Genomic DNA, 56,218 nt, shown 5'->3' with positions numbered 1-56,218 from the left:
CAGCAATGCTCCATCACACCCGCAACCGTGACGCCGCCGCCGATGAAGATCGCATCCGGCTCGGGGAGGTCTGCCAATGCCTCCGGTGCGTGACCGGCCACCAATTTCAATGCGGTAACCCCAAGCGCGTCGCGGTTATGTTCGATATGGGCCTGACGCCCCGCATCGGCCTCTACCGCGATGGCGCGGCAACTGGGATGAGCACGCATCCATTCGATGCCGATAGAGCCGCAGCCGGCGCCGACATCCCACAGCAGTTCGCCGGGCATGGGTGCGAGGCGGGCCAGGGTCAGCGCCCGCACGTCCCGTTTGGTCAGCTGGCCGTCGTGTCGGTAGAGGTGATCGGCAAGACCGGGTGTGAGCGGCAGGCACTGGGCATCCGCGTCGGGCATGCATTCGACGGCCAGCAGATTCAGATCGGCGATGGCATCGAAGGACCATTCCGTGGCGAGTGAGTCCAGGCGGCGTTCCTTTGCTCCGCCCAGATGCTCAAGCGCGGTCAAACGGCTTGCGCCGAAACCGCGGCTCGCCAGCAACTGCGCCACCTGCGCGGGGCTCGTTCCGTCATTGCACAGGATCAACAGGCGGGCACCGGGAAACATCCGGGCGTTCAGCGCCGCGAGCGGCCTCGCGACCAGGGAAACGACCTCCGTCTCCTGTAATGGCCAGCCAAGGCGCGCCGCCGCCAGAGATACGGACGACGGCGCTGAAAACACGCGCATCTCAGCGGCATCCAGTTGTCGCGCCAAGGTGGCGCCGATGCCATAGAACATCGGATCGCCGCTTGCCAATACGCACAGCGGGGTGCCCCGGCGTGACAGGACCGGGTCAAGACTGAACGGGCTCGGCCAGCGTTCTCCCCGGCCCTGCAGATTGTCGGACAACAGCGCCAGCTGCCGATCACCGCCGATGATGCGTGTTGCCTCATCGAGCGCCTGTCGAGCCGCTTCGCCGAGCCCGGCCCAGCCGTCTTCGCCGATACCCACCACCGTCAACCAGGGCGTCATCCCGCCTCTCCATCACTATGCCAAGCCTTCGTCAGGCGACAGGCTTGGCTGTCGCGTCGTCGGGCAAAGCGGGCATAATAGCGCCTTCGTCGGTGCCCGCCGCGACTACGCCAAGGGCCTAAGAGGGAATACGGAGCGATCTCATGATCGTGACCGAGCTGCCCCCGCAACTGTAAACAGCGAATCCTCCGCACGCATGCCACTGGGAAACCGGGAAGGCCGCGGATGATGATGACCTGTCAGCCAGGAGACCTGCCGACGACGCTGGTCGCGAGTGCCAACATCGGGCGGGGTGTACCGATGCCAACGGAGTTCACCGAACTCTGCCGGTCTGGTCGCCGCGTCTTTAGTTTCAGGTGACACCGTGCGCGACCATGCCTCCCATGACTGAACTGCCCGTTCCACGCCCCAGCGCGTGCCCTGGCCTGCTGCGCATCGTGCAGGCGCTGGATGGTGGCATCTGCCGAATCAAGCTACCCGGCGGCGTTCTTGCCGCGAATCAGGCGCGCGTGATCGCCGAAGCAGCTCAGCACCATGCCAGTGGCGTGCTCGAGCTGACCAACCGCAGCAACCTGCAGATTCGCGGCGTACGGGCCGAATCGGAGCAAGACCTAATCCGCGCACTGCTGGACGCGAGTCTTGGCCCGTCGGTGGCCGATGCCGACGACGTACGCAATCTCATGCTGAGCCCCGCTGCAGGCCTGGATCGCCAGCAGCACATGGACACCCGGCCACTGGCCGAAGACTTGCTGGCCCTGCTACAGGACAACCGAGCGCTGCACGCCTTGTCCGCCAAGTTCGCCATTCAGCTCGATGGCGGCGAAAGCCTGTGCATGCTGGAGCACGCCCATGACCTCTGGCTGCGCGCCCTTCCCGGCACCCCGCAGCAGCTGGTGTTCGGGCTGGCGGGCTATCCGACCGGCAAGCCTATCGGCATGGTCGCTGCGACCGACGCCGTGCAGCTGGTCGAGGCGATGCTGCTGACCTTTCTCGAGTGCGCTGGCCCGGAGCAGAGCCGCATGCGCCAGCTGCTCGAATGCATCCCGGCCGAGGAGCTATTGCGTCGGGTACAGGCACGCCTGCCCACTGCTCTTTCGCCCGTGCCGGCCAATTGGCAGCGGCAAACCCCGGCGGCAGACGCGCCTTTTGGCATCGTCGCGCAACGCCAGCGAGGGCTGGCGATTGTTGCGGCCAGCGCGCCGCTGGGGCGGATCGATGCCGGACAGCTTCACGCCGTGACCGAGCTGGCCCAGCGGCACGGGGACGGCAGCCTGCGACTCACGCCATGGCAGAGCCTGCTGATTCCAAACGTGCAGATCCACGAGGCGGACAACGTGCTCGCAGCCCTCAGGCAAGTCGGGTTGCTTACCTATAGAGCCGCCCCCCTGGCCAACCTGATTGCCTGCACCGGTTCTGCCGGCTGCGCGCGCGGGCTGGCCGACACCAAGCACGACGCTCTGGAGTTGGCGGCCTGCCTGCAACAGCACGGCGCGCACCCGCACGTACACCTCAGCGGTTGCTCGCGCTCCTGCGCGGCTGCGCATGTCGCGCCTTACACGCTGCTTGCAGTCGGCGACGGCCGCTATCAGCTCTACGAGCGCGCCGCGAATGTGGCCGGTTTCGGCCAACCACTGGCACCCCCCATGAACATCGACCAAGCGGGCGCCTGGCTCGCCCAGCACCACGCAACGGGACGCACCCATGCTTGATTACATCCGCGACGGTCAGGAAATCTACCGGCGCTCCTTCGCCACCATTCGTGCAGAAGCCGATCTCAGCGCGATTCCGCCTGACATGGAAAAGCTCGCCGTGCGGGTGATCCACGCCTGCGGAATGGTCGACATCGTCAGCGATCTCGCCTTCTCTCCAGGCGCCGGGGCGGCCGGCCGTGCCGCGCTGCAGGCCGGCGCGCCGATCCTCTGCGATGCGCGCATGGTGGCCGAAGGCATCACCCGGCCGCGCTTGCCGAAGAACAACCGGGTCGTCTGCACCCTGCATGATGACGGCGTGCCGGACCTCGCCAAGACGCTGGGCAATACCCGATCCGCGGCTGCGCTGGAGCATTGGCGCGAGCATCTGGAAGGCAGCGTGGTGGTGATCGGCAACGCGCCGACCGCGCTCTTCTACCTGCTGGAAATGCTCGATGCCGGCGCCCCAAAGCCTGCGCTGATCATCGGCATGCCGGTCGGGTTCATCGGCGCGGCGGAATCCAAGGACGCGCTGGCGGCGGACAGCCGCGGCGTGCCCTATGTGGTCGTGCGCGGCCGGCGCGGCGGCAGTGCGATGGCGGTTGCTGCGGTCAACGCCCTCGCGACGGAGGTGGAGTGATGGAAGGCAAAGGACGGCTGATCGGGCTGGGTGTAGGCCCGGGCGATCCCGAACTGATCACGCTGAAAGCCCTGCGCCTGCTGCAGAGCGCGGCTGTGGTCGGGTATTTCGTGGCCAAGGCAAAAGCCAGCAAGGGCCAGGGCGGCAACGCCTTCGGGATCATCGAGCAGCACCTGACCGACGGCCAGCAGCGCATGCCGCTGGTCTACCCGGTCACCACCGAAAAGCTCGCCCCGCCGTTCTCCTACGAGGATGTGATCAGCGATTTCTACGACACCTGCGCGGTGCAGATTGCCGCTGAACTCGACGCCGGGCGCGACGTGGCGGTGATCTGCGAAGGCGACCCGTTCTTCTACGGCTCCTACATGTACCTGCACGACCGCCTGGCAGCGGACTATCCGGTCGAGGTCGTGCCCGGAGTTTGCTCAATGCTGGGCTGCACTTCGGTGCTCGGCACGCCACTGGTCTACCGCAATCAGAGCCTGTCCGTGCTGTCCGGCGTGCTGCCGGAGGCGGAGCTCAAGCAACGCCTGCGCGATGCCGAAGCAGCGGTGATCATGAAGCTCGGGCGCAACTTCGAAAAAGTCCGCCGTGTGCTGCAGGAGCTCGGGCTGGAAAAGCGCGCGCACTATGTCGAACGGGCCACCATGGCCAATCAGAAGATCGTCCCGTTGGATGAGGTGGAACCGATGTCGTCCCCCTATTTTTCGATGATCCTCGTCCCCGGCGAGAAGTGGCGCGGCTAAGCCCTCCTCATTCACCCGTCTCCCCTGATTTACGGATGCACTATGCCCGGCCCCGCCACCCCAGCACCCGCCATCGTCGTACTCGGCGCCTCCGCCCTCGAAACAGGCAGGCGGATACAGCGCCTTTACCCTGAGGCGCAGGTCCACGGGCTCCGAGGCCGAACGACCGAGGTCGATGCCACGTACGAAAACTTCGGCGAGCATCTGCGCGATCTGTATCGAGCCAACACGCCGATCATCGCGCTGTGCGCGGCAGGCATCGTCATTCGCAGCCTCGCGCCAGTACTCGGCGACAAGGGCAACGAGCCTCCGGTACTGGTGGTTGGTGAAGATGGCAGCGCCGTGGTGCCCTTGCTCGGCGGCCTGGCAGGCGTAAACCGGATGGCACGGGAGATCGCCACTGTGCTGGAGGTCAGCCCGGCCATCACCACCAGCGGCGAGCTGCGCTTCGGCGCCTGCTTGCTCTCCCCGCCCCCCGGTTATGTGCTGGCGGATCTGGACCAAGGCAAACGCTTTGTCAGTGATCTGCTGGCGGGCGCGCCGGTGCGCGTCGAAGGCCCGGCGCCCTGGCTGGATGAACTCAGCCTGCCGCTCGACCCGCACGCGCAACACCGGGTGACCGTCAGCCCGCTCAGGCAGGAAGACGCGTCTACCCTCTGCATCCACCCCAAGCAGGTTGCGATCCATGTCGAACACGGGGGCCCGGCGCTGGATGCCGAGGTGCACCGACTGATCGATGAGTCCGGCGTTTCTCTGCACAGCCTCGCCTGCCTCATCGCTCCGCTCGACCTCATGACCGACGCCGATGTGCAGTACACCGCCAACCAGCTGGGCCTGCCGATCCGCTTCAGCGATGACATCAAGCAGCTGCCGCCGCAGCACAGCCGCAGCCAGCGCGCACAACTGTTACTGGCAGATGAGCCCATCGACATAGAGAAGATCGGTCAGCCACGCGGCTCGCTGACGGTGATCGGCCTCGGGCCCGGCGCACCCGAGTTCATGGTGCCTGCGGCGCGGCAGGCACTGGACGAGGCGCAGGACCTGCTCGGTTACGAAACCTATATAAAGATGGCCGGCCCGCTAAGGCCAGGCCAGGTCAGCCACAGCAGCGACAACCGCGAGGAGCTGCAGCGTGCAGCCCACGCCTTCGAGCTCGCTGCCAGCGGCCGGCGGGTGGTGGTGATTTCCTCCGGTGACCCCGGCGTGTTTGCCATGGCGGCCGCGGTACTGGAAGCGCTCCACGCTTCAAGCGACCCACGTTGGCACGCAGTGAATCTGCAAGTGCTACCAGGGGTTTCGGCGGCGCTTGCCACCGCCGCCAAAGCCGGCGCGCCGCTTGGCCACGATTTCTGCATGCTCTCGCTATCGGACAATCTCAAGCCCTGGGCCATGATTGAAAAGCGCCTGGAGCATGCGGCAGCGGCCGATCTGGTCATGGCCTTCTACAACCCCATTTCCAAGGCGCGACCCTGGCAGCTCGGCCGGGCCCTGGAGATCATCCGTCGACAGCGCGCTCCGGAAACCTTGGTGGTGCTGGGCCGCGACATAGGCCGTCCAGCCGAAGCACTGACGGTAACCAGCCTGGGAGAGCTCACGCCCGAGCAGGTGGACATGCGCACCCTGGTCATCATCGGCTCGTCGCAGACCTGCCGGTTCGCCAAACCAGACGGAGGCGACTGGGTTTACACCCCCAGAAGCTATCCGGCCTCCTGAACCGAGCCCGCGTTTTAGACGTGCTCAATACAAGCAAACCCATTACCCTAGCGGCGCTTGATGGTTCTGCCCCAAAGGCAGAGGCAAGAGGGAAGCAGGTACGCCCACAGGCTATTCCTGCGCTGCCCCCGCAACTGTGAACGGCGAGTTCACCTGCAATGAAGTCACTGGCCTGATCGGCTGGGAAGACGCAGGTGCACGACGACCCGCGAGCCAGGAGACCTGCCATCAGCGTGCCGATACCGGCGCCTTTCAACTCGCATCCCTCGGAGGGAGAACGATGCATATCGAACCTGGCGTACTCAACGCCGCAAAAATCGTCTTTGCCAACGCTGCTGCCGTTTCCACATTGGCAGTGTTCCTGCCCAAGCTGATGTGGCGGCCGGATATCTGGATCAAGACCCTGCTCGCCGCGCTGTTCTTCTCCATATTCATGGAGGTCTTTCACATGCCGGTTGGCGCCTCGGAGCTGCACTTCGTGGGTGCGTCGGCGGTGTACGTGATTTTCGGATTCGTGCCGACGCTGTTCGGCTTCGCCATTGGCCTGCTGTTGCAAGGGCTGCTGTTCGAACCGACCGATCTGGTGCACCTGGCAGTCAACTCGCTGTCGCTGATCCTGCCGCTGATCGCCGCCCATGGCCTGCTTGGCCGGCACTTCTTCGCTGAAGGCGGGCGCGTTATTCGCTGGGCCGAAGTCGTCAAGTTCGACGCGGCCTTCTATGGCGGCGTGGTGCTGATGGTCGGTTTCTGGCTGTCGCTGGGTAACGAACCCACGCCGCTGCAGAATTGGGCGTTGTTCGCTGTGTCCTACCTGCCGCTGGTATTGCTCGAGCCGCTGTTTACCTGCCTGGTGGTGCGCACGCTCAAGCGCAACGCGGACAACCCGCTGATCAGCCGCTTCACCACGGTCAAAACCCTCGCAACCGCCTGATCAAGGCTCGCCCGGCGCTGACGTTCAAGCCTCGTCAGCGCTGCGGCGACGCAGCAGATAGCTGTCCATGATCCAGCCATGCCGCTCGCGCAACTCGGCGCGGGTGCTGCGAATCTCCTCCGCAACCTCCCCTACCTTTCCCGCAATCAGCACCTCATCCGCAGTGCCCACGTATGCGCCCCAGTAAATATCCATCTCCTGATCGACGAACAGGCAATAGGTGTCCCGCGCATCGAGCATCACCAGCACGCTATCCAGCCCCTCAGGAAAGCCCTCGGCCAAACGCCGGGCCGGCATGACCTGAAAAGCCTGGCCGATGCTGTTGAAGCAGACCTTATGCCGGGCCGCTAGCGCCTGCAGACTGGTGATGCCGGGAATCACCTCGTAGGTGATCGGCTCCGGGCTGGCTTGCACGATGTCCTCGACGATACGCAGCGTGCTGTCATACAGCGCAGGATCACCCCAGACCAGGAAGCCGCCCACCTCACCCTCGGCCAGCTCATGGTGAACCATCTGCTCGAACACCCGCTGCTTGTCCTGATTGAGATCGACAACGGAGGCCCGGTAGTCGGCGACACCTCGAACGCGCTCGGGGCATTCGGCTTCGACGAAGCGATACCCCGGCTGTTCGATGAAGCGCTCGCAGATGTGCTTGCGCAGGTGGATAAGCGAATCCTTCGAGGCGCCCTTGTCCATCAGGAAAAACACGTCGACGCGGTTCAGCGCCTTGATCGCCTGTACCGTCAGGAAATCGGGATCGCCTGCGCCAATGCCAATGATCAACAGGGTCTTCACGGGGTTAGGCTCCATTGCGCTAAAGGTTTGTCGTTTAGATAGGGTGATTCAGGGTCGCGAGCGTATCGATGTGTCGATACTCCGCGCCCAGTTGTTCGGCCAATTGCCGTGCGCGGCCTAGGCGAATCGGCGAACTCTCGATATCCACCAGCAGGGCCGGACAGCGGCTTGGATCCAGGGCTCCCGCGTCACGCAGCCGGCCATCCGTGAGGATCAGCAGCCGATGCTGCTCGGCGGGCTTCAGACGTTGTCGACGCGTCTGCCAATCGGCCGCCTGCTGCAGTGCGTCCAGCAAGGGCGTACCGCCTCCGGCACCAAGATCAGCCAGCCATTGCTGCTGTGCAGTTGAAACCTTGCGACCCGGCCACACCCAGTCGGCGCGCGTTCCGTTGGCTTGCATCAGAGCCAGACGGACACGTTGACGCCGGGCCTGCTCGAAGACTTCACCGAGCAGCCCCTTGGCCTTGCTCAGCGCGCCGTGTCGACGCGTCGAGCCCGAAGCATCGACGATGACCAGCCACAGCTCGCTTGCCCGGAGGCTGCGGGGGCGCATCACCAAATCTTCACGGCGGTGCGGTCGCCCGTTGAGCAAAAAGGTGGCTGCCCAGTCGATCCGTCCCGCGGCACCACTGCGAGCGGCGCCCTGCCGACCACCGTTAAGGCTGCCCGGTGCTGCTCGTGCATCCGCGCCGCGGGCGCTGGGTGGGCGGATGCTCAGGACTTTTTTGGCCATTGCGGCGGCTCTCGACGAGCGCCAACGGGCTGTGCCTGGGCCGGCAACTGCCCCCAGTCACCCGCGCCCTCGTTTTGCTGCCGAGGCGCGCCGGGCTGGTCGGCCTCGCGTGGGGGCGGTGATTGCGGGGCAGTCGATGGAGGAGTCGCTTGCCGCTGACGATGGCGCAACACGAAACCGGCGACGGCCTCGATATCTTCATCCTCGATTCGAGCCGAGGCGCGCCAGGCCGCATGAGCACGGGCCGCGCGCAGCCAGACCAGATCCGCGCGCAAACCATCGACCTGAGCTGCAAAGCAGCGCTGACTGATCTGCTCCAGTGCGGCATCGTCCAGCGGGATGTCCAGCAAGAGTGTCCGAGCGCTCTGACAGCGCGTTCGCAACGCCTCCTGCTCAACCGACCAGCTCGACAAGAATCCATCGGGGTCGGCATCGAAACCCAGCCGCCGGCGCACGATTTCCGCTCGCTGAGCGGGCTGCGGCTGGGCGTCGAGCGCAACGTTCAAGCCGAAACGGTCGAGCAGCTGCGGACGCAGCTCGCCTTCCTCGCTGTTCATGGTGCCGATAAGGACGAAGCGCGACGCGTGGCGATGGGACACGCCGTCACGTTCGACGTGATTGACGCCGCTGGAGGCTGCGTCGAGCAACAGGTCGACCAGATGGTCCGGCAGCAGATTGACCTCATCGACATAGAGCACACCGCCGTTGGCCTTGGCCAGCAAACCCGGAGAAAACTCGGCGCGGCCCTCACCCAGCGCGGCGTCGAGGTCCAGCGAGCCGACGATGCGCTCCTCACTGGCGCCCAGCGGCAAGGTGACGAACTGGCCGCTCGGCAGCAGGTCCGCCAGCCCGCGCGCCAGGGTCGATTTGGCCATGCCGCGAGGCCCTTCGATCAACACCCCGCCAATCGCCGGATCGATCGCGGCCAGACACAGGGCCAACTTCAGATCATCGGCACCCACCACGGCGGCCAGGGGAAAGTGACTATCGGGCATGGCAGGCATCCGTAGGGGCAAAGAGGAATATGTAGGGTGGGTTAGCGGCGCAGAACTCGGGACAGCGATACGCAAGCGATCGTGACGCGCCGCGTAACCCACCACGCGATGGCACGTGCTGCACCGATGGCGGGTTACGCCACGTCGATATCATGCAGGCATAGAACGACCGAGACTTGCGGCTAACCCATTCCAGTGATTCAAAGGAAATGCCGGGACTCATGATTCCTCACTGTCGATCAGCAGGTTTTCCAACGCTTCCCGATAGTCGCCGGGCTCCTCCCAGAGCCCGCGCTGCTGGGCTTCCAGCAGGCGCTCGAGAATGTCTTTCAGCGCCTCAGGATTATGCTGCTGGATGAACTCGCGGGTGTCGCCGTCCAGTGCATAGGCATCGGCCAATAGCGCGTACTGGTGATCGTCGATCAGTTCGGTGGTGGCGTCGAAGGCGAACAGGTAGTCCACCGTGGCAGCCAGTTCGAACGCGCCCTTGTAGCCGTGGCGCTTCATGCCGGCGATCCACTTGGGGTTCGCCGCACGCGAACGCACCACCCTGCCCAGCTCTTCTTTCAGGCTGCGGATTTTCGGGTTATCCGGCTGGCTGTTGTCTCCGTGGTAACTCGCCACCGATCCGCTGCGCAGCGTTTCGGCGGCGGCCAGCATGCCGCCCTGGAACTGGTAGTAGTCGTTGGAATCGAGAATGTCGTGTTCGCGGTTGTCTTGGTTCAGCAGCACGGCCTGCACCTGCTGCAACCGCTCGGCGAAACGCGCTCGCGCCGGTACGCCTTCGTCGTCCTTGCCATAGGCATAGCCGCCCCAGTTCAGGTACACCTCGGCGAGGTCCTCGCGGCTTTGCCAGCGGCGGTCTTCGATGACGTTCTGCACACCCGCGCCGTAAGCACCCGGCATCGAGCCGAAGATTCGCCAGCCGGCCTGGCGCCGCGCTTCCGGCTCATCGAGGCCGCCGTCTTCAAGTTCGAGCGATTCGCGCCAGACTCGCGCTGACAGCGGGTTCATATCCTCTGGTTCGTCGAGATCGGCCACCGCCTGCACCGCCTCGTCGAACACGCGGATCAGGTTGCTGAAGGCATCGCGGAAAAAGCCGGAAACCCGCAGCGTCACATCCACCCGCGGCCGACCCAGCTCTTCGAGCGGCACGATATCGAAGCGCTCCAGACGGCCACTGCCTGATTGCCAGACCGGTCGCACGCCCAGCAGCGCCATGGCCTGGGCGATATCGTCGCCACCGGTGCGCATGGTCGCGGTGCCCCACATGGACAGGCCAAGTTGGCGCAGATAATCACCGTGATCCTGCATGTGCCGTTCGAGCAGCCGCTCGGTCGCCTGCACGCCGATTCGCCAGGCCGTAGGCGTCGGCAGGTTGCGCACATCGACGGTGTAGAAGTTACGCCCCGTCGGCAGCACATCGATACGTCCCCGGCTCGGCGCGCCGCTGGGGCCAGCAGGGACGAAACGGCCCTGCAACGCGGCTAGCAAGCCGGCCATTTCTTTGCTCCCACAGCTGTCGAGCAATGGCGCGATCCGGCCTCGCAGCTGCTGCACCACGTCACGACTGGCGGGCCCGACACCTGCGGATTCGCTTTCGATCATCTCCAGCGCCAGCAGCTCCAGCCGCTCACGGGTATCGCCTGCGGTGCGCCAGAGGCTAGCGTCGCAGTGTGCCAAGGGGTCCGGACGCGGCCCGTGCCAGGGCGCCGCCATGTCGCAGTCGATGGGATCGAAGCCCAGGGCCAGATCATCGGCCAGAGCGCGCAGCAGACTTGCATTGGCGCCCTGCCCGTCACCACGCGGAATACGCAGCAGCGCAAGCAGGGTGTCGCGCCGCAATTGCCCACCAGGCGACTCGCCGAATACATGCAGGCCATCGCGGATCTGCGACTCTTTCAGGTCGCAGAGGTAGGCATCGAGCTGCGGCAGCCAGCTGTTCGGATCGTCGCTGAGCTGCAGCCCAAGCTCGCGGTCGAGGTTGGCCGCGCGTACCAGGGCCAGGATCTCGCTGCGCAGTTCCGTCGCACGGCGCAGGTCGAGCTGGCTAGCTTCGTAGTACTCATCGGCCAATCGTTCGATGTCGCGCAGCGGGCCGTAACTTTCGGCGCGGGTCAGCGGCGGCATCAGGTGGTCGATGATCACCGCCTGGGTACGCCGCTTGGCCTGGGCGCCTTCGCCTGGGTCATTGACGATGAAGGGATAGATATTCGGCAGCGGGCCGAGCACCACGTCCGGCCAGCAGCAGTCGGAGAGGCCTACGCTCTTGCCCGGTAGCCACTCGAGGTTGCCGTGCTTGCCGACGTGGATCACCGCGTCGGCGGCGTAGCGCGTACGCAGCCAGCCATAGAACGCGAGGTAGCCGTGCGGTGGCACCAGATCGGGGTCGTGGTACATGGCGGCCGCGTCGAGCTGATAACCGCGCGCCGGTTGTATGCCGACAAAGGTCGAACCGAAACGCAGCCCGGCGATCATCAGCCGGCCGGCACGAAACATCGGGTCCTGCTCTGGCGTGCCCCAGCGTTCGATCACCGCCTGCTGGTTGGCAGCCGGTAGCTGATCGAAGAACGCTCGGTACTCCTCCAGGGCCAGGCTCTGGGCACAAGGCCGCAGGTCGAGGTTATCGAGGTCGTTGGTGACGCCACCGAGCAGCTCATGGATCAGCGCGGTGCCGCTGTCAGGCAGATCGGCAACCGGATACCCCTGCGCCTGCAGCGCACGGAGAATGTTCAGCGCAGCGGCCGGGGTATCCAGCCCTACACCGTTGCCGATGCGGCCATCTCGTGTGGGGTAGTTGGCCAGGATAAGGGCGACGCGCTTGTCACTGTTCGACAGTCGCGCCAGCCGGGTCCAGCGCCAGGCCAGCTCTGCCACGTGGTCCATGCCCGGCAGATGCGGCTGGTAGCAGATCACGTCGCTCTGGCTGCGCTCGCTGCGCCACGCCAGGCCCTTGAAGCTGATGGGTCGGGTGATCAGCCGGCCGTCCAGCTCCGGCAACACGACATGCATCGCCAGGTCACGCGAGCCCAGACCCTGGGCATTGGCCTGCCACTGTTCATGATTGTCCAGCGCGCAGATGGCCTGCAGCACCGGCACGTCCAGCCGAAACGGCCGCAGGTTTGGCGCATCCGGGCTGGACTGGGCGAAGCCCGTGGTATTGATGATCACCGCGGCGCCGCTCTGCTCCAGCCAGGTTTCGACCTGCGTCAGACAAGCCGCCTCCTTCAGGCTCGCAACTGCGATGGGCAAGGGGTTAAGCCCTTGGGCCGTCAGCCTCTCGCAGAAGGTATCGATAAAGCCGGTGTTCGCCGCCTGCACCTGGGTGCGATAGAAGATCAGGCCAACCACCGGTGCATCCGCGCGCCAGTCGCGCTGCCAGTCAGCCAGCGTCGCGGATGGATGATGCGGGTGATAGATCGCCACCCGAGCCAGCGCCTCAGGCTCATGCCAGGGGTAGTCACGGCCCAACCAGCGGCTGGCGATGCAGTGATAGAACTGCCGCGCGTTGTCGACACCGCCCTGGCGCAGGAACTGCCACAGCCGGTGGCTATCCTCGGTCGGCACATTGCCGAGCTCGCTCAGTTCGGGATCGGCACAGTCATCGCCCGGGACCATGATGACGGTAGCGCCGCGCTGGCCCAGCTCCACCAGCCGCTCGATCCCGTAGCGCCAGTAACTGACGCCACCGTGCACGGAAATCAGGATGACCTTGGCGTGCTGCAACACCTGCTCGACATAAAAGTCGATCGACGCGTTGTTGCCCAACTGCGCCGGGCTCGCCAGCCGCAGGCTGGGATAGTTCTCGGGCAGCTGGCCAGCGACCTCGGCAAGCAGTGACAGGTGCGAATCCCCCGTGCACAGCACGACGATTTCCCCAGGCGTCTGGCCCAGGTCGGCGATGCTGTCGGCCGGCAATTGCTGGCCGGGCTGGGTGCGCAGCAGATGCACGACCGGTCAGCCCGCCAATGCAGCGTTCAGTTCGGCATCTATCGCCGATGGGTCGAGTGACTGGCCGATGATGATCAGCCGACTGACACGGGCCTCACCGGCCTGCCAGGGACGATCGAAGTGCTTGTCGAACCGTTGCCCGACGCCCTGCAACAGCAGGCGCATGGGCTTGCCCGGAACCGCGGCAAAGCCCTTGATGCGCAGGATTCCGTGCTTGATCACGGCGCTCTTCAATACTTGCATCAGCTTGTCTTCAGGCACCTCCGGCAGCTCGACCGCGAACGAGTCGAAGGCTTCATGATCGTGTTCTTCATGGCCTTCGAGATCGTGATGAGTCTTGCGCCCATCGATGTGCAGTTCGGTTTCGCAATCGAGACCCAGCAGCACGTTCAACGGCAGCTCGCCGCCGTGCGCCTCGATGACCTTGACTCCTTCGGGAAGCTCCTCGGCCACTTCGCCACGAACGGCCGCCAGCGCGTCAGGGCTCAACAGGTCGGCCTTGTTGAGAATGACCAGATCGGCGCTGGCCAGCTGATCGGCGAACAATTCATGCAGGGGCGATTCGTGATCGAGATTGGGATCGAGCTTGCGTTGCGCATCGACCTGATCCGGGAAGGCGGCAAAGGTGCCGGCAGCCACTGCCGGGCTGTCGACCACGGTAATCACCGCATCGACCGTGCAGGCGTTACGGATCTCCGGCCAGTTGAAGGCCTGGACCAGCGGCTTGGGCAGTGCCAGGCCAGAGGTTTCGATGAGGATATGGTCGAGATCGCCACGACGCGCCACCAGCTCGCGCATCACCGGGAAGAATTCTTCCTGAACGGTGCAGCAGAGGCAGCCGTTGGCCAGTTCGAAAACCCGGCCGTTGGCCTCTTCCTCACTGCAACCGATGGAGCACTGCTTGAGGATCTCGCCATCGATGCCAAGCTCGCCGAATTCGTTGACGATCACGGCAATACGTCGCCCTTCGGCATTGGCCAGCATGTGGCGCAGCAAGGTGGTTTTGCCGGCGCCGAGAAAGCCGGTAACGATGGTGACGGGAAGTTTGGAAAGGGTTTTCATCGTAGCCCTGCAAGCATCGGAAAAAAGATGAGCAGGCAGGCGGACACTTACGTGGCGACAAGCGCCAACAAGCACCACCGGAGCACCCCGCCCGGTTGTAAATGTGTGGCGAGGCAGGTCTCCTGGCTCACGACCGGGCGACGCGTGGTGCGTCTGCCAATATCCCTCGCCTTCCCGCGCCATGCGCAGTGGCTGGTGTGCTCGACAAAGCACACCCAAGGGTCAAGTCGCTTACAGTTGCGGGGGCAGCCACGGCTTTCCGTGTTCCCTCTTAGCTCTGGCATCGCCAGAGAACCTCGACGCGTGAAGGCTACGCAGAGGCCGGGGGCGGGTCAATCGCCCGGTTGACGCTCAGCAAGGCGCGTGATGTTCTTGCGGCCCTTTTGCCCATGACCGTGCTCGCTGCGGTCCATCCCATACGAGCGCCATGCCCATCCCGACCGCTACTGACGATTCATCTGTTCCCGAGCCTCGTCCCCTACCGGATGGGGCGCTGCTCGTCGCGGGGCTGGGGTGCCGCAAGGGTTGCAGCAGGGTCGAGCTCGAAGCGCTTCTGCATCGCGCCTTGCGGGATCAAGGATTGACGATAGCCGCGCTCGACTGCCTGGCCAGCAGCGAGATCAAAGCGAACGAACCGGGCCTGCATGCGCTGGCCGCGCACCTGAGGCTGCCCCTTGCCTTGCTGTCTGCCACGCAGCTTGCCCCCTATGATGCGGCGGTCAGCGAGCATTCGCTGCGCAGCAAGGCCCTGACCGGCAGCGCTGGGCTTGCCGAGGCCAGCGCCCTGGCACAGGCCGAAATCATGGGTAATCAGAAAACCCGATTGCTGTGCCGAAAGCTGCGCTCCGCCAATGCGACCTGCGCCTTGGCTATCACCCGTCTTCCTTGATCTGGAGTTTGCATGACCGTCTATTTCATTGGCGCCGGCCCTGGTGACCCGGAACTTATCACCGTCAAAGGGCTGCGTCTGGTGCGCAGCTGCCCGGTCATTCTCTACGCCGGCTCGCTGGTCCCTGCCGCAGTGCTCGAAGGCCATAGTGCCGAGCAGGTGATCAACACCGCCGAGCTGCATCTGGACGAAATCGTTGAGCTGATCCAACAGGCCGATGCCAAGGGCCAGGACGTGGCACGGGTGCACTCGGGCGATCCGTCACTGTACGGCGCCATTGGCGAGCAGATCCGTCATCTGCGCCGGCTCGGCATCGCCTTCCAGATCGTTCCGGGCGTCACCGCGACGGCTGCCTGCGCCGCACTGCTGGACGTCGAGCTGACACTGCCGCAGGTTTCCCAGACAGTGATCATGACCCGCTACGCCACCAAATCAGACATGCCACCCGGTGAGCAGCTGCACGATCTGGCCCGACATGGCGCGACCATGGCGATACACCTTGGCGTGCAGCATCTGTCGCGCATCGTGGCCGAGCTGAAACCGCACTACGGCACTGACTGCCCCATTGCCGTGGTGCACCGCGCCAGCTGGCCCGATCAGGATTGGGTCATGGGCACGCTGGCGGACATCGAGGCGAAGGTCAGCGAGAAAGGCTTTCGCCGTACCGCCTTGATCCTTGTCGGCCGGGTGCTGACGGCCGAGGCGTTTGCCGATTCGGCGCTGTACAACGTCGACACTAGGCACCTTTATCGGGCGCCGAAAGACTGAGTCCTGCGGGCTACTTCCGTGGTTTGACCCGCGCAGTCGGCTCGGCGATCAAGGGGTCGTCGGGCCAGTAATGTTTGGGATATCGGCCTTTCAGGTCCTTCTTCACCTCGATGTAGGTGTTGGCCCAAAAGCTGGCCAGATCCTGGGTCACTTGCACCGGCCGGCGCGCGGGTGACAGCAGATGCAGCTTCACCACTTGCCGCCCGCCAGCGATGCGCGGCGTGTCGGCCAAACCGAACAGTTCCTGCAAGCGCACCGCCAGCACCGGCGGTGATTCGTTGTAGTCGAGCCGCACCCGCGAACCGGATGGCACAGCAATGGCGACCGGTGCCAGTTCGTCGAGTCGCTGTGGCAGCGGCCAGGGCAACAAGGTCGCGAGCATGCTCTGAAGGTCGAGCCCAGCGAAGTGCGCCAGCCGCGAAACCTTGCCCAGATACGGCAGCAACCAGTCTTCGAGCCGCTCCAACAGCGCCGCGTCGCTGACGTCGGGCCATTCACTTGAGTCGCCCGTGCGCAGATCGAGCTGCCTGAGCAGGCCGATTCGCGCCTGCCACTGGCGCAGATCCGGGGTCCAGGGCAGCAGCTCCAGCCCTTTGCGCCGCACCAGCCCGAACAGCGCGCGGCCACGGGCCTCGTCATCCAGCCCCGGCAAGCGTTCGCGACTGAGGATCAGCTCGCCGACCCGCCGCTGCCGCTCGGCGCGCAGCACGCCTTCGCGCTCGTCCCATTCCAGTTCGTCGCGCTGGCTGACCTGCTCGGCCAGCACCTCCTCGAACAGTGCCGGGTCCAGTGCCGCCGCGCGGTAAATGCGCTCCTCGCGCTGGCCCTGACGACTGCTCAATTCGGCGATCACCAGCCAAGGCTCTTTCATCAGGGCGTCCGGCTCGCCGAATACAGCCGCTCGACCGTTGGCCAGTCGATATTCGCCACCGCCATCACGGCGCTGCCGGGCGATCCTGTCGGGATAGGCAAACGCCAGCAGCGCGCCGTGCCAGCGATGATCGGAAGCATCAACCGGTGCCGGCGCCGAAGGCCCACGCAGCAAGCCGCGGAACTGTCGGGCCAGCTGGCGCACCCGTTGTGCGCCGGCATGCCGGCCCGCGCTGCCGTCGAGCAGGCCGAGACGGGTGGAAATGTCCGCGCCGCCGCGCTCACCGCCGCGCTGGATATCGCGCTCCACCAGCAGTGCAGCGAGATCCGCGGCCAGCGGCGCGAGGCCCAGCGCCTGACCGCGCAGCAGCAGATGGGCGATACGCGGGTGAGCGGGCAGTTCGGCCATGGCCTGGCCGTGGGCGGTCAACTGCCAGCCGCCGCGAGCAGTCCGACCGAGCGCACCGAGACGCTGCAGCAGATCCTGTGCCTGGGCGTAAGCCGCGGCAGGCGGCCGGTCCAGCCAAGCCAGTTCGTCCGGTTCGACACCCCAGCGCGCTAGCTGCAAGGCCACGCCGGCCAGATCGGCCTGGAGGATTTCCGCGTCGCCATAGGCGGACAGCTGCGCATGTTGATCTTCCGACCACAACCGATAACACGCGCCAGACTCCAGTCGTCCTGCTCGCCCGGCCCGCTGGGTTGCCGAGGCGCGGGAGATACGCCGTGTTTCCAACCGCGTCATGCCGCTGCCTGGATCGAAGCGCGGCACTCTCGCCAGTCCCGCGTCGACCACGACCCGCACGCCTTCGATGGTCAGGCTGGTCTCGGCGATGTTGGTCGCCAGGACCACCTTGCGCTTGCCGGCAGGCGCGGGCTCGATGGCCGCACGCTGGGCGGTCAATTCCAGTTCGCCGTGCAGTGGGCAGAGCATCACCTCGCCTCGATCCCCCAGCTGCTCGGCCAGCATGTCGTTCACGCGGCGGATCTCGGCCTGCCCGGGGAGGAAGACCAGCACACTACCGGACTCTTCATCCAGCGCCTGCAAGATGGTCTGCACCACCCTCGGCTCGATGCGTTCACCGACCTGGAAGGGCCGCCCCCACCGCTGCGTGACGGGATACATGCGGCCTTCGCTGCGCACCACCGGCGCATCGTCGAGCAGAGCGGACAGCCGCGCGCCTTCGAGCGTCGCGGACATCAGCAATAGTTTGAGCGGTTCATCGCGCAGCAGCTGACGTGCATTGAGCGTCAGCGCCAGGGCCAGATCGGCATCAAGACTGCGCTCGTGAAATTCGTCGAAGATAACCAGGCCAACACCCTCAAGGGCCGGGTCGTCCTGCAAGCGGCGGGCAAGGATGCCCTCGGTGACTACTTCGATGCGGGTGTTCGGCCCGACCTTGCTCTCCAGCCGGATGCGATAGCCGACCGTTTCACCCACCTTTTCGCCCAACTCGCTGGCCAGCCGCTCGGCCGCTGCCCGGGCTGCCAGGCGGCGCGGTTCGAGCATCAGGATCGATTGTCCGGCGAGCCATGGCTCGTTCAACAAGGCCAGCGGCACACGGGTGGTCTTGCCAGCACCGGGCGGCGCTTCGAGCACCGCTTCGTCACGGCTTTGCAGGGCCTGGCGCAGCGCCGGGAGGGCTTCATCGATGGGCAGAGCAATCATGGAGACTCCGTTTTCTGGGCCGCGATTATAGCGAGCACAGGCCTCGGCGCAGCGGTGAACAGCGTTATGCCCCAGGTGAAGCAACGATGCCGAACAGAGCGGGCAGCGGAAGTGTCTGATATCGGGAAAACATCACGCAGCCCTTGTATAGTTGCGCCACTTTTCCCGGAGGTCCTTATGCGTACTCGTTCCCGTGTCATCGGCGGCGTGCTGGCCGTCTCCCTGTTCACTCAGCTGACCGCCTGCGGCACGCTGTTCTACCCCGACCGCCGTGGCCAGATCGACGGCAAGATCGACCCGGCAATCGCAGTAGCCAATGCCGTCGGCCTGCTCTTCTATCTCATCCCCGGCCTGATCGCCTTTGGTATCGATTTCGCCACCGGCGCGATCTATCTGCCTGACAGCAACTACTCCATGGCCCCGGAAAAGCTGCAGGAAGCCATTGGCGCGGACGGCGTGATCGACCAGGCCAAGCTCAAGGCCATCATCGAAACTGAAACTGGCCGTAGCTTGCCGCTGGATGACCCGCGCCTCATCCAACACAACGGCAGCGTCGAGCAGCTGGCGGCCTTTGGACTGCGTCCGGCCGCCTGATGCAACACACCCGCGAGCGCAAAGGCGTCAGCGCCGAACACGCCCGGCTGATGCGCCGGGCCACACGGCTTGCGCTTGCCGTCGCGCTGACCCTCGCGGCCTGCAAGGCGCTGGCCTGGTGGCTGAGTGGCTCGGTCAGCCTGCTGGCCGGGCTTACCGATTCACTGCTAGACGGCGCCGCCTCGCTGCTCAACTTGTTGGCCGTGCACTACTCGCTGCGCCCCGCCGACGACGACCACCGCTACGGCCACGGCAAGGCCGAAGCCCTGGCCGGGCTCGGTCAGGGCGCTTTCATTTCCGTCAGTGCGATCCTGGTCTGCGTCCAGGGTGTGGACCGCATGCTGCATCCGCAGCCGCTGGGTGCGCCGACACTGGGCATCGCCGTGATGCTGCTGTCGTTGGCGCTGACCGTGGCGCTGTTGATGTATCAGCGCCATGTGGTGCGAGAAACCGGCTCTACGGCGATTCGCGCCGATTCGTTGCACTACCGCTCGGATCTGCTGCTCAACAGCAGCATTCTTGTCGCGCTGGTGCTCGCCGGTTACGGCCTGGAACGCCTGGACGCCGTCTTCGGTATCGCCATTGCGGTGTACATCTTCTGGAGCGCCCTGAGCATCGTGCGAGAGGCAGGCGCCGTGCTCATGGATACAGAGCTTGCCCCGGAGATCAGCGAACACATGCATCAGCTGGCATGCGACGTGCCTGGCGTGGTGGGCTGCCACGACCTGCGTACCCGTGTTTCGGGCACCCGCTGGTTCGTGCAAATGCACCTGGAGCTGCCGGGCGAGCTGCCACTGATCGAGGCGCATGCGCTGTGCGACGCGGTCGAAACGGCGATCCACAGCCACTACCCCCGGGCTGAAGTCCTGGTGCATGCCGACCCGCTCGAGGTGGTGAAGCCTCGCCCGCCGGAACCAACCGAACGCCCATAAAAAAAGACCACGTGGCGAGACGTGGTCTTTTTTCAATACTGCTCTGAATTCGCTAGTCGCTTGTGACGACGTCTTCGGCAGCGCCTTGTGAGCGGTGCGGGCCCGGACCGATAGCCTCGGTAAGGTATGCGGTTGGCGCGGCGGGGTAAGTACCGCGTCAGTTTTGCCGGGGGCTGAAGTTGGATAAAGCTTACGCCCCGCCCACCGACAGAGGATTGCGAAAATTGCTCATATTCACACCAGTTGCGCAATCCTTGCGCGCAGATGCATAGTTATGCGCAACCAAACCCCACAGGCAACCAAACATGAGCAAGCTAGACCGTTACGACCTGCGCATTCTGCAGGAACTGCAGCACGATGCGCGCATTTCCAATCAGGATCTGGCCGAGCGTATCGGACTGTCGCCCTCGCCCTGCTCGCGACGCGTCAAGCAGCTTGAGGACGACGGTTACATCGCCCGCCAGGTCGCACTGCTGGACCGCAAGAAGCTCGGCCTGACCCTGACCGCCTATGTACTGATCGGCATGGACCGACACACACCGGAGCGCTTCGAGCACTTCGAAGGTGTGATCGGCAAATGCCCGGAAGTGCTCGAGTGCAGCCTGGTGACTGGGATGGATGCTGACTACCAGCTCAAGGTTGTGGTGCCGGATATGGAGCACTATCAGGCTTTCCTGCTGGGCACCCTGACCCGTATCGAAGGGGTGTCGAGCGTGCGCTCCAGCTTTGTCCTGCGGCAGGTGTCATCGAGCACCGAGCTGCCGTTGGAGCATTTGCGAGGCTGAGACGCCGCTCACACTTGCAAACCACACAGCTAGAAGGGCTATTGCCTATAATCCGCGCCCTTCTGCTTCGCCCGCTCTCGAATGTGTTCGGCAGGCGCAGCGATATCAGTCTCGTGCAAGGGAAATGCCCATGAAAGACACCAACCGCGTCATGCAGAGCTACGGTCGCTGCTGCGCGAGTGCGGCCTTCTTCGACGACTTCTATGCCACCTTCCTTGCCAGCTCCCCAGCGGTGCGGGACAAGTTCGTCAAAACCGACATGGTGGCGCAGAAACAGCTGCTGCGCGCCGGCATCCTCAACCTGGTCATGTTTGCCCGCGGCATGCCGGATACCAAGCTCCAGGCGTTGGGCAAGAGCCATTCACGAGCCCATCTCGACATCCGTCCCGAGCTCTATGACCTTTGGATAGCCGCCCTGCTCAAGACCATCAGGCAGCATGATCGGCAGCTGGAACAGCTGGATCTTGAAGCCTGGCAAGTGGTGCTCAACAAGGGCATCGACGTGATCAAATCCCACTACTAACAGCCGTACCAGAGCTCGAAACAGAGCCTCTCGCTCGAACCCCTGAAGCTCAGAATCGTCCAACGCCTGAGGGAGCTGAGCACGCTCCACGGGCGTATACTGCGCCGTTTTCTCGCCCGGCCAGCCCGGGCGCATTCTTCGATGTCAGTCAGGAGTAACCTGTGGAGCCTGAAGTATTTGAGAAGTGGATGATGATCGTCCTGGTCGGCGGCCTGATGGCGTTCATGGCATTCATCATCTGGGACTTGGCCAAGAAGTCGAAAGCCGGTCGCCTCGGCACGGCCATCCTGTTTCTGGGTCTGGGGCTGTGCCTGTTCGCATTTCTCGCCAAGCCGATCATTGGCTACGTGATCGAAGTGACACAGGGCATTCCGCACTGACCCGCTGAAGTCGTTTGAACAGAGCACAGCGGCCAGCGCTTCACAAATGCGCCGGCACCTGCCGCCATTCGCCCGGCTGCAAATCGTCCAGCGACCAGGGCCCGATCCTGACCCGCACCAGCCGCAGCGTCGGCAAGCCGACCGCAGCAGTCATCCGCCGTACCTGACGATTGCGGCCCTCCCGAATCACCAGCTCCAGCCAGCAGGTCGGCACACTCTTGCGAAAACGCACCGGTGGATTGCGCGGCCAGAGTTGGGGCTCGTCGAGCTGCCGTGCTTCAGCTGGCAAGGTCATGCCATCGTTGAGTTCAACGCCGTCGCGCAGCCGCTGCAGCTGCTCGGCAGTCACCTCGCCTTCCACCTGAACCCAATACGTCTTCGGCAGCTTGTGCTTGGGATCAGCAATACGCGCCTGCAATTGCCCGTCGTTGGTCAGCAGCAAAAGGCCTTCGCTGTCGCGATCCAGGCGGCCAGCGGGATACACACCCGGCACCGGCACAAAGTCCTTCAGTGTGGCGCGGCCATCGGCATCGTTGAACTGAGTGAGCACGTCGAAGGGTTTATTCAGGAGCAGCAGACGTGGCTCGGCCGGCGGCGCCTTGGCCACACGACGAGGTTGTGATCGCGCCGCTGCAGGGCGCGGTGGACGGGGACGAGAGGTGCGAGGCATGGCGGAGCCTTTGATGGCAGGCCGGCCATGCTAGGGCGGGCGTTGCTGACCAGCAAGGGGCAGTGAAAGCCAGCGTTACTACAGGCACCGAACCGGCTAAAACACCGCTGCGACCGATCAGCACCACAAAGGCGCATGGCGTGCGCCATAACCTCACCAAGCGCACCGTTATCGGACAATGCCGCGTCCATGCCCCGCCATGGCGCATTTCATGATTGACCGCAAAACGCCGGAACAGAAGGCTTACAGGCGAATTGGCACGGATGCTGCGATAGGGCTCTACGTCCCCAAGGACCAACCCCACAGTTGCGCATGGACAGCCAAGGAGCCGCCCACAATGAAACGCCGTCCCCTACTGAAGTCCACCCTCGCCGCAAGTGCCCTGATGCTCAGCGGTCTGTTCCCGTTCACCCTGCAGGCTGCCGAGACCATTAAGGTCGGCATCCTTCATTCGCTGTCCGGCACCATGGCCATTTCGGAAACATCTCTGAAAGACATGGCGCTGATGACCATCGACGAGATCAACGCCAAGGGCGGCGTGCTCGGCAAGCAGCTCGAGCCGGTGGTAGTCGACCCTGCGTCCAACTGGCCGTTGTTCGCTGAAAAAGCCCGTCAACTGCTCACCCAGGACAAGGTCGCGGTGACTTTCGGCTGCTGGACCTCTGTGTCGCGTAAATCCGTGCTGCCCGTCTTCGAAGAGCTCGACGGCCTGCTGTTCTACCCGGTTCAGTACGAAGGTGAAGAGCTGTCGCCGAACGTCTTCTACACCGGCGCCGCGCCAAACCAGCAGGCCATCCCGGCCGTTGAATACCTGATGAGCGAAGACGGCGGCAGCGCTGAGCGCTTCTTCCTGCTGGGCACCGACTACGTCTATCCGCGCACCACCAATAAGATCCTGCGCGCCTTCCTGATCAGCAAGGGCGTGCCGGAATCCAGCATCGAAGAGGTCTACACCCCCTTCGGTCACAGCGATTACCAAACCATCGTCGCCAACATCAAGAAGTTCTCCGCCGGCGGCAAGACGGCGGTGGTCTCGACCATCAACGGCGACTCCAACGTGCCGTTCTACAAAGAACTGGCCAACCAGGGTCTGGAAGCCACTGACGTTCCGGTCGTCGCCTTCTCGGTCGGTGAAGAAGAGCTGCGCGGTATCGACACAAAACCGCTGGTCGGTCACCTGGCCGCCTGGAACTACTTCCAATCGGTCGAGAACCCTGTGAACGACAAGTTCGTCAGCCAATGGAAGGCCTACGCCAAGGAAAAAGGCCTGCCCGGCGCTGACAAGGCCGTGACCAACGACCCGATGGAAGCCACCTACGTCGGCATCCACATGTGGGCGCAGGCGGTCGAGAAAGCGGGAACTACCGACGTCAAACCGGTGGTGCAGGCACTCGCCGGCCAGACCTTCGAAGCACCGAGTGGCTACACCCTGACCATGGACGAGAAGAACCACCACCTGCACAAACCGGTGATGATCGGCGAGGTGCAGGATGACGGACAGTTCTCGGTGGTCTGGGAAACCGAAAGCCCGGTCCGCGCTCAGCCGTGGAGCCCCTACATTCCCGGTAACGACAAGAAGCCGGACTACGCGGTGAAGTCGAACTAAGCGAAGCGTCAATCGCATCGCATCGCCTCCGTAGGGTGGGCTTCAGCCCACCAATGGCGTCTTCGGTGGGCTGAAGCGGAACGCCGCCCGGCCCACCTACGAGACTGATTGCTGCTTTCGTTGCGGTGGATGGATGAAGCGCCATCCACCCTACATTCGCTCGGCTTTGTAGGGTGGGTCGGGACGCGGAGTCGATGCCTTTCTTATCCACGTGTCGACCACCACAAGCTCCACGAAGAGAGCTCCGGGGTCCCTGGGGAACACACGAATGAACACTGCCCTGTACCGATTTTTCTTGCTGCTCCTGCTGGCCTTGCCCTGGGTAGTCCACGCCGGAGACGCGGCCGACTACGCCAAAGCCAGCCCGGCAAAACAGGCCAAGCTGCTGGAAGACTGGGCCAATGCGCCAGCCCCTGAGCGGCTGGAACTGATCGAAGCCCTGCGCGCCAACCGCGTGGTGATCGACAAGAACAAAACACCCTTTATCGGCGAAAACGGTGATTACCGCGCCCTCGAAGGCGACGCCGAACCCGTTGGCACGCCTAAGAAACTGCGCCTGAACAACCGCCTGCGCGGCTTGCTCAATAGAGCATTAGCCAGCCACCAGCTGTTCTCCGACGACCCGGCCGAACGCCTCGCCGCGGCCAAACGCCTGCAACGCAGCGGACAACCGGAACAGCTGCCACTCCTGCAGCAGCGCCTCGAAGCCGAAGATGACCCGGCCGTGCGCGAAGCCCTGACCCTGACCCTGGCGAACCTGCAATTGAGTGCCGAAGACCCGGGCGTGCGCCTGGCTGCAGTGCGTCTGCTCGGCGAAACCGGCGCACCGCTGGCACGGGTGCGGCTGGAGAACCTGCTGGCCGATGAGGCGGAAACCGACGCCGCCGTGCGTAAGGCCGCCGAGACCAGCCTGGCCCAGGTCAAGCGCAAGCTGCTGATCGGTGAACTGCTCGGCCAGGCTTTCAGCGGCTTGTCGCTGGGCTCGATCCTGTTGCTTGCTGCGCTGGGCCTGGCCATTACTTTCGGCCTCTTGGGCGTGATCAACATGGCCCACGGCGAAATGCTGATGCTCGGCGCCTACACCACCTACATGGTGCAGGTACTGATGGCTCGGCTTATGCCAGACGCCCTGGCCTTTTACCCGTTGGTGGCGTTGCCAGTGGCCTTCTTCGTCACCGCCACGATTGGCATGGCGCTGGAGCGCACCGTCATCCGCCACCTCTACGGCCGCCCGCTGGAAACCCTGCTGGCGACCTGGGGCATCAGCCTGATCCTGATCCAGTTGGTACGCGTGCTGTTCGGCGCGCAGAACGTCGAGGTCGCCAACCCCGGCTGGCTGTCCGGCGGACTGCAGGTACTGCCGAACCTGGTGCTGCCCTACAACCGCATGGTGATCATCGGCTTTGCGCTGTTCGTGGTGCTGCTGACTTGGCTGCTGCTGAACAAGACCCGCCTGGGCCTGAACGTGCGTGCCGTGACCCAGAACCGCAACATGGCCGCCTGCTGCGGCGTGCCCACCGGCCGCATCGACATGATGGCCTTCGGGTTGGGCTCGGGCATCGCCGGGCTCGGTGGTGTGGCGCTGAGTCAGATCGGTAACGTCGGCCCGGATCTGGGCCAGGGCTACATCATCGATTCCTTTCTGGTGGTGGTGCTGGGTGGCGTTGGCCAACTGGCCGGCAGCATCTTTGCAGCCTTCGGGCTCGGCATCGCCAACAAGATCCTCGAACCACAGATCGGCGCCGTGCTGGGCAAGATCCTCATCCTCGCGTTGATCATCCTGTTCATCCAGAAACGTCCGCAGGGGTTGTTTGCGCTGAAAGGGAGGGTGATCGATTGAAAACTCGTCTCTCTCTCCATTCCCTTCTAGGAGCGATGGGTGACGCCCAGTCCTTCCTTTCGATAACGGTGTCAGTCAGCAACCCTGCGGGATCGCCAGCAAGCTGGCTCCTACTGGACACCCGGCGAATCGGCGCACCCGCCATCAACCCTCGGCAGGACGGCCACCTATGAACCAGCCACTCACCCTCACGGCTACACAAAAAGCCGGACCGAAGCTCACTGCCGCCGCACTCGGCCTCGTGCTCGTCGTTCTCCTGGCCATGCCGCTGCTGCACCTTCTACCGGCGGACAATGCCTTCCATGTCTCGGCCTACACCCTGACGTTGGTCGGCAAGATCCTCTGCTACGCCATCGTCGCGCTGGCGCTGGACCTGGTCTGGGGCTACGCGGGCCTGCTGTCGCTCGGCCACGGCCTGTTCTTTGCCCTCGGCGGTTACGCCATGGGCATGTACCTGATGCGCGAAAGCGCTGGCGACGGGCTGCCTGCGTTCATGAGCTTTCTCGCCTGGACCGAGCTGCCCTGGTACTGGTACGGCACCTCCAGCTTCCTCTGGGCGATGTGCCTGGTGGTGCTGGCGCCCGGCCTGCTGGCCTTCGTCTTTGGCTTCTTCGCCTTCCGTTCGCGGATCAAGGGTGTGTATTTCTCGATCATGACCCAGGCGCTGACATTCGCCGGCATGCTGCTGTTCTTCCGCAACGAAACCGGCTTCGGCGGCAACAACGGGTTCACCGGCTTCACCCGTATCCTCGGCTTCGACATCACCGCACCGGGCACCCGCGCCGCGCTCTTCCTGGCCACTGTGGCGTTGCTGGCCGGCAGCCTGCTGCTGGGTTGGAAACTAGCGCGCAGCAAGTTCGGCCGCGTACTCACCGCGCTGCGCGATGCGGAAAACCGCCTGATGTTCTGCGGCTACGATCCACGCGGTTACAAGCTGTTCATCTGGACGCTGTCCGCCGTGCTCTGCGGCCTGGCCGGCGCGCTCTACGTGCCGCAGGTGGGCATCATCAACCCCAGCGAAATGGCGCCGACGCAATCCATCGAAGCCGCCGTCTGGGTCGCCCTCGGCGGGCGCGGCACGTTGATCGGCCCGCTCTTGGGGGCCGGAATCGTCAACGGCATGAAGAGCTGGTTTACCGTGGCCTTCCCGGAGTACTGGCTGTTCGCCCTTGGCGCGCTGTTCATTGTCGTCACCCTGTACCTGCCGAAAGGCGTCATCGGATTGCTGCGCCGGAGGGGCGAACAATGAAAACCGCACCCGTACCCGAACTGATCGACCCGGCGGACGCCAGCGGCAGCGGCCGCGACGCCATCGGCCTCGGTCGAGTGAAAGGCGCCGGCCTGGATGCCCGCCACGGCACCATCCTCAGCCTTGAAGACATCAACGTCAGCTTCGATGGCTTCAAGGCGCTGACCAATCTCAGCCTCTACATCGGCGTCGGTGAACTGCGCTGCATCATCGGCCCCAACGGCGCCGGCAAAACCACCATGATGGACGTCATCACCGGTAAGACGCGTCCCGACAGCGGCACGGCGTTCTTCGGCGACACCCTCGACCTGACACGGATGAGCGAAGTGGAAATCGCCCAGTCCGGCATCGGCCGCAAGTTCCAGAAGCCCACGGTGTTCGAAGCATTGAGCGTGTTCGAGAACCTCGAACTGGCGCAGAAGACCGATAAATCGGTGTGGGCCAGCCTCCGGGCCAAACTCAACGGCGAGCAGCGGGACCGCATCGACGAAGTGCTCAATACCATCCGCCTTGCAACGTCCCGCAATCGCCCCGCCGGGCTGCTGTCCCACGGCCAGAAGCAGTTTCTCGAAATCGGCATGCTGCTGATGCAGGACCCGCAGCTGCTCTTGCTCGACGAACCGGTCGCCGGCATGACCGACGCCGAAACCGAGTTCACTGCCGAACTGTTCAAGAGCCTGGCGCGCAAGCACTCGCTGATGGTGGTCGAGCACGACATGGGCTTCGTCGACACCATCGCCGACCACGTCACCGTGCTGCACCAAGGCCAGGTGCTGGCCGAGGGCTCGCTACAGAACGTGCAGAACGATGAGCGGGTGATCGAGGTGTATCTCGGGCGGTGATTGATTCAAAGGGTGGACGGCGCCCTTCTCGTCAGCCATGACATCCCATGGTGGATGGGTGGAGCGTCATCCACCCTACGCCCGCCGAACGTAGGGTGGAAAACGGCGAAGCCGGTCGCCGGCGTCCGCATCATCGCAAGCTAATCGTAGGGTGGATAACGCCAGAGGCTTATCCACCAAAGTGAAGGAGTCGCACATGCTGCAAGTCCAACAACTTCATCAGTACTACGGCGGCAGCCATATCCTGCGCGGCCTGTCTTTTGACGCGCAGATCGGCGAAGTCACCTGCCTGCTCGGGCGCAACGGCGTCGGCAAGACCACCTTGCTCAAATGCCTGATGGGCCTGATCCCGGCTAAGGAAGGCGCGGTGAACTGGGAAGGCAAGCCGATCACCAGCTTCAAGCCGCACCAGCGCGTGCACGCCGGGATTGCCTACGTGCCGCAGGGCCGGGAAATTTTCGGGCGCCTGACGGTTGAGGAAAACCTGCTGATGGGGCTTTCCCGGTTCAGCGCGAAGGAGGCCAAGGAAGTCCCCGAGTTCATCTACGAGCTGTTCCCGGTTCTCAAGGAAATGAAGCACCGCCGGGGCGGTGATCTCTCCGGTGGTCAGCAGCAACAACTGGCCATCGGCCGCGCATTGGCAAGCAAGCCACGCCTGCTGATCCTTGACGAGCCCACCGAAGGCATCCAGCCCTCGGTGATCAAGGAGATCGGCGTCGTGATCAAGAAACTCGCCGCCCGCGGTGACATGGCGATTCTGCTGGTGGAACAGTTCTACGACTTCGCCGCCGAGCTGGCCGACCAATACCTGGTGATGAGCCGCGGCGAAATCATCCAGCAAGGCCGTGGCGAGACGATGGAAGCGGAGGGTGTACGCGGCCTGGTAGCGATCTGAAAGCTCGCGCTGGCGGCGAGCCTTTTTGACCCGTCCATGGCTGATGGCCGCCGCGTTCGGTCTGGCGTCGCACCCTTTGCAAACATACTCCCTGCCGATCAAGCGGCTAGCACTACGCCCGGACGGCCGCGGTCGGACTCGTCTGCCCTTTTAGCCTAGCCACACCGTTAACCAACCTGACTCGCCTGTGGTGGGCAACTGGCTGCTGCTCTTGGCGGTCTGACGCAGTAAGCTCCCTGGGTCGGCCGCGTGCGGCCTGCCTACCCGAACAGACAAGAGGTCCCTGCATGAACAACGTGGTTTTCATCACGGGTGCGACATCCGGCTTTGGCCGAGCCACTGCCCGCCGCTTTGCCGAGGCCGGCTGGTCGCTGGTCCTGACCGGACGCCGCCATGAGCGGCTCGAAGCGCTGAAGGAAGAGCTGTCGGCCAAGGTCCCGGTGCACATCGCCACGCTCGACGTACGCGACGCCGAGGCGGTGAAGCAGGTTATTGCCGAGCTGCCCGAAGGCTTTCGCCAGGTCAAATCGCTGGTCAACAATGCGGGCCTGGCGCTCGCCCCGGAGCCCGCGCAGAACGTTGATCTGAACGATTGGCACACCATGATCGACACCAACGTGACCGGCCTGGTCAACGTTACTCATGCGCTACTGCCGCGTCTGATCGAGACGGGCAAGGGCGCGAGCATCATCAGCATCGGCTCGGTCGCCGGCCACTGGCCCTACCCGGGCGGCCACGTTTACGGTGCTACCAAGGCGTTCGTTGAGCAGTTCAGCTACAACCTGCGCTGCGACCTGCTGGGCACAGGCGTACGGGTCACCGACATCGCTCCCGGCATGGCCGAGACCGAGTTCACGCTGGTCCGCACCAAGGGTAACCAGGAAGCGTCCGACAAGCTCTACCGCGGCACCACGCCGTTGACCGCCGAAGACATCGCCGAGCAGATCTTCTACGTGGCCACCCTGCCCGATCACATCAACATCAACCGACTCGAAGTCATGCCTACCAGACAGGCCTGGTCCCCGTTCAATATTGATCGGGACAAGTAAAGACGGCGCAGAGGGATGCGTGAGTTTCGCCTCTAGGCTACGTGCCTCATAACGGCGAACGTATGCGTCCTACCCTTCGGTGATGCTTCCGTTACCGACGACTGTATCGGGCACCTCGACGATAGAAAAGCTGTGCCGGACGGTGCTTGCAGCTGAGCCAGCTTCGCTTGAAAGCGAGAGAGATGTCAGGGGGGGCCCGACGAGCAAGACCGGTCTCCCTGCAGGGCATGAAGAGGATCGAGAGCGACTGCAGAAGCCTGTCACCGAAACGACCCAGGAGGGCCGTTTGGCTGTGAAGGATTACTCGATGTCCTTGCGCACGATCTTGCCGTCTTCCACCACCGCCATGGTGGTCGGGGTAATGAAACCGCCCTTGTCGGTGATGCCCTGTATCGAATAGAGGTTGTACTTGGGGTCCAGCGCGCTGATCGCCTCGGCCATCTTCGCCCGCACCTGTTGCGGATCGGTACTGCCCGCTAGCTCCATAGCCTTGGCCAACGTATGAAAGGCCAGGTAGTTGTAGGCCGCTTCGGAGCCCGGCACCTTGCCGTGGGCCTGCTTGTAACGCTCGACAAACGCCTTGGCCGCCTCGCCCTCGTATTCGGACAGCGGCACTACGCCGATAGCGCCTTCCAGCAGATCCAGGCCGCCCGTGACCGCGGCGATTTCATCCAGCTTGGCTTGATCCATGACGATGAAACCGCCCTGGAAGCCAAGCTGCCGCGCCTGCTGCATGACCAACCCGGTGGGTTCCGAGGCGCCGCCGACGAACATCACGTCCGGGTTTGAGGCGATCACCCGGCTCACGCCGGTATAGAAGTCGGTCGACTTGTTGTAGTCCATGGGATTGCTTTCGGCGATCTCTCCGCCCTTCTCCTCCCAGGCCTTGGTCATCATGTCGGTCCAGATCTTGGCGTACTCGTGGGTCGCGCCGGCGATGCCGAGCTTTTTGCCATGATGCTTGAGCGCGTAGTCGGAAAAGGCATCCACGTAGCCGGTGAACTCCGGCGGAATGCGTACGGTGAGCGGATTGCCCTGCTCAGTCACCGAGGGCACGCTGGTATAGGCCATGATCAAGAAGTCGTCGCCGACGTTGAAATCCTGCAGGGCAAACACGCCACCGGTGTGCGGGACGAAGACTGCAGCTGCCTTCGATTCCTTCACCAGCCGCTTGGCGTTAGTCGCCGCCTGGCTCGGTGAATACTTGTCGTCGAGGCTGATGAGATTGACCTTGTAGGTCTCGTCACCGATCTTCAGGCCGCCGGCCTTGTTGGCGTCATCGACCGCCATGCGCAGGCCGGACAGGGTGTTCTCGCCATAGAGCGCGGCACCGCCGCTGAGCGGGCCGGTGAAACCGATATTGAGCGTCTGCTCGGCATATGCACCGCCGGCCTGGGCCGCGGTCAGGGTGGCAATCGCCATTCCAAGCGCTTTGAGCGTTTTCATTGTTGTCTCCTTGGTCATGACTGTTCAGGCGCCGATATAGGCTTTGCGCACGGCTTCGTTACCCAGCATGGCCTGCCGGTCCCCCTCCATCACCAAGCTGCCGCTTTCGATGACATAGGCGCGGTGAGCGATCTTCAATGCTGCAAAGGCGTTCTGTTCGGCCAACAGCACGCTGGTGCCGGACGTGTTGATGCGGGAAATCACCTCGAACATCTGGTTCACCACCAACGGCGCCAGCCCCAGCGAGGGCTCATCGAGCATCAGCAGCCGCGGGCGGCTCATCAATGCACGACCGATCGCCACCATCTGTTGCTGGCCGCCGCTCAGTGAACCGGCAGGCTGGTTGCGCTTGTCGTGCAGAATCGGGAATAGATCGAGCACTTCCTGCAGATTGCGCTTGTTGCCCTCGCCGTCGCGACGATGCAGATACGCGCCGAGGGCGAGGTTCTGCGAGACCGACATCTGCGGAAACAGCTTGCGGCCCTCCGGGCAGTGCACCACCCCGGACGCAACCAGGCCGGACGGCTTTAGCCCGTCGATGCGTTTGCCCTCCAGCGTGATGCTGCCCGCCGTTGGCTTGAGCAGCCCGCTGATGGTGTTGAACAGCGTGGTCTTGCCGGCACCGTTGGCGCCGAGCAGCACCACCAGCTCGCCGGCGCCGACGGCCATCGAAACCTGGGTGAGCGCCTTGAAACTGCCGTAGCAGACATCGACCCGATCAAGCTGCAGCATCGTAGTCACTCCCCAGGTAGGCTTCGATGACGGCCGGGTTCGCTTTGATCTCGGCAGGTGTGCCTTCGGCAATCTTCTCGCCGTAGTTGAGGACCATGATCTTGTCCGCCAGCCCCATGATCATGTCCATCTTGTGTTCGATCAGGCAAACCGTCAGACCGTGTTCGGGCATCTTGCGGATCAGCTGGGCCAGGCCTTCGGTTTCTTCCGGATTGACGCCTGCCGCCGGTTCGTCAAGCAGCACCAGCTTCGGCTCGGTGGCCAGCGCCAGGGCAAAGGCGACGCGCTTGCGTTCTTCCTGGGAGATATCCAGCACCACGCGGTTTTCCAGGTGCGCGAGGCCGACGAAGTCCAGCGCAGCGCGGGCCTTTTCGCGGCACTCGCGTTCCTCCTGCTGCAAACGCTTGGAGTTGATCAGCACATCCCAGAGCCCCGAGCGGGTGCGCAGACGATGCCCGACGATGAGGTTGTCGAGGACGGTTGCCTGCTCGAACAGATGCGTGGTCTGGAACGTACGACCAACGCCGAGCCGGGCCACGCGGTCGCAGCGCATCCGCGACACGTCGTGACCGTCAATCAGGATGCGCCCTGAGCTGGGCTTGTGAACGCCGGAAATCAAGTTGAAGAAGGTGCTCTTGCCCGCCCCGTTGGGGCCGATGATGGCGTTGATCTTGCGCGCTTCGAACTCGACGCTGACATCGTGTACCGCTGCCAGGCCGCCGAACATACGGGTCAGGTTTTCGACCTTAAGCATTGTTGTTCACCTCGCTGCCTGGGGTGACCTTGGTAGTGGCCCGCGGGTCATTCGCCCGGGCTGCTGCGGTGTCCTTGCGCAGCTTCCAACCGAGGAAGGTGCCGATGACACCACGCGGCATGAAGATCACCAGCACAACGATCAGCGGGCCGAAGATGATCATCCGATAGTCTTCGAGGAACTGCAGCGACTGGGTGATCCAGACCACGCCGACAGTGCCAACCAGCGGGCCGAACAGGGTGCCGAAGCCACCGACCAAGAGGTAGGTGATCATGTCGAAGGTGTGGTTGGGGTTGGCTTCCTCTGGTCCGATGAAGCGGATCATCGAGGCATAAAGCCCGCCGGCGACACCGGCATAGGTGGTCGAGAGGACGAAGGCCAGGAGCTTGTTGCGCATCAGGTCGATGCCCAGCGACTGGGCCAGCGCATCACCGTTGCGGATGGCCATGAAGGTACGGCCCAGCAGCGAGGACGCCAGGCGACCGGCGAACCAGATCGCCAGGATCAGAAACAGCAGCGCAAGGTAGTAGAACGGCACCGTCTGGCTGAAATCCACCAGCCCGAAGCCATCCGGCGCAGCGATGCCGCGAATGCCGATGGCGCCGTGGGTCAACTCCTCCCATTTGTCGATCAGCAGATAAATGATGAAGCCGACGCAAAGCGTGAAGATGGCGAAGAAGTGCTCCTTCAAACGCAGCGAGACGATGCCGACCAGCGCGCCAACGGCAGCCGAAACCAGCGCCGCAGCCACGAACGCCGGCCAGAAATTCCAGCCATGGTCAGCCGTGAGAATCGCCAGGGTATAGGCGCCGATGGCAAAGAAGCCGCCGTGGGCCAGATTCAGCTGGCCGCAGTAGCCAGTGATGATGTTCAAGCCGTAAACCGCGATGGCCCAGATGAAGGCGCTGGCCATCACATAGACCTGATACTCGCTCTTGGCGAACAGCGGGAAGGCCAGGGCCAATGCCAGCAGCACCAGCTTGGCGCCGCGACCGGTCAGCAGGGATGCGAAACGATGCATCAGTGAGCCCCCTTGGCGAACAGCCCGGTCGGGCGGAAGGACAGGATCACCACCAGCAACGAGAAGGCGATGATGTCCTTGTAATCCGAGGACAGGTAGAAGCCGCCGAAGCTTTCGGCAAAGCCGAGGATCATGGCGCCGATGATGGCGCCGGGAATACTGCCCATGCCGCCGAGCACGATGATGACGAAGGCTTTCATGATCACCAGGTGCCCCATCGCCGGGTACACCAGGTTAATTGGCGCATAGAGGGTTGCAGCGAAGGCGGCGAGCATGCCGGAGATAGCGAAGGTCAGCATCGCCACGCGGTTGGCGTCGATGCCGACGAGAAACGCACCTTCGCGGCTCTGGGCCATGGCGATGATGGTCGAACCCAGCATCGTCTTGCGCAGGAACAGGTGCAGCGCAAACATCAGGGTAAAGGCGCCAACGATGATCAGCAGGCGTTGCTCGGGAATGATCAGCCCATCGAAATTGAGGATGCCGGCGTAGGGCGAGGCCATGCGACGGAAGTCCGAGCCCCAGAGCATCTGCACCACCGCTTCGAGAAACAGGAGGATGCCGATCGCCGCGATCTTGTCGTGAATTGGCGGCGCATTGCGCAGCGGGTGAAAGACCAACCGTTCCGACAGCACCGCCAGCACCGCCACCACAACCCCGGAGGCCAGCATGGCGATCCAGTAATGCAGGCCGAGGTCGGTCATGAAGAAATACGACGCGAACGCGCCGACCATGTACAGCGCGCCGTGGGCGAAGTTGGGGATGTGCAGGATGCCGTAGACGAGCGTCAGGCCAAGGGCGACCAGACCGTAGATGCTGCCCAGGGTCAAGCCGTTGAGCACTTGCTGAAACAATAGATTCAATGCGGCGTCTCCGTGGATCTTGTTGTTATGTGTGCCACCGAGCGACTGCCGATTCGTCCCAGTCAAAGCAGGTCGAACATGCCACCGCCGCCGGGCAAATCGGACTCTTCGCCTGACTGACATTGGCACTCGCTCGCACCCTCGTCAAACGAGCAGCTCGGAAGAGATAAAGGCCCATAAAGCAGCGTGATGCTGGCAACAAGCTATTTCAGTGACTGCCCGATCGCTCAGATCAAGCTTCGACGGATCGCTGCTCGATCAAGCCGAGCACGTCGCAGCAAGGCCTCATTTATACGCACCAACGTGGATCACTCGCTGCGCAAAACCTTTCGCGCGCACCATTGGAGGGCACCAAAAGCCGGCAACCTCACCGTCGACCGGCTCCTTTACTCGCCCACCAGGCTAGTAAGCACCGCGCCGCGCACCGCTCTGGCGCGAGAGGCACGACTATTGCTCGGCTGGTTCAACCACTTGCTGATCTCACGGTTCATGACTGCTCTGACTCCGCTGTTCACGCCTCACTGGAACGCCGAACTCGAACTGGGCTATGCCCGCTTCGACGACTCGACGCGTCCGGTGCTTCGGCGCCACAGCGGCCCGCTGAGGGTCCAGAAGCATCTTTACCCGGAAGGGCCGGAAGTCTGCCAGCACATCATCGTGCACCCGCCGGGCGGGATAGCCGGGGGTGACCGGTTGGACATCAGTGTCGCGGTCGGCAGCGGCGCCTGGGCCCAGTTGACCAGCCCCGGCGCGGCGAAGTGGTATCGCGCTGGCGGCCCGGCGTTTCAGAACGTGCACTTGCGCGTCGAGGCCGGCGCGACGCTGGAATGGCTGCCACAAGAAACCATCGTCTACTCCGCTGCGCAGGCGGAGCTGAGCACCTCCATCGAACTGGAGGGTGACGCCAGGCTGTTCTACTGGGACATCATTGCGCTAGGCCGACCAGCCAGCGGCGAGCGCTTCGACGCTGGCCATTTCCAGGCCCAACTGAACATCAGCCGCGACGGCGAACTGCTCTGGCACGAGCGTCAGCGTGTAACAGGCAACGACGGGCTACTGGACTCGCCGATCGGTCTCGACGGCCAACCGGTATTCGCCACCATGATTGTCAGTGGCGAGATCAGTGCCGAGCTGCTGGAGCGCTGCCGTGAACTACCGAACCGAGTGCGGGGCGATCTGACACAGTTGCCTGGCATGCTCGTTGGGCGTTGCCTGGCTGGCGAGGCGCTGCATGCACGGGCCTGGCTGATCGACGTGTGGCGGTTGTTGCGACCTGAACTGCTCGATCGCGAGGCGGTGCCACCGAGGATCTGGAGTACATGAACTGCGGTGGGTAAGGCTCCGCCGTTACCCACCCTACGCCGGCCAGCACCAGATGCATGGCCGCCCGAAATTCGCTGTGTGGTTGCCACCACCAGCCGGTGGATGCGAAAAGCGATATCCACCGCCACGATTGGAGCCGTTATGGATTTGTCGCCGAGAGAAAAAGACAAGATGTTGATTTTTACCGCAGGGCTGGTGGCTGAGCGTCGCCTCGCCCGCGGTGTAAAGCTCAACTACCCGGAAGCCATGGCCTACATATCCGCCGCGCTGCTCGAAGGTGCCCGCGATGGCCAGACGGTCGCCGAGCTGATGCACTACGGCACCACACTGCTGGCTCGTGATCAGGTCATGGAAGGCGTGCCGGAAATGATCCCGGAGATCCAGGTCGAGGCCACCTTCCCGGACGGCACCAAGCTGGTCACCGTGCATCAACCAATCGCTTGAAACACGGGTCAATGTGTACTGCGGCCATGGCCGCAACGATGATGATCCCGAAACGCTTGGAAGGAATTAAACGTGCAGATACGTGACGCCCTGGACGCCGACCTCGAAGGCATCCTAGAGATCTACAACGACGCGGTACAGAACAGCACGGCGATCTGGAACGACCAGCCGGTCGATCTCGACAACCGCCGCGCCTGGCTGGCCGAGCGCCACGAACAAGGCTATCCCGTGCTCGTCGCCATCGATGACGAGCAAAAGGTAGCCGGCTACGCCTCGTTCGGCCCGTGGCGCCCCCACGACGGCTTTCGTCATACCGTCGAAAACTCAGTGTATGTCAGCCCTGACCACCGCGGCAGCGGCATCGGCCGCAGCCTAATGCAGACCCTCATCGAGCGCGCCCGGCAGCTGGACAAGCACGTGATGATCGCCGCCATCGAGAGCGAGAACCGCGCCTCCATCCATATGCACCAGCAATTGGGCTTCATCCACGCCGCGCAGATGCGTCAGGTGGGCTGCAAGTTCGGCCGCTGGCTGGACCTGACCGTGATGCAACTGACGTTAGATAGGAGGTCCGAGCCATGATCCCCGGCGAATACCAGATCCAGGCTGGCGACATCGAGCTCAACGCCGGCCGCCGCACGCTGACCCTGAACGTGGCCAACAGCGGTGACCGGCCGATTCAGGTTGGCTCGCACTACCACTTTTTCGAAACCAACGATGCGCTCGCCTTCGACCGCGCCGCAGCGCGTGGCATGCGGCTGAACATTCCGGCCGGCACCGCCGTGCGCTTCGAGCCAGGCCAGAGCCGCGACGTGGAGCTGGTCGATTTGGACGGGGACCGCCGGGTGTTCGGTTTTGCCGGACGGGTGATGGGCGCACTCTGACGCAGCGTTATTCGTTGGGTGGATGGCCACCCCGTGGAAAACGCCGAAGGCTTTTCCACCACCCAAATTGCTGTGGACAAGCTTCGCGTTGTCCACCCTACGGACAGGATGAGACTCAATGAAGATTTCCCGCCAAGCCTACGCCGACATGTTCGGCCCCACCGTCGGCGACAAGGTGCGCCTGGCAGACACCGAGCTGTGGATCGAGGTCGAAAAGGACTTCACCACCTATGGCGAGGAAGTGAAATTCGGCGGCGGCAAGGTGATCCGTGATGGGATGGGCCAGGGTCAGCTGTGCGCCGCGGATGTGGTCGACACCCTGATCACCAACGCGCTGATCCTCGACCACTGGGGCATCGTCAAGGCGGACGTGGGCCTGAAGGACGGGCGCATCGCCGCCATCGGCAAGGCCGGCAATCCGGACATCCAGCCGGACGTGACCATTGCCATCGGCGCCGCGACCGAAGTGATCGCCGGTGAAGGGATGATCCTCACCGCCGGCGGAATCGACTCGCACATCCACTTCATCTGCCCACAGCAGATCGAGGAGGCCTTGATGAGCGGCGTCACCACCATGATCGGTGGCGGCACGGGCCCTGCCACCGGCACCAATGCCACAACGGTGACGCCTGGCCCCTGGCACATGGCAATGATGCTCAAGGCCGCAGACGCCTTCCCGATGAACATTGGCTTCACCGGCAAGGGTAATGCCTCGCTGCCCGAACCCTTGATCGAACAGGTCAAGGCCGGCGCCATCGGTCTCAAGCTTCACGAAGACTGGGGCACCACCCCGGCTGCCATCGACAATTGCCTGAACGTCGCCGACCAGTACGACGTGCAGGTGGCGATCCACACCGACACCCTGAACGAATCCGGCTTCGTCGAGACCACCCTCGGTGCGTTCAAGGGCCGCACCATCCACACCTACCACACCGAGGGTGCCGGCGGCGGCCATGCGCCGGACATCATCAAGGCCTGCGGCTTGCCGAACGTGCTGCCCAGCTCGACCAACCCGACGCGGCCATTCACCCGCAACACCATCGATGAGCATCTGGACATGCTCATGGTCTGCCACCATCTCGACCCGAGCATTGCCGAGGACGTGGCCTTCGCCGAGAGCCGTATCCGCCGCGAGACGATTGCAGCCGAGGACATCCTGCACGACCTCGGCGCCTTCTCGATGATCAGCTCCGACAGCCAAGCCATGGGCCGCGTTGGCGAAGTGATCACCCGCACCTGGCAGACCGCCGACAAGATGAAGAAGCAGCGCGGCGCCCTACCCGGTGATGGCGCCGGCAACGACAACTTCCGCGCCAAGCGCTACATCGCCAAGTACACCATCAACCCGGCGATCACCCACGGCGTCAGCCACGAGGTCGGGTCCATCGAGGTCGGCAAGTGGGCGGATCTGGTGCTCTGGCGCCCGGCGTTCTTTGGTGTAAAGCCGACGCTGATTCTCAAGGGCGGCGCCATCGCTGCGAGCCTGATGGGCGATGCCAACGCCTCGATCCCGACGCCGCAACCGGTGCACTACCGGCCGATGTTCGCCAGCTACGGCGGCTCGCTGCACGCATCGAGCTTCACCTTCATCAGCCAGGCCGCTTTCGATGCCGGCGTGCCCGAACAATTGGGGCTGAAGAAGAAGATCGGCGTGGTGAAAGGCTGCCGCTCGGCGCAGAAGAAGGACCTGATCCACAACGACTACACGCCGGACATCCAGGTCGACCCGCAGAACTACCAGGTTCGCGCCGATGGTCAGCTGCTCTGGTGCGAGCCGGCGGACGTACTGCCCATGGCGCAGCGCTATTTCCTCTTCTAACCGCGTTGGTGGCCCATCGCGCAGCGGGCACTGCTGCACACCTCAGCCTGCCTCAACCCGTCGAATACGCGGCCCCACCGTCACTCACAGTGGTGGGCCGAAGCGGAGCGGCCCCGGCCGAGGTGCGGTTAAAGCCGCGCGGTTCGGGCCCCGTCGATCGGGGCCCGAACCACCCAAGACGATTCCGCCCCCCCAAAAAAGCAAAGACCACTCTCCAGGCTAAATGCCTGTCGACTCGCTCTGCCCGTTGATTAACGCGCGAAATTCAACCGTACGGTTGATTGGGCAAACCCGGCACTGAACTACCTTCTCGACTACCCAAGCGCAACACCCGCCCCAAGGAGGCAGGGAAGCGAAGCGGCCCCAGCTACCAAGGCTCAAGGTAGGCATTGCTGGCACCGCTTCAGGGAACGCTGTGCGCTGCGGGTAACCGCGTAGCCCAAGAACGACAAACCGGCTGCGCGACCGATAAAATCCATGGAGAGACAACCAATGTTCAAATTCAACGCGCTGTTCGCTGCCGTCCTCGCGGTGTCCGCTAGCCAGGTTTTCGCCGCCAGCAGTGAAGCGACCGTCAATCAAACGGGTAAGAACCAGCTCGCCACTGTCTATCAGGAAGGGGTCGGCCAGACTTCCGAGGTGTACCAGACCGGTTATGCCCACAGGAACACCGCTACTACTAACCAATCCGGTCAGGACAATCTTTCTCAGGTGACCCAGGACGGCGCATGGCACGACGCGACCGTTACCCAGACCGGCACGGAAGGCCAGGTCACCATTACCCAGAACAACTGGAACAATGACACCACCGTCGCTCAGGCTGGCTTCCTGAACATCGCTGACGTAATCCAGACCGGTTGGAACAATGATGTCGAGCTCAACCAGGAAGGCGCACTCAACGACACCACCGTTGATCAAGCCGGCGAAAGCAACGACGCTTTCATCGATCAACTCGGCCAAGAGAGCTCTATTCTGGTAAGTCAGACCGGCTACAAAAACGTCGCTGACGTAGATCAATCAGGTCTTGGTAGCACCGTTGACCTGATGCAGCTGGGCAGCGAAAACCTCGCCACGATCGACCAGACCAGCGAATCGAGCAGGATCAATGTGCTGCAAGACGGCGCATTCAATATCGCCACCGTGGATCAGGCAGGATTTTCCAATTCCGCCAACATCAGCCAAATGGGCACCAGCAACACCGCGACTGTAACGCAGCGCTAATCGCACCGCGTCTGCCAGTTCGGGCGATATCAGAACCCCAGACCTCCACGATGGGCCTGGGGTTTTGTTTACTGGCCAGGACCGCCGCACCATCCGGGGCCGGCTGACCAACACTGCCTGCTGTGACTCGGCTACAAGCATCACTACCGTGCCAGAGCGGCTGACTGTAACCCTCTCGCGTTGCGCCGTTCACCTCTGGAAAGCAGCCTGCAACGCCACGCATCCGTTTCGTTGGTATCAACGCACCCTCACCCCAGGTTGTACCCTCTCCGCATCATCTGAACTAAGCACAGCTCTGGAGCATCACGCGACTTCGTGCGAGCCATTGGTGCACTCCGAACGCGCTTACCGAACCTGCCACACCCATTCCGCACCAAGGCTTGTATACAAAACCCACGAGCAAAACCCGCCGCAACGTCTACGCTTTCGGCAACGGGGGGCGGCTGAACTCAGCAATCCATCTCGTGACGCCTCGGACTCTGCCGTACGCGGAACAAGAACTGCATACAACAATCGACAACAACCATGTACAGAGCGCCCACCTATGAATCACGACGATTTCCACATCAAGCAGATAGACCCCACTCTGTATAACGAGGACCTCGCCCCGCTCGCCCCCGCCAAACGCAAGTGGGGGTGGTTCGAGATCTTCAACGTGTGGTCGAACGATATCCAGAGTCTGTTCGGCTATACCCTCGCCGCGACGCTGTTCATCAGTTACGGCCTGAACGGTTGGGCCGTGCTTGCCGGGATCGTGCTGGCGGGTTTCATCGTCATGGGGCTGGTGCAGCTGACCGGCAAACCCAGCGTCAAATACGGCATCCCCTTCCCGGTCATGGCGCGCGCCAGCATGGGCGTACGCGGCGCTAACTTTCCGGCTGTGGTGCGCGGCATCGTGGCGATCTTCTGGTACGGGGTGCAGACCTATTTCGCCTCGACCGCGGTGGCGCTGTTGATTCGCACACTGGCAGGGCCTGGGTCCGAGGCGACCCTGCTGGGACTGACCACCATCGACTGGATCGCCTACGTGATCGTCTGCGTCTTCCAGGTTGCGCTGTTCGTCAGGGGCGTGGACTGGGTGACGCGCTTTCTGAACTGGGCCGGCCCGTTGGTCTATCTGGTAATGATCGCTATGATGATTGCCATCTGCTACAAGGCGGGCCCAGGTCTGGCTGGCGCACTGGGCAGCATCTTCAGTGGCACTGGTACATACGCTGGCGGGCCGATTGCTGCGTTCGCCGCGGTGGTCGGCACGATGGTCGCTTACTTTGCGGCCGTGGTAATCAATTACGGTGACTTCGCGCGATTCGTGAAGGACGAACGTCAGATGCGCATTGGCAACTTTCTCGGCCTGCCGGTAAGCCTGGCGATCTTCTCGCTGATTGCCCTGGTTATCACGGCCGGCACCGTGGTGGTGTTCGGCGAGACGCTGACCAACCCGACCGATATTGTTGCGCGCATCGACAACGTCGGCCTCACGCTGATTGCTGCGATTACCTTTTTTGCCGCCACAGTGGGCATCAACCTGGTCGCCAACTTCATCCCGCCAGCCTACGACATCGCCAATCTGGCGCCAGCACACATCAGCGCCCGCACCGGCGGTTTCATCACCGCCGCTATCGCGTTTTTCATCGGTGCGTTGTGGGTATCGTTCATCAGTGCGGTGGGCATCGCCGCCTTCGTCGATACGCTGGGCGCCGTGCTGGCACCGCTATACGGCATTATCGTCGCCGATTACTACCTGGTCCGTCGGCAGCGGCTGGACGTACAACAACTGTTCTGCGCGGAACCCGGCTCGACCTACTACTTCAATGCCGGCTGGAACCGTAAAGCGGTCATCGCCTTTGGCGTGAGCTCGATCTTTTCCGTTGCGTCGGTCTGGACACCGGGGCTGGAAAGCCTGTCGGGCTTCGCCTGGTTGCTGGGCGCCTTGTTTGGCGCCGTGGTGCATTACCTGCTGATGCGCAAACAGATCGTTCCGGCCGTTGCTAACCCTACCCTGACGACCCAAGCGTAACGCCCTGGGCGGGTCGGTTCGGCAGATAGTCGGCTCGATTCCGCTCTTCGAAACGGTGCGTGATAAAGTGCACGGCCACCATCACGCGCCGCCATGACACCGAATGAAACGATCGATAACCGACGACATTTCGGCGATCAGCCGTATCAACGCCGTGCCGGCGATCCTCCAGGTGATCTCCGAGACCACCGGGTTACGGTTCGCTGCCGTTGCGCGAGTTACCGAAGACTCCTGGACAGCGTGCGCCGTGCTCGACCGGATCAACTTTGGTCTGCAGGTCGGCGGCGAGCTGGACGTGACCACTACGCTGTGCCACGAAATCCGCGCATCTCACGAAACCATCATCATCAGCAAGGTGAGTGAGGACGGGCGTTACTGCAACCATCACACGCCCAAGATGTATGGCTTCGAGAGCTACATTTCGACCCCAGTGTTTCGCACCGATGGCAGTTTTTTCGGCACCGTCTGCGCGCTCGATCCGCTGCCTGCGAATCTTTCGGAAATGCCGATCCTGTCGATGATGGAATCGTTCGCCAAGCTGCTGGCCATTCAGCTGGAGGCGCAAGAGCAATTCGAAGCCACCGAGGCAGCCCTGCTCGATGCACAGCAGACGGCCGAGCTGCGGGAGCAATTCATCGCCCTGCTCGGGCATGACCTTCGCAATCCGCTCTCCTCGATTCTGTCCGGCGCGCAGCTGTTGATGAGGCGCACGAAGGACGCCTCGATCACCGGCATTGCCGAGCACATGCTCACTGCGACCCGTCGCGCATCACGCCTGGTTGACGATGTACTGGACTTCGCCCGCGGCCGGCTGGGCAATGGAATTCCGCTGCAGAACCGCGAATGCAAGGACCTTCACGTCACCCTGACGCATATCGTTTCGGAGATGCAGAGCGCCAATCCGCAACGCGCAATCGAAGCCGACATCGCTCCGCTCGACGGGGTCCGCTGCGATGCGGATCGCGTCGCGCAGTTGCTGTCCAATCTGCTCGCCAATGCGCTGGTGCATGGGTCACCGGATGGCCGGGTACAGGTCCGCGCGGTGATCGAAAATGGATGGCTGTTGCTGTCGGTGAACAACCAGGGCGAGCCGATTCCACCGGAACGGCTGGATCATCTGTTTCAGCCTTACTGGCGTGAGCCCTCAAGCAGCCAGTCCGGCCTCGGTCTGGGGCTCTACATTGCCAATGAAATTGCGCGCTCGCATGGCGGCAGCATGCGCGCGGAGTCAACAGCCGAAGCGGGCACGACCTTCGTTTTCAGCATGCCTACCGAAGCGCATGCGCTCTAGGCGAGTTCAGCCTTCATGACGTCGTAAGCGCCCAGGTACGCACCGGCTAGCTGACTCTTTTGCTGATCGCTGAGGATCTTGCCGGCCATCTGGAAGAACTTGTGCTCTTCTTCCTGAAGATGGTGATGAACCTTGTCAGACAGTTTGCGTGCCTGCACAAGCCAGCTCGGACTGCTGGGATCGGTTTCTTCCAGCGCCTCGACCATCTCATCCATTTCATGGTGTTCGGCGATCGCATGACGGGACAGGTCGACCCCGCTGTCATCACGCATCAGCGGGATATAGAAATGCCGCTCTTCGGCCACCGAATGCACCCAGAGTTCGTGCTTGAGCTCAGCGAAAATCGCTTGCCGCTCGGCGCTGTCGCCGTGGGTCTGTACCAACTTTTCAGATAGATCACGCTGGATGTCGTGGCTTTGGCGCAACGCTTCGAAAATCATCATGGGTATATTCCTCTTCCGTGAACCTGTGGGGACGCGGTGTGTGACAGGCACAGGAGCGCCGAGTGCGCCCTTACCGGCGCGTTTTTTGTCACGCACTCAGCGCAGTTGGCTGTCCTTGCTGCCGCGGCGGTTGTAACCGCTGAATTTGGCTTCCTGCTTGTCCCGTTCGGTTTGGCATTTGACGCACAACCTGACACCAGGCACAGCCTGCCGCCGCGCCTCGGGAATCTTCGCGTCGCATTCCTCACAGTGCGTCAGGCTCTCGCCCTGCCCCAGCCGACTGCGCGCTCGCTGCACAGCATCTTCGATGGTGCTGTCGATCTGTTCCTGAACCGCACCCTCATTCGCCCAACCCGTAGCCATCGCGACCTCCCAGCAAGCCAGGTCTAACAGTGTTCTAGCTTGGAACACCTACCCCGCGCACCGTTCAGTAATGCAACTGGCGTGACGCGCATTCCGTGCCGCCAATCGAAAAACCACCCGTCGATCCGTTGGCGTCAAATCGACGAACGGACCTCGGCGCCACATTGCATTGTCTATCCTTCCAGCCGATTGGACGGCAAGCCCCACTACAGATGCTCTATCTCGGGACTTGCCTCATCGAGGTCGCCCGCCGGCCTTCTGTAAACACACCCCCAGGGAAGCGGTGATGCACACAAAGATCCTGCCGGCGCTGTTAATTGGCCTGAGCGGATGCGCCAGCCAGCCGGAAGTGCTTGAACGCGAAGTCGGCCAATTCGACCTGCGACTCGGCACGGCCCCCACCCGTAGCATGGCCCAAGGGCTGGTGAACCCGACGGCCGCCAGCACCTTCCGCGGTGGACTGGACCTGACTCACGACAGTGGCCTGTATGTCGGCCAGTGGGCGCCCAGCATGGGCATCATCGAGGGCAACCAGTTGGAGCTGGACAGCTACATCGGCTATGTCCAGCCCCGCTTCGACCAGGCGCCAGGCTACGAGCTGGGCGTGATCCGCTACAGTTTCCCCGAGCTGGACGGAGCGGATCGTCACGAAGTCTATGCAGGCTTCAACCTGGCTGGCAGCAGGCTGGGTGGCGCGTTGAGCAGCCGACCGGGGCGCACCGACAGCACCCTGCTGCTGGAGCTGGGTGCTCTCAGCCCACTCGATCTGGACCTGCGCCTGAAATATGCCAGCCACTCGATGGATAGTCCCATGTACCACCCCGGTGGCAGTGTTGAAGTGTTCAATGACTGGTCGTTGAACCTGTCTCGCCCCTGGCTGGGCGTGCGCCTGGATCTCTCCTACACCGACTCGAGCCTTCGCGGCCGCGAGTGCGGCGTCTATTCGGGGCAGAACACCTATTGCGAGAGCTACTTCATGTTCAAGGCCGAGCGGTCGCTGTTCTAACGATGCTCCGATCAGCCTTGCTTGAAACGCATCCTCGCGTGCCATACGGCGACCAGAAAGGCCGTGGCCGCAAAGCCATACAGCAGTCCAAGATTGCCGTCCTGATACAGCCATGAGCCAAGTACCGGCCCGGTGGCCATGCCCATGAAGCGGAAGAAGTTGTAGCTGCCCACGGCGGTGGCGCGATTGTGCGGGTACAGGTCCATCAGCAGGCTGGTCTGCACCGGCAGCGAAAGGCCGAGAAACAGCCCGAACGCACTCACCGCGACCACAAGCGCCGCCAGTGACCACTGCGCAACCGCGAGAAACAGCAGCAGACTGAGCGCATTGAGTGCCGCGGTCGTCACCAGCACCGGACGGGGACGCCAGCGCCCCAACAGTCGTCCACCGGCGAAGCTGCCGATCACAACAGCAATCGACAGCGGCAGAAACACCAAGCCCTTTTCGCTGGCACTCAGCCCGTAGCTGGCATCGAGGACGCGTGGCATGAACACCAGGTAGTTGTAGAACGCGTAGTACTGAACAAAGCTCAGCACCATGATCGCCAGGCCCTGGCGATTGCGCACCACATCCAGGTACTCCCTGAGATGAAAGGCGCGAGACGTGCTCCCGGCCGGGCGGGTCTCCTGCAGCCAGATGGCGTTGCTCAGCAGCGCAACGCCACCGACCACCGCGAGCAGCAGAAATACGTAATGGAAGTCGACGTGCTCGCCAATGAAGCCGCCCACCACCGGGCCAACCACCGGCCCCAGCGCCACCATCATCTGGAACGAGCCCATCGCCCGAACACGCTCGGCGCCTTCGAACCGATCCCCGATCACCGTCACTGCTACCACCGCACCGGCAGCGATGCCCACCGCCTGCAGCGCACGAAACACCAGCAGCGTCTCGATATTGGTCGAGAGAAAACAGCCGATGGACGCGCCGATGTAGCACGCCAGCCCCAGCAACAGGGTGCGCCTGCGGCCACTTCGATCCACCAGCGGGCCGTAGACGATCTGCATGAACGCCAAAACGAAGGTGAAGATCGAAATGCTGAGGTTGATCAGCAGCGGCGTCGTCTGCAGCGCCTCGCCCAACTCCGGCAGAATCGGTGCGTAGACCGTCTGCGTGAACGGGCCGAGAAAGGCGGCGAATGCCACCATGAAGGTCAGCAGGCGTGGGCTCATCGGATCTCCGCTAACGCATCGAAAAGAGGCCCGGCGGCGCGCGCCGCCAGGCGGGATGGGTCACTCCTTGACCTGCATGTATTCCTCGGCCCAGACCATGTATTCCTCGGCGGTCGAGTATTTGACCGACAGCTGCGAGGCGTTGAGATCGGACGCATCGATCTGACGCTGCTCGCGCAGGCAGTCGTAGGTCGCCTTGATCGCGGCAAAGTAGGCCGCGTGACCGTTGACCACGATGCGCACGCCAAGCGCAGCCAGACGGCTGTTGTCGCGCAACTTGGGGTTGCCATAGGTCACCAGCATCAGCGGTACGCTGAGTTTTTCCGCGACCTGCTCCAGCTGCTCGAAATCCTCGATGCCAACCAGGCAGATCCCATCGGCGCCAGCTGCCTCGTAGGCCTGCACGCGCGCGATCACCTCTTCCAGGCCGATCACACCCGCATTGGTTCGCGCGATGATCGCGAGTTCAGGATCGATGCGTGCTTCCAGCGCCGCACGGATCTTGCCGACCGCTTCGAACATGCCAATCAGGTCGGTGGACTTGCGCCCAAATTTGGCGGGCAGCAGGGTATCTTCGATCGTCAGCGCCGCGATGCCTGCGCGTTCCAGCTCGACCACCGTGCGCATCACGTTCAGCGCGTTGCCATAACCATGGTCGGCGTCGGCGATGATCGGCAGCCGCGATACGCGGCCGATGCGTGTCGCCTGCTCGACAAATTCACTCAGAGTGATCAGCGCAAAGTCCGGCGCGGCCAGGACCTGTAACGAGGCGACCGAGCCACCGAGAATGCCGACTTCAAATTCCAGATCGGCGGCGATACGCGCCGACATCGGGTCGAATACCGATGCAGTGTGGTAGCAGCGATCGGAGGCCAGCAGCCGACGGAACTCGCTGCGCAGGGTGTGATGAGAGATACGTTGCATGGGGGTTCCTGATGAATCGCACGCAAGGGTCGAGTCGCCCTTGTCTGTTCAGTGTTGGTAGTGGTACGGACGGCCTATTGCACGTCTCGGTGTTTCAAAGCGCCGGGCGCGGTTGTCGCCCTTGCACATACGCCATGACCAGCCCGCTGGCGATGATGATGGCCATGCCGACAATGGCGCCGAAATCCGGCGTATGTCCAAAGGCAACCAGGCCTACCACCCCGGCAAAGATGATCTGCGAATAGGTGAACGGTGCCAGCGCAGCGGCGCTGGCAAAGCGAAACGCATTGGTCAGCAACAGATGACCGCTCATGGCCATGGCACCGAGCCCGGCCATCATCAGCGCGTCATGCAGCGTTGGCGTCTGCCAGTTGAAGAACACCAGCACGCTCATCACCAGACTGCCAACCACGCTGGTGATGAAGTTGCTGGTGACCGGATGATCCGTGGCGCTGAGTCGACGGGTGATCAACTGATAGACCGTGAAGCTCAGCGCCGCGCCGAACGGCAACAAGATCGCCGGCGTGAACAAGGCTCCGCCCGGCCGCACGATGATCATCACGCCGATCAGCCCACAGCCGACCGCCAGCCATTGGGCACGACTGACCTGTTCGCCGAGCAAGGCGGACGCGATGGTAACCAGCAATGGGGTCAGGAAGATGACTGCAGTCGCTTCGGCCAGTGGGATGTAACTCAGACCGCTGATGAACAGCATGCTGACGCTGACCAGGCTCAGGCCACGGCAGATCTGCAGCTTCGGCCGCAGGGTATGAAACACACGACGCCCCATGCGTGGCGTGAACAAGGTGAGCATCAGCACCGTCTGCGCCATATAACGCGCCCAGATAACCAGAAACACGGGGTAGAGCTGCGTCAGATACTTGGACAGCCCATCGTGACTGGCGAGCGTCAGGCAAGAAACCAGAATCAGCGACACGCCAAGCAGGGGCCGGTGAGAGTTATTCAATGAGGGAAACCGCGACAATAGGTAGCAAGCTATGAATTATGCCCATAAATCGGCATTTCGTCAGCGGTGACGTGAGTCGATCCGACCAGAAGAGGTGCGCGCCAGACTGCCACGCAGGTCCATCTTCTGACTCGTCGATGCGTCTGCTGAACGTCGATTCGTGACCTGATCACGCAACTGTCATCCCGTCAGGCTGTAATGCGCTACGTCTGTCGGCGCCCGCTCCGCTCGCCCGACAATCGCGTATGATCGCCGCCCCCGTGCGAGCCTCGTTACCGGCCGCTTCAGTCCGAGTGTTGTTTTGATGTTCAAGATACGAGCGATGCAGGTGCGCGATATACCTGCGGTGATGTCGATTCAGGAAGAATCCTATGCTGCCGAAGTCCACGAGGACGAAGCGGTGATCCTCAACCGCCTCGCCGCCTGTCCGCAGCTGGCCTGGGTGGCCGAGGACGATCAGGGCGTTTGCGCCTATCTCTTCGCCTACCACTCACGGGTCGGCAAGGTGACGCCACTGGATGGCGACTTCGAATCCCCCGCCAAAGCCGACTGCCTGTATCTGCACGACCTTGCCGTATCCCGGCGGGCCAGTGGCCGGGGCATCGGGCCGGCGCTGGTGCAGAAAAACCTCGAGCAGGCGCGCACTCAGAAGCTTCGCTACTCGGCGCTGGTTTCGGTGCAGGAGTCCGAAGCCTTCTGGTCTCGCCTCGGCTATGCAGCGCACACGGAACTCGAGCCGCCCCAAGCCAGCAACCTTGCCAGCTATCAGATACCCGCCGTCTATATGGTGCGTGCGCTGCACTGAGCGCACGCAGATGGTGCGACCTAGATGCAGGCGCACCATAACAGGGCCGGCTAAAGCCCCATTTTCAAGCACGGACAACCTGCAGGCTGCGGGGCGCTTCTGTTGTGGCGGGTTGGCAAGGGCCTTGCTCTGCTTGTGCCAATCGCACAACCGGAACTGCTCGCCATGCTGGTCATTCATCACCGCACCTCCCCGCAGGCCAATGCCGACGCCGAGCTGGAGTTGACCTTCGAAGCCCGTAGCAAATCGCGTCTGCGTTGCTTCACCACCACGGGAGAAGATGTCGGCCTGTTCCTCGAGCGCGGCCAGCAACCTCTGCATGACGGCGAATGCCTGCGCGCCGAGGATGGCCGTATCGTCCGTGTAAAGGCCCGCGCCGAACAGCTCCTTCATGTGACCTGCAGCAGCGCGTTCGAACTGACGCGCGCCGCCTATCATTTGGGCAACCGCCATGTGGCACTGCAGGTCGGCGACGGCTGGCTGAGGCTGCTCGATGACTACGTACTGAAAGACATGCTGGTGCAGCTGGGCGCCAGTGTCGAAGCCATCGAGGCGCCCTTCCAGCCCGAGCACGGCGCCTACGGTGGCGGTCATCATCACTCCCACGCAGGCGAAGCCGAGTTCAGCTACGCGCCACGTCTGCATCAGTTTGGTGTGCGCACGTGAATCCGGCTGCGTTCGCGCTGCTGCGGCTTGCCAGCCCGCAGTTGCCGATCGGTGGATACAGCTATTCGCAAGGCCTGGAAATGGCGGTCGAATGCGAACGAGTACGCGACGAAGCCAGCGCCCGCCGTTGGCTGGGCGACCAGCTGTTATTGAATCTGGCGCGCTTTGAAGCGCCGCTGCTGCTGGCGCACTGCCAGGCGGCAGCGGCTGAAGACTGGACAGAACTCGAGCGACTTGCCGATTGCCATCGCGCCAGTCGCGAAACCCGTGAGCTACGGCTGGAAAGCCGGCAGATGGGCTACTCGCTGAAGCAACTGCTGAACAACCTGCCCGAACTCGACGCCCCTGCCCGCGCTCTGTTTCAGCGCATCGACGAACCAGGCCTCGCCCTGGGCTGGGCCTTGGCCGCACGTGCCTGGGGCATCGGCCCCGAGGATGCACTGACCGCCTGGCTTTGGGGCTGGCTGGAAAACCAGCTGGCGGTGCTGATGAAAACCCTGCCGCTCGGCCAGCAAGCGGCACAACGCTTGACCTCCCAACTGCTGCCGACCCTGCAGCAGGCCCAGCGCGACGCAACCCTTATCGAGCCGGAGCACTGGGGCAGCGCCGCCTTTGGCCTGTCCCTGACGAGCATGGCGCACGAGCGCCAATACAGCCGGCTGTTCCGCTCATGAGCACCGCTTTCACAAGAGGAAACAGACGATGAACACCCAACCCCTGCGCATCGGCATCGGCGGGCCGGTCGGCTCCGGCAAAACTGCCCTGACACTCGCCCTCTGCCTGGCCCTGCGCGAGCGCTACAACCTGGCCGTGGTCACCAACGACATCTACACCCAGGAAGACGCGCAATTTCTGGTACGCAACGAGGCCCTGGCGCCCGAGCGCATCATCGGCGTGGAAACCGGCGGCTGCCCGCACACCGCGATCCGCGAGGATGCTTCGATCAATCTGGAAGCCGTCGAACAGCTAAACCGGCGCTTCCCAGGGCTGGACCTGATCATCGTCGAGTCCGGTGGCGACAATCTGTCCGCCACCTTTAGCCCGGAGCTTTCGGATCTGACCATCTATGTGATCGACGTATCGGCCGGCGACAAGCTGCCACGCAAGGGCGGGCCGGGCATCTGCAAGTCCGATCTGCTGGTGATCAACAAGGTCGACCTGGCGCCGATGGTTGGCGCGTCGCTGGAGGTCATGGACCGCGACACTCGCAAGATGCGTGGCGACAAGCCGTTCGTGTTCAGCAACCAGAAGGTGGGCCAGGGCCTCGACGAGATCATCGCGTTTATCGAACAACAAGGAATGCTCAGCGCCGCCTGACCACCTCATTCGCCATTCAAAGGAGTCACTGATGAACCTGCGCAAATCGATGTTCACCGCAGCCCTGCTACTCAGCCCGGCATTGGCGTTCGCCCATACAGGCCATGATCACGCTGGCGTCATGTCCGGCATCGCCCATCCAATCTTTGGCCTTGATCACCTGCTGGCAATGGTCGCCGTTGGCCTCTGGGCGGCGCAGCAAACCGGCAAGGCACGCTGGGCTTTACCCCTGACCTTCGTCGCCACGATGTTGCTGGGCGGCCTGCTCGGTTTTGCCGGCCTCGAAATACCGTTGATGGAAACCGGCATCGCCGGATCGGTGCTGGCCCTTGGACTGTTGGTGGCATTGGCGGTGCGCCCGCCGCTAGCCCTCGCGGCGGGGCTAACCGCCCTGTTTGCGCTTAGCCATGGCGTGGCTCATGGCCTGGAGCTGCCCATGCTGTCGAGCCCCTGGGGTTACGCTGCCGGCTTCGCCGTCGCGACCGCTGCACTGCACGGTATCGGCTACGTGATAGCACGCAACCTGCCACAGGTGGCTGCCCCACTGGTGCGCATCGCCGGTGCCGCGTCGGCGCTGACCGGTGCCTGGTTGCTCGCAGCCTGATCGGACACAAAACGAAACAATCACGGAACCTGAGCGCTCCCTGAGACCCAAACGCTGAGCACATTCGCCGGTTCGCTACCGGCGACGCCTCAGCCATCGGTCATACAGAGGAAGCGCAACGTGTCCAACCCCCCTCACGCCCACGGTTTCGCATACTGGGCGCTCAAAGTCTTCGCCGTCATCGTCGCCCTGTTTGGTCTCGCCCTCGCCGCTGGCGGCGTCTGGCTGATCACGCTTGGCGGCTCCTGGTACTACCTCATCGCTGGCGCCGGCATGCTGATTGCCGGCGTGCTGCTGTTCATGCGGCGCATCAGCGGCGTCTGGCTTTACTGGGCAGTATTCCTAGCGACTGTTGTCTGGGCTATCTGGGAGGTCGGCCTTGACCCCTGGGCGCTGATACCACGCCTGGTGGCGCTGGCTGTGATCGCCCTTCTTACCCTGGCTTTTATTCCGGTGCTGCGGCGCCACACTCGCAAAGAGGCGCACGCATGACGCACCTGATTCGATTGTTTGGCTTGATGACCCTCATCTGGCTGCCACTCAGCCATGCCCAAACGACCGCCTATGACCCTACGCTGGAGCCAGCCACAACCGTAGCCAGCACGGTTGCCGGCGCCCCCGAGCCAGCCGACTGGACCGCCTATGGCCGCAACAATGCAGCCACCCGTTATTCGCCGCTCGATCAGATCGATCGCGACAATGTCTCCGAGCTCAAGCCAGTCTGGGGCTATCGCACCGGCAACCTGCCCGATCAATCAGTGGTCGACAAGAAGTGGGCGCCGGAAACCACACCGCTCAAGGTCGGCGATAACCTCTATCTGTGCGATGCGCTGAACGTGCTGATTTCGCTCGATGCCAGCAGCGGTCGTGAACGCTGGCGCTACGATCCGAAGGTTTCCACCGACCATATTCCCTACTCGGCCACCTGCCGCGGCGTGAGCTACTACGAGGTGCCGGATGTACCCGATGACACCGCCTGCAAGCGCCGCATCATCGAGGGCACGCTTGACGCAGAGCTGGTCGCGGTCGATGCCGATACGGGCGTGCCTTGCGCCGATTTCGGCCACGCCGGCCACGTCGATCTGATGGAAGGCATGGGCGACTCTGTACCGGGTTACGTCGCGGTGACGTCGCCGCCGACCATCGTTCGCGGGGTCGCGGTGGTCGGGCACCAGGTGCTCGACGGCCAGAAGGAAGACGCGCCATCCGGCGTGATCCGCGGATACGACGCGGCCACCGGCAAGCTGGCCTGGGCCTGGGACATGGGTCGGCCTGGCGAGACCGGGCTGCCAGAAGGGGATGATGTCTACACCCGAGGCACGCCCAACGCCTGGACGATCTTCTCCGGCGACGAAGCCCTCGGCCTGGTCTACGTACCGATGGGCAACTCGTCGGTCGACTACTGGAGCGGCAACCGCCGCGAGTTCGAGAAACCCTACTCGACCGCGCTGGTGGCCTTGGACGTGACCAATGGGACAGTGCGCTGGGTCTTTCAGACCGTGCATAACGATGTCTGGGACTATGACCTCGGCTCCCAGGGCAGCCTGATCGACTTTCCGGTCGGCGACGGACGTACTGTTCCAGCGGTCGTGCTACCCACCAAGATGGGCGACATCTACGTGCTCGACCGCCGCACTGGCGAGCCATTGACGCCCGTCGAGGAGCGCCCGGTGCCCGCAAGCACTTTGCCTGACGAAACGCTGTCACCGACGCAACCCTTCTCTGTCGGTATGCCGTCCACGCCACGCGAGCAGCTGACTGAGACCGATGCATGGGGGGTGACGCCGCTGGACCAGCTGTGGTGCCGCATCCAGTTCAAGCGTGCCAGTTATGAAGGCATGTACACACCGCCGAGCGTGGACAGGCCATTCCTGCAGTGGCCGAGCTACAACGGCGGTAACGACTGGGGCAGCGCGGCGGTGAACACCGACCGCAACATCCTGGTGTTGAACTACAACCACATCGCCATGTATGACCAGCTCATCCCACGCGACGAGGCCAACGAGCGCGGCATGGTCCCACTCGGGGTACCAGGCGGCAGCACCTCGTCTGGCGGCTCAGTGCCGCAGGCGGGCTCGCCCTATGCCGTGTCCATCGAGGCCTGGCGCAACGGCTTCACAGGCGTACCCTGCAGTCGCCCACCCTTCGGCGGCATCATGGCTATCGACCTCAACACCCGCAAAGTGCTGTGGAACGAGCCATTGGGCACCGCTCGCCACAACGGGCCATTCGGTATCTCGTCACACCTTCCGGTGAAAGTCGGCACGCCGAACAACGGCGGCCCTGTCATTACCGCAGGCGGCTTGATCTTCATTGCGGCGGCAACCGACAACCTCATCCGCGCAATCGATATCGACTCAGGTGAGGTGCTCTGGCAAGACGTGCTGCCCGCCGGTGGGCAGGCGACGCCGATGACCTATGAGGCCAACGGGCGTCAGTATCTAGTGATCGTTGCAGGCGGCCACCACTTCATGGAGACGCCGCCGGGCGACTATGTGGTCGCCTACAGCCTGCCGGCCAAAGGCGACCCCACGTTGCCGGATTTCCTGAAGGACTAAGTGTCCGGCTAGCCGCCGCGCATTAGCGGAACGGCGGCTCGTCGAAGCTGCGCAGCTTGCGTGAGTGCAGTGAATTGAGCTGGGTGCGCAGGAGATCGAGCGCGGCGATGCCGATCTTCAGGTGCTGGGTCACGGCGCGTTCATAGAAAGCGTTGGCCGAGCCTGGCAGCTTGATCTCGCTGTGCAGCGGCTTGTCCGAGACGCAGAGCAGCGTCCCGTAAGGCACCCGCAGGCGATAGCCCTGAGCGGCGATGGTGCCGCTCTCCATGTCAACCGCGACCGCGCGGGAGAGGTTGATCAGCGGCCGCTCCTGAGCCCAGCGCAATTCCCAGTTGCGATCATCGTAGGTCAGCACCGTACCGGTGCGCAGGCGCCGCTTGAGCGCTTCGCCCTGCTCCCCGGTCACCTGCGCCGCGGCTTCCTGTAGCGCCTGCTGGACTTCCGCCAGCGCCGGTAGCGGGATATGCGGCGGCAGCACCCGGTCGAGAATCCCATCACGACGCATGTAGGCGTGGGCCAGCACGTAGTCGCCGATGGACTGCGACTGCCGCAGCCCGCCGCAGTGGCCGATCATCAACCAGCAATGCGGACGCAGGACGGCCAGGTGATCGGTGATGTTCTTGGCATTCGATGGGCCAACGCCGATATTCACCAGGGTGACGCCATCGCCATCTTTGGCCTGCAGGTGATAGGCCGGCATCTGGTAGCGATGCCAGAGCACACCGCCAATAATCGCCTGGGCTTCGCCCTCTTCCATGCCGCGCTCGATGATGATGTTGCCCGGCAGCACCATGCGCACGAAACGGGTGTCGTCGCGCAGCATGTCGAGACCGTGACGGATGAACTGATCGACGTAGCGGTGGTAGTTGGTCAGCAGGATCCAGGGCTGCACATGACGCCAGTCGCTACCGGTGTAATGCACCAGTCGGCGCAGGGAAAAGTCTACCCGCGCACCATCGAAGAGCGCCAGCGGGTAGGGATCGGCATGCTCCCAGTCATACAGGCCGTCGGCGATGTCATCGGTGGCGGCGGATAAGTCGGTGCTGGGAAACACCCGCGCCAGTTCGGCGGCAGTCACGCCGGTTCCGGCCAGTTCGTCGCCCTGTTCGATCACATAGGGATAGGGAATGTTGCGCTCACTGATGCCCACCTCAACTTTGACGCCGAAGTCCTTGATCAGCGGTCGCAGCTGGTCGAGCAGGTAGCTGCGGAACGACGCCGGATGGGTCACGGTCACGCTGTAAACACCCGGTGCCTGCACCTTGGCGTAGGCACGGGTGGAAGCCGGCACCTCGCCATGGCATTCGTAGGTCAGGCGCAGTTCGGGATAGCGAAACTGGGCGCGTTCGGCGGCGTCGGGCTCCTGCCGAGTCTTCACATAGCGTTTGAGTGCCTGGTTAAGCGAGCGAGTGGCATGCTGGTGGAGTTCGGCAAGATGGTCCACCGCCGCTTCAGCGCTGGTGGCAATGCGAAGAGTCTCGCCTGCTGGAATCATGGTTGGTTTCCTTGTCTGTTCGTTGAAAGCATCTTGCCTGCTGATCAATGACAGCGGTAGCACCGCAGTGCTGCGATCATCGATTAGACGCGGCTATTCGCAGCGCCAGGGACTCCAACCGCGCCTTCAATATCGCCAGGCTGGGCGCCGCGGTCAGGCTCAGACGCAGCGCGTTGGGCGCGCCATGACCGACCGCGAACACGGCCGCTGCAGCCGCCTCGATCCCCGCATCACGGCACAGCACCGGCAGACGTTGATCGTCCGCCA

The 56,218-nt window shown here is 63.3% G+C and carries 54 protein-coding genes and 3 riboswitches (2 of these 57 running past the window's edge); of the genes, 34 read left to right on the top strand and 20 right to left on the bottom strand.

All coding sequences use genetic code 11. The features are described from left to right. Positions 1–1,007, bottom strand: partial view of a precorrin-6y C5,15-methyltransferase (decarboxylating) subunit CbiE gene (cbiE, locus tag ACIGHL_RS12650; protein ID WP_128120762.1) — the 5' portion only. It extends 199 nt beyond the left edge of the window; only the first 1,007 of its 1,206 coding nucleotides appear in the window; it begins with the start codon at positions 1,005–1,007; its stop codon lies beyond the left edge, outside the window. 73 nt (positions 1,008–1,080) lie between these two features. Continuing rightward, positions 1,081–1,281, top strand: a riboswitch (cobalamin riboswitch). A 100-nt stretch (positions 1,282–1,381) separates the two neighbouring features. On the opposite strand from cbiE, the gene cobG reads away from it, so the two are divergent. The 5 genes from cobG (at position 1,382) to ACIGHL_RS12625 (ending at position 6,725) form a co-directional block, all read left to right on the top strand. After that, a complete protein-coding gene (gene cobG, locus ACIGHL_RS12645; RefSeq protein ID WP_446697734.1) occupies positions 1,382–2,716 on the top strand; it encodes a precorrin-3B synthase in 1,335 nt (444 codons plus the stop codon). Beyond that, positions 2,709–3,335: a precorrin-8X methylmutase gene (locus tag ACIGHL_RS12640; RefSeq protein ID WP_128120761.1), complete on the top strand. Its 627-nt coding sequence runs from the start codon at positions 2,709–2,711 to the stop codon at positions 3,333–3,335. Before cobG ends, ACIGHL_RS12640 begins: the two co-directional genes overlap by 8 nt. Further along, the gene (locus ACIGHL_RS12635) at positions 3,335–4,081 is read left to right on the top strand and encodes a precorrin-2 C(20)-methyltransferase (RefSeq protein ID WP_128120760.1); all 747 of its coding nucleotides are present in this window, start codon (positions 3,335–3,337) and stop codon (positions 4,079–4,081) included. The genes ACIGHL_RS12640 and ACIGHL_RS12635 overlap by 1 nt, the downstream gene beginning before the upstream one ends. 42 nt (positions 4,082–4,123) lie before the next feature. Further along, complete coding sequence (gene cobJ, locus ACIGHL_RS12630) at positions 4,124–5,794, top strand: precorrin-3B C(17)-methyltransferase (protein WP_128120759.1); 1,671 nt, start codon at positions 4,124–4,126, stop codon at positions 5,792–5,794. Positions 5,795–5,839: 45 nt separating this feature from the next. Beyond that, a riboswitch (cobalamin riboswitch) is annotated at positions 5,840–6,038 on the top strand. 36 nt (positions 6,039–6,074) lie between these two features. Further along, complete coding sequence (locus tag ACIGHL_RS12625; RefSeq protein ID WP_128120758.1) at positions 6,075–6,725, top strand: energy-coupling factor ABC transporter permease; 651 nt, start codon at positions 6,075–6,077, stop codon at positions 6,723–6,725. 24 nt (positions 6,726–6,749) lie between these two features. Here ACIGHL_RS12625 and cobF read toward each other — a convergent pair whose 3' ends face one another. The 5 genes from cobF to cobW form a co-directional block, all read right to left on the bottom strand. Beyond that, positions 6,750–7,520 carry a precorrin-6A synthase (deacetylating) gene (cobF, locus tag ACIGHL_RS12620; protein WP_128120757.1) on the bottom strand — a complete coding sequence of 257 codons (771 nt, stop codon included), beginning with the start codon at positions 7,518–7,520 and terminating at the stop codon, positions 6,750–6,752. A 34-nt stretch (positions 7,521–7,554) separates the two neighbouring features. After that, positions 7,555–8,253, bottom strand: coding sequence for a vWA domain-containing protein (locus ACIGHL_RS12615; protein ID WP_128120756.1), 699 nt, complete (start codon positions 8,251–8,253; stop codon positions 7,555–7,557). After that, a complete protein-coding gene (locus ACIGHL_RS12610) occupies positions 8,235–9,248 on the bottom strand; it encodes a magnesium chelatase ATPase subunit I (RefSeq protein WP_128120755.1) in 1,014 nt (337 codons plus the stop codon). The genes ACIGHL_RS12615 and ACIGHL_RS12610 overlap by 19 nt, the downstream gene beginning before the upstream one ends. A gap of 219 nt (positions 9,249–9,467) precedes the next feature. Continuing rightward, complete coding sequence (cobN, locus tag ACIGHL_RS12605) at positions 9,468–13,199, bottom strand: cobaltochelatase subunit CobN (protein ID WP_128120754.1); 3,732 nt, start codon at positions 13,197–13,199, stop codon at positions 9,468–9,470. Between the two features lie 6 nt (positions 13,200–13,205). Continuing rightward, positions 13,206–14,261, bottom strand: a complete 1,056-nt coding sequence (cobW, locus tag ACIGHL_RS12600) for a cobalamin biosynthesis protein CobW (RefSeq protein ID WP_128120753.1) — start codon at positions 14,259–14,261, stop codon at positions 13,206–13,208. Positions 14,262–14,356: 95 nt separating this feature from the next. Continuing rightward, positions 14,357–14,575, bottom strand: a riboswitch (cobalamin riboswitch). A gap of 113 nt (positions 14,576–14,688) precedes the next feature. On the opposite strand from cobW, the gene ACIGHL_RS12595 reads away from it, so the two are divergent. After that, positions 14,689–15,150, top strand: a complete 462-nt coding sequence (locus ACIGHL_RS12595) for a cobalamin biosynthesis protein (protein WP_128120752.1) — start codon at positions 14,689–14,691, stop codon at positions 15,148–15,150. A gap of 12 nt (positions 15,151–15,162) precedes the next feature. Next, positions 15,163–15,918 carry a precorrin-4 C(11)-methyltransferase gene (gene cobM / locus ACIGHL_RS12590; RefSeq protein ID WP_128120751.1) on the top strand — a complete coding sequence of 252 codons (756 nt, stop codon included), beginning with the start codon at positions 15,163–15,165 and terminating at the stop codon, positions 15,916–15,918. A 10-nt stretch (positions 15,919–15,928) separates the two neighbouring features. Here cobM and hrpB read toward each other — a convergent pair whose 3' ends face one another. Then, on the bottom strand, positions 15,929–18,454 hold the full coding sequence (gene hrpB, locus ACIGHL_RS12585) for an ATP-dependent helicase HrpB (RefSeq protein ID WP_128120750.1): 2,526 nt from the start codon (positions 18,452–18,454) through the stop codon (positions 15,929–15,931). A 177-nt stretch (positions 18,455–18,631) separates the two neighbouring features. Between hrpB and pmcY the strand changes: the two genes are divergently transcribed. From pmcY to ACIGHL_RS12560, 5 genes are all read left to right on the top strand, one after another. Then, a complete protein-coding gene (gene pmcY / locus ACIGHL_RS12580; protein ID WP_045424203.1) occupies positions 18,632–19,048 on the top strand; it encodes a periplasmic Zn2+ metallochaperone PmcY in 417 nt (138 codons plus the stop codon). Then, positions 19,048–19,980, top strand: a complete 933-nt coding sequence (locus ACIGHL_RS12575; protein WP_216707144.1) for a cation diffusion facilitator family transporter — start codon at positions 19,048–19,050, stop codon at positions 19,978–19,980. The genes pmcY and ACIGHL_RS12575 overlap by 1 nt, the downstream gene beginning before the upstream one ends. A gap of 305 nt (positions 19,981–20,285) precedes the next feature. Beyond that, positions 20,286–20,765: an Lrp/AsnC family transcriptional regulator gene (locus tag ACIGHL_RS12570; RefSeq protein WP_045424198.1), complete on the top strand. Its 480-nt coding sequence runs from the start codon at positions 20,286–20,288 to the stop codon at positions 20,763–20,765. A 130-nt stretch (positions 20,766–20,895) separates the two neighbouring features. Beyond that, positions 20,896–21,288, top strand: coding sequence for a globin (locus tag ACIGHL_RS12565; protein ID WP_128120749.1), 393 nt, complete (start codon positions 20,896–20,898; stop codon positions 21,286–21,288). A 161-nt stretch (positions 21,289–21,449) separates the two neighbouring features. Further along, positions 21,450–21,668: a DUF2788 domain-containing protein gene (locus ACIGHL_RS12560; protein WP_046161811.1), complete on the top strand. Its 219-nt coding sequence runs from the start codon at positions 21,450–21,452 to the stop codon at positions 21,666–21,668. 40 nt (positions 21,669–21,708) lie between these two features. Here ACIGHL_RS12560 and ACIGHL_RS12555 read toward each other — a convergent pair whose 3' ends face one another. Further along, a complete protein-coding gene (locus ACIGHL_RS12555) occupies positions 21,709–22,275 on the bottom strand; it encodes a pseudouridine synthase (RefSeq protein WP_181690016.1) in 567 nt (188 codons plus the stop codon). Between the two features lie 400 nt (positions 22,276–22,675). On the opposite strand from ACIGHL_RS12555, the gene urtA reads away from it, so the two are divergent. The 6 genes from urtA to ACIGHL_RS12525 all read left to right on the top strand — a co-directional run bounded on the left by urtA (position 22,676) and on the right by ACIGHL_RS12525 (position 29,819). After that, on the top strand, positions 22,676–23,944 hold the full coding sequence (gene urtA / locus ACIGHL_RS12550; RefSeq protein WP_216707143.1) for an urea ABC transporter substrate-binding protein: 1,269 nt from the start codon (positions 22,676–22,678) through the stop codon (positions 23,942–23,944). Positions 23,945–24,212: 268 nt separating this feature from the next. Beyond that, positions 24,213–25,784 (top strand): urea ABC transporter permease subunit UrtB, encoded by a 1,572-nt coding sequence (gene urtB / locus ACIGHL_RS12545; RefSeq protein ID WP_128120747.1) that lies wholly within the window; start codon positions 24,213–24,215, stop codon positions 25,782–25,784. A gap of 169 nt (positions 25,785–25,953) precedes the next feature. Continuing rightward, entirely contained in the window at positions 25,954–27,033 is a 1,080-nt protein-coding gene (gene urtC / locus ACIGHL_RS12540; protein ID WP_128120746.1) for an urea ABC transporter permease subunit UrtC, read from the top strand. Beyond that, positions 27,030–27,875, top strand: a complete 846-nt coding sequence (gene urtD, locus ACIGHL_RS12535; protein ID WP_216707142.1) for an urea ABC transporter ATP-binding protein UrtD — start codon at positions 27,030–27,032, stop codon at positions 27,873–27,875. The genes urtC and urtD overlap by 4 nt, the downstream gene beginning before the upstream one ends. A gap of 196 nt (positions 27,876–28,071) precedes the next feature. Beyond that, a complete protein-coding gene (urtE, locus tag ACIGHL_RS12530) occupies positions 28,072–28,770 on the top strand; it encodes an urea ABC transporter ATP-binding subunit UrtE (RefSeq protein ID WP_045424176.1) in 699 nt (232 codons plus the stop codon). Between the two features lie 287 nt (positions 28,771–29,057). Further along, positions 29,058–29,819 (top strand): SDR family oxidoreductase, encoded by a 762-nt coding sequence (locus tag ACIGHL_RS12525; RefSeq protein ID WP_128120745.1) that lies wholly within the window; start codon positions 29,058–29,060, stop codon positions 29,817–29,819. Between the two features lie 300 nt (positions 29,820–30,119). Here the strand turns inward: ACIGHL_RS12525 and ACIGHL_RS12520 are convergent, their stop codons facing one another. Genes ACIGHL_RS12520 through ACIGHL_RS12500 form a run of 5 tightly spaced genes read right to left on the bottom strand, consistent with a single transcriptional unit; the run spans position 30,120 to position 34,635 of the window. Further along, positions 30,120–31,265, bottom strand: a complete 1,146-nt coding sequence (locus ACIGHL_RS12520; RefSeq protein ID WP_128120744.1) for an ABC transporter substrate-binding protein — start codon at positions 31,263–31,265, stop codon at positions 30,120–30,122. A 24-nt stretch (positions 31,266–31,289) separates the two neighbouring features. Beyond that, a complete protein-coding gene (locus ACIGHL_RS12515; RefSeq protein WP_128120743.1) occupies positions 31,290–31,997 on the bottom strand; it encodes an ABC transporter ATP-binding protein in 708 nt (235 codons plus the stop codon). Further along, positions 31,984–32,751, bottom strand: coding sequence for an ABC transporter ATP-binding protein (locus tag ACIGHL_RS12510; protein ID WP_128120742.1), 768 nt, complete (start codon positions 32,749–32,751; stop codon positions 31,984–31,986). Before ACIGHL_RS12510 ends, ACIGHL_RS12515 begins: the two co-directional genes overlap by 14 nt. Then, entirely contained in the window at positions 32,744–33,772 is a 1,029-nt protein-coding gene (locus ACIGHL_RS12505; protein ID WP_128120741.1) for a branched-chain amino acid ABC transporter permease, read from the bottom strand. Before ACIGHL_RS12505 ends, ACIGHL_RS12510 begins: the two co-directional genes overlap by 8 nt. Continuing rightward, entirely contained in the window at positions 33,772–34,635 is an 864-nt protein-coding gene (locus ACIGHL_RS12500; protein WP_128120740.1) for a branched-chain amino acid ABC transporter permease, read from the bottom strand. Before ACIGHL_RS12500 ends, ACIGHL_RS12505 begins: the two co-directional genes overlap by 1 nt. A gap of 489 nt (positions 34,636–35,124) precedes the next feature. Between ACIGHL_RS12500 and ACIGHL_RS12495 the strand changes: the two genes are divergently transcribed. From ACIGHL_RS12495 to ACIGHL_RS12460, 8 genes are all read left to right on the top strand, one after another. Next, on the top strand, positions 35,125–35,958 hold the full coding sequence (locus ACIGHL_RS12495) for an urease accessory protein UreD (protein ID WP_128120739.1): 834 nt from the start codon (positions 35,125–35,127) through the stop codon (positions 35,956–35,958). Positions 35,959–36,099: 141 nt separating this feature from the next. Then, positions 36,100–36,402, top strand: a complete 303-nt coding sequence (gene ureA / locus ACIGHL_RS12490) for an urease subunit gamma (protein ID WP_127840168.1) — start codon at positions 36,100–36,102, stop codon at positions 36,400–36,402. 72 nt (positions 36,403–36,474) lie between these two features. Beyond that, the gene (locus tag ACIGHL_RS12485) at positions 36,475–36,984 is read left to right on the top strand and encodes a GNAT family N-acetyltransferase (RefSeq protein ID WP_128120738.1); all 510 of its coding nucleotides are present in this window, start codon (positions 36,475–36,477) and stop codon (positions 36,982–36,984) included. Continuing rightward, a complete protein-coding gene (locus tag ACIGHL_RS12480) occupies positions 36,981–37,286 on the top strand; it encodes an urease subunit beta (RefSeq protein ID WP_128120737.1) in 306 nt (101 codons plus the stop codon). The genes ACIGHL_RS12485 and ACIGHL_RS12480 overlap by 4 nt, the downstream gene beginning before the upstream one ends. A gap of 118 nt (positions 37,287–37,404) precedes the next feature. After that, positions 37,405–39,105, top strand: coding sequence for an urease subunit alpha (gene ureC, locus ACIGHL_RS12475; protein WP_128120736.1), 1,701 nt, complete (start codon positions 37,405–37,407; stop codon positions 39,103–39,105). 492 nt (positions 39,106–39,597) lie between these two features. Continuing rightward, a complete protein-coding gene (locus ACIGHL_RS12470) occupies positions 39,598–40,326 on the top strand; it encodes a hypothetical protein (protein WP_128120735.1) in 729 nt (242 codons plus the stop codon). 544 nt (positions 40,327–40,870) lie between these two features. Further along, the gene (locus ACIGHL_RS12465; RefSeq protein ID WP_128120734.1) at positions 40,871–42,343 is read left to right on the top strand and encodes an NCS1 family nucleobase:cation symporter-1; all 1,473 of its coding nucleotides are present in this window, start codon (positions 40,871–40,873) and stop codon (positions 42,341–42,343) included. A gap of 103 nt (positions 42,344–42,446) precedes the next feature. Then, positions 42,447–43,634, top strand: coding sequence for a GAF domain-containing sensor histidine kinase (locus ACIGHL_RS12460; RefSeq protein ID WP_128120733.1), 1,188 nt, complete (start codon positions 42,447–42,449; stop codon positions 43,632–43,634). On the opposite strand, the gene ACIGHL_RS12455 is transcribed toward ACIGHL_RS12460, so the two are convergent. Both ACIGHL_RS12455 and ACIGHL_RS12450 read right to left on the bottom strand, forming a co-directional pair. Beyond that, positions 43,631–44,077 (bottom strand): hemerythrin domain-containing protein, encoded by a 447-nt coding sequence (locus tag ACIGHL_RS12455; RefSeq protein WP_128120732.1) that lies wholly within the window; start codon positions 44,075–44,077, stop codon positions 43,631–43,633. The two genes, ACIGHL_RS12460 and ACIGHL_RS12455, sit on opposite strands and share 4 nt — an antisense overlap. Before the next feature lie 96 nt (positions 44,078–44,173). Next, positions 44,174–44,440, bottom strand: a complete 267-nt coding sequence (locus tag ACIGHL_RS12450; protein ID WP_045424134.1) for a DksA/TraR family C4-type zinc finger protein — start codon at positions 44,438–44,440, stop codon at positions 44,174–44,176. 286 nt (positions 44,441–44,726) lie between these two features. Here ACIGHL_RS12450 and ACIGHL_RS12445 point away from each other — a divergent pair, with 286 nt between their 5' ends. After that, positions 44,727–45,446, top strand: coding sequence for a TorF family putative porin (locus ACIGHL_RS12445; protein ID WP_128120731.1), 720 nt, complete (start codon positions 44,727–44,729; stop codon positions 45,444–45,446). 11 nt (positions 45,447–45,457) lie between these two features. Here ACIGHL_RS12445 and ACIGHL_RS12440 read toward each other — a convergent pair whose 3' ends face one another. The 3 genes from ACIGHL_RS12440 to ACIGHL_RS12430 form a co-directional block, all read right to left on the bottom strand. Next, the gene (locus tag ACIGHL_RS12440) at positions 45,458–46,615 is read right to left on the bottom strand and encodes an MFS transporter (RefSeq protein WP_216707141.1); all 1,158 of its coding nucleotides are present in this window, start codon (positions 46,613–46,615) and stop codon (positions 45,458–45,460) included. Between the two features lie 60 nt (positions 46,616–46,675). Continuing rightward, a complete protein-coding gene (locus ACIGHL_RS12435; protein ID WP_128120730.1) occupies positions 46,676–47,539 on the bottom strand; it encodes an isocitrate lyase/PEP mutase family protein in 864 nt (287 codons plus the stop codon). Between the two features lie 94 nt (positions 47,540–47,633). After that, positions 47,634–48,506 (bottom strand): DMT family transporter, encoded by an 873-nt coding sequence (locus tag ACIGHL_RS12430; protein WP_128120729.1) that lies wholly within the window; start codon positions 48,504–48,506, stop codon positions 47,634–47,636. A gap of 322 nt (positions 48,507–48,828) precedes the next feature. Here ACIGHL_RS12430 and ACIGHL_RS12425 point away from each other — a divergent pair, with 322 nt between their 5' ends. The 7 genes from ACIGHL_RS12425 to ACIGHL_RS12395 all read left to right on the top strand — a co-directional run bounded on the left by ACIGHL_RS12425 (position 48,829) and on the right by ACIGHL_RS12395 (position 54,456). Beyond that, entirely contained in the window at positions 48,829–49,311 is a 483-nt protein-coding gene (locus ACIGHL_RS12425) for a GNAT family N-acetyltransferase (protein ID WP_128120773.1), read from the top strand. A gap of 165 nt (positions 49,312–49,476) precedes the next feature. Then, positions 49,477–49,977, top strand: coding sequence for an urease accessory protein UreE (gene ureE / locus ACIGHL_RS12420; protein WP_128120728.1), 501 nt, complete (start codon positions 49,477–49,479; stop codon positions 49,975–49,977). Beyond that, positions 49,974–50,651 carry an urease accessory protein UreF gene (locus ACIGHL_RS12415; RefSeq protein ID WP_128120727.1) on the top strand — a complete coding sequence of 226 codons (678 nt, stop codon included), beginning with the start codon at positions 49,974–49,976 and terminating at the stop codon, positions 50,649–50,651. The genes ureE and ACIGHL_RS12415 overlap by 4 nt, the downstream gene beginning before the upstream one ends. A 28-nt stretch (positions 50,652–50,679) precedes the next feature. Further along, positions 50,680–51,294, top strand: a complete 615-nt coding sequence (ureG, locus tag ACIGHL_RS12410; RefSeq protein WP_102837447.1) for an urease accessory protein UreG — start codon at positions 50,680–50,682, stop codon at positions 51,292–51,294. Positions 51,295–51,325: 31 nt separating this feature from the next. Then, positions 51,326–51,898, top strand: coding sequence for a HupE/UreJ family protein (locus ACIGHL_RS12405; RefSeq protein WP_128120726.1), 573 nt, complete (start codon positions 51,326–51,328; stop codon positions 51,896–51,898). Positions 51,899–52,018: 120 nt separating this feature from the next. Further along, the gene (locus ACIGHL_RS12400; protein WP_128120725.1) at positions 52,019–52,390 is read left to right on the top strand and encodes a glucose dehydrogenase; all 372 of its coding nucleotides are present in this window, start codon (positions 52,019–52,021) and stop codon (positions 52,388–52,390) included. Then, positions 52,387–54,456: a pyrroloquinoline quinone-dependent dehydrogenase gene (locus ACIGHL_RS12395; protein WP_128120724.1), complete on the top strand. Its 2,070-nt coding sequence runs from the start codon at positions 52,387–52,389 to the stop codon at positions 54,454–54,456. The genes ACIGHL_RS12400 and ACIGHL_RS12395 overlap by 4 nt, the downstream gene beginning before the upstream one ends. 22 nt (positions 54,457–54,478) lie before the next feature. Here the strand turns inward: ACIGHL_RS12395 and amn are convergent, their stop codons facing one another. Continuing rightward, positions 54,479–55,951 (bottom strand): AMP nucleosidase, encoded by a 1,473-nt coding sequence (amn, locus tag ACIGHL_RS12390; RefSeq protein WP_128120723.1) that lies wholly within the window; start codon positions 55,949–55,951, stop codon positions 54,479–54,481. A 76-nt stretch (positions 55,952–56,027) separates the two neighbouring features. Continuing rightward, positions 56,028–56,218, bottom strand: partial view of an aminotransferase-like domain-containing protein gene (locus ACIGHL_RS12385; RefSeq protein WP_128120722.1) — the final stretch only. Its footprint extends 1,150 nt past the window's final position; the window shows 191 of its 1,341 coding nt (coding positions 1,151–1,341); the start codon falls outside the window, past its right edge; its stop codon occupies positions 56,028–56,030.

The organism is Pseudomonas sp. NPDC077451, assembly GCF_044543345.1.
GTDB lineage: Bacteria > Pseudomonadota > Gammaproteobacteria > Pseudomonadales > Pseudomonadaceae > Stutzerimonas.
Note: the sequence above shows the minus strand (reverse complement) of the source record. Positions and strands in the feature narration are given on the sequence as shown.

What these genes read in the sequence shown, in the direction of transcription:
- ACIGHL_RS12450 (WP_045424134.1), bottom strand. Translation starts at nt 44,440, where the DNA reads ATGGCTACGGGTTGGGCGAATGAGGGTGCGGTTCAGGAACAGATCGAC.
- ACIGHL_RS12570 (WP_045424198.1), top strand. Translation starts at nt 20,286, where the DNA reads ATGAGCAAGCTAGACCGTTACGACCTGCGCATTCTGCAGGAACTGCAG.
- ACIGHL_RS12440 (WP_216707141.1), bottom strand. Translation starts at nt 46,615, where the DNA reads ATGAGCCCACGCCTGCTGACCTTCATGGTGGCATTCGCCGCCTTTCTC.
- ACIGHL_RS12505 (WP_128120741.1), bottom strand. Translation starts at nt 33,772, where the DNA reads ATGCATCGTTTCGCATCCCTGCTGACCGGTCGCGGCGCCAAGCTGGTG.
- ACIGHL_RS12595 (WP_128120752.1), top strand. Translation starts at nt 14,689, where the DNA reads ATGCCCATCCCGACCGCTACTGACGATTCATCTGTTCCCGAGCCTCGT.
- ACIGHL_RS12435 (WP_128120730.1), bottom strand. Translation starts at nt 47,539, where the DNA reads ATGCAACGTATCTCTCATCACACCCTGCGCAGCGAGTTCCGTCGGCTG.
- ACIGHL_RS12465 (WP_128120734.1), top strand. Translation starts at nt 40,871, where the DNA reads ATGAATCACGACGATTTCCACATCAAGCAGATAGACCCCACTCTGTAT.
- ACIGHL_RS12565 (WP_128120749.1), top strand. Translation starts at nt 20,896, where the DNA reads ATGAAAGACACCAACCGCGTCATGCAGAGCTACGGTCGCTGCTGCGCG.
- ureA (WP_127840168.1), top strand. Translation starts at nt 36,100, where the DNA reads ATGGATTTGTCGCCGAGAGAAAAAGACAAGATGTTGATTTTTACCGCA.
- ACIGHL_RS12470 (WP_128120735.1), top strand. Translation starts at nt 39,598, where the DNA reads ATGTTCAAATTCAACGCGCTGTTCGCTGCCGTCCTCGCGGTGTCCGCT.
- ACIGHL_RS12405 (WP_128120726.1), top strand. Translation starts at nt 51,326, where the DNA reads ATGAACCTGCGCAAATCGATGTTCACCGCAGCCCTGCTACTCAGCCCG.
- ACIGHL_RS12610 (WP_128120755.1), bottom strand. Translation starts at nt 9,248, where the DNA reads ATGCCCGATAGTCACTTTCCCCTGGCCGCCGTGGTGGGTGCCGATGAT.
- ACIGHL_RS12445 (WP_128120731.1), top strand. Translation starts at nt 44,727, where the DNA reads ATGCACACAAAGATCCTGCCGGCGCTGTTAATTGGCCTGAGCGGATGC.
- cobW (WP_128120753.1), bottom strand. Translation starts at nt 14,261, where the DNA reads ATGAAAACCCTTTCCAAACTTCCCGTCACCATCGTTACCGGCTTTCTC.
- urtE (WP_045424176.1), top strand. Translation starts at nt 28,072, where the DNA reads ATGCTGCAAGTCCAACAACTTCATCAGTACTACGGCGGCAGCCATATC.
- urtC (WP_128120746.1), top strand. Translation starts at nt 25,954, where the DNA reads ATGAACCAGCCACTCACCCTCACGGCTACACAAAAAGCCGGACCGAAG.
- ACIGHL_RS12455 (WP_128120732.1), bottom strand. Translation starts at nt 44,077, where the DNA reads ATGATGATTTTCGAAGCGTTGCGCCAAAGCCACGACATCCAGCGTGAT.
- ACIGHL_RS12625 (WP_128120758.1), top strand. Translation starts at nt 6,075, where the DNA reads ATGCATATCGAACCTGGCGTACTCAACGCCGCAAAAATCGTCTTTGCC.
- ureG (WP_102837447.1), top strand. Translation starts at nt 50,680, where the DNA reads ATGAACACCCAACCCCTGCGCATCGGCATCGGCGGGCCGGTCGGCTCC.
- pmcY (WP_045424203.1), top strand. Translation starts at nt 18,632, where the DNA reads ATGCGTACTCGTTCCCGTGTCATCGGCGGCGTGCTGGCCGTCTCCCTG.
- ACIGHL_RS12520 (WP_128120744.1), bottom strand. Translation starts at nt 31,265, where the DNA reads ATGAAAACGCTCAAAGCGCTTGGAATGGCGATTGCCACCCTGACCGCG.
- urtA (WP_216707143.1), top strand. Translation starts at nt 22,676, where the DNA reads ATGAAACGCCGTCCCCTACTGAAGTCCACCCTCGCCGCAAGTGCCCTG.
- amn (WP_128120723.1), bottom strand. Translation starts at nt 55,951, where the DNA reads ATGATTCCAGCAGGCGAGACTCTTCGCATTGCCACCAGCGCTGAAGCG.
- ACIGHL_RS12480 (WP_128120737.1), top strand. Translation starts at nt 36,981, where the DNA reads ATGATCCCCGGCGAATACCAGATCCAGGCTGGCGACATCGAGCTCAAC.
- ACIGHL_RS12510 (WP_128120742.1), bottom strand. Translation starts at nt 32,751, where the DNA reads ATGCTTAAGGTCGAAAACCTGACCCGTATGTTCGGCGGCCTGGCAGCG.
- ACIGHL_RS12635 (WP_128120760.1), top strand. Translation starts at nt 3,335, where the DNA reads ATGGAAGGCAAAGGACGGCTGATCGGGCTGGGTGTAGGCCCGGGCGAT.
- cobJ (WP_128120759.1), top strand. Translation starts at nt 4,124, where the DNA reads ATGCCCGGCCCCGCCACCCCAGCACCCGCCATCGTCGTACTCGGCGCC.
- ACIGHL_RS12515 (WP_128120743.1), bottom strand. Translation starts at nt 31,997, where the DNA reads ATGCTGCAGCTTGATCGGGTCGATGTCTGCTACGGCAGTTTCAAGGCG.
- urtB (WP_128120747.1), top strand. Translation starts at nt 24,213, where the DNA reads ATGAACACTGCCCTGTACCGATTTTTCTTGCTGCTCCTGCTGGCCTTG.
- ACIGHL_RS12615 (WP_128120756.1), bottom strand. Translation starts at nt 8,253, where the DNA reads ATGGCCAAAAAAGTCCTGAGCATCCGCCCACCCAGCGCCCGCGGCGCG.
- cobM (WP_128120751.1), top strand. Translation starts at nt 15,163, where the DNA reads ATGACCGTCTATTTCATTGGCGCCGGCCCTGGTGACCCGGAACTTATC.
- ACIGHL_RS12640 (WP_128120761.1), top strand. Translation starts at nt 2,709, where the DNA reads ATGCTTGATTACATCCGCGACGGTCAGGAAATCTACCGGCGCTCCTTC.
- ACIGHL_RS12395 (WP_128120724.1), top strand. Translation starts at nt 52,387, where the DNA reads ATGACGCACCTGATTCGATTGTTTGGCTTGATGACCCTCATCTGGCTG.
- ACIGHL_RS12460 (WP_128120733.1), top strand. Translation starts at nt 42,447, where the DNA reads ATGAAACGATCGATAACCGACGACATTTCGGCGATCAGCCGTATCAAC.
- ureC (WP_128120736.1), top strand. Translation starts at nt 37,405, where the DNA reads ATGAAGATTTCCCGCCAAGCCTACGCCGACATGTTCGGCCCCACCGTC.
- ACIGHL_RS12425 (WP_128120773.1), top strand. Translation starts at nt 48,829, where the DNA reads ATGCAGGTGCGCGATATACCTGCGGTGATGTCGATTCAGGAAGAATCC.
- ureE (WP_128120728.1), top strand. Translation starts at nt 49,477, where the DNA reads ATGCTGGTCATTCATCACCGCACCTCCCCGCAGGCCAATGCCGACGCC.
- ACIGHL_RS12495 (WP_128120739.1), top strand. Translation starts at nt 35,125, where the DNA reads ATGACTGCTCTGACTCCGCTGTTCACGCCTCACTGGAACGCCGAACTC.
- ACIGHL_RS12525 (WP_128120745.1), top strand. Translation starts at nt 29,058, where the DNA reads ATGAACAACGTGGTTTTCATCACGGGTGCGACATCCGGCTTTGGCCGA.
- cobG (WP_446697734.1), top strand. Translation starts at nt 1,382, where the DNA reads ATGCCTCCCATGACTGAACTGCCCGTTCCACGCCCCAGCGCGTGCCCT.
- ACIGHL_RS12575 (WP_216707144.1), top strand. Translation starts at nt 19,048, where the DNA reads ATGCAACACACCCGCGAGCGCAAAGGCGTCAGCGCCGAACACGCCCGG.
- hrpB (WP_128120750.1), bottom strand. Translation starts at nt 18,454, where the DNA reads ATGATTGCTCTGCCCATCGATGAAGCCCTCCCGGCGCTGCGCCAGGCC.
- urtD (WP_216707142.1), top strand. Translation starts at nt 27,030, where the DNA reads ATGAAAACCGCACCCGTACCCGAACTGATCGACCCGGCGGACGCCAGC.